This window comes from Acinetobacter sp. A3, from assembly GCF_012371415.1.
Lineage (GTDB): Bacteria > Pseudomonadota > Gammaproteobacteria > Pseudomonadales > Moraxellaceae > Acinetobacter.
The window spans coordinates 152,510-210,180 of sequence record NZ_JAAZQW010000001.1 but is presented as its reverse complement, the minus strand read 5'-3'; the positions used below and the strand labels follow the sequence as shown (position 1 = coordinate 210,180).

General features: G+C 42.2%; 52 protein-coding genes and 3 tRNA genes (1 of these 55 cut by a window edge). 19 read left to right on the top strand and 36 right to left on the bottom strand.

All coding sequences use genetic code 11. The features are described 5' to 3' along the window. Window positions 1–336 carry the 3' portion of a peptidoglycan-binding protein LysM gene (gene lysM, locus HHA42_RS00985; RefSeq protein ID WP_168418821.1) on the top strand. 138 nt of this gene lie to the left of the window's left edge, so 336 of the gene's 474 nt are visible here — the last part of the coding sequence; its start codon lies off the left edge, out of view; the stop codon is at window positions 334–336. 49 nt (window positions 337–385) lie between these two features. On the opposite strand, the gene HHA42_RS00980 is transcribed toward lysM, so the two are convergent. From HHA42_RS00980 to HHA42_RS00970, 3 genes are all read right to left on the bottom strand, one after another. After that, complete coding sequence (locus tag HHA42_RS00980; protein ID WP_168525094.1) at window positions 386–853, bottom strand: hypothetical protein; 468 nt, start codon at window positions 851–853, stop codon at window positions 386–388. 301 nt (window positions 854–1,154) lie between these two features. After that, window positions 1,155–2,438, bottom strand: coding sequence for a ribonucleotide-diphosphate reductase subunit beta (locus tag HHA42_RS00975; RefSeq protein WP_168419341.1), 1,284 nt, complete (start codon window positions 2,436–2,438; stop codon window positions 1,155–1,157). A 470-nt stretch (window positions 2,439–2,908) separates the two neighbouring features. After that, on the bottom strand, window positions 2,909–5,740 hold the full coding sequence (locus HHA42_RS00970) for a ribonucleoside-diphosphate reductase subunit alpha (RefSeq protein WP_168525092.1): 2,832 nt from the start codon (window positions 5,738–5,740) through the stop codon (window positions 2,909–2,911). A gap of 590 nt (window positions 5,741–6,330) precedes the next feature. Between HHA42_RS00970 and bfmR the strand changes: the two genes are divergently transcribed. Continuing rightward, a complete protein-coding gene (gene bfmR / locus HHA42_RS00965) occupies window positions 6,331–7,047 on the top strand; it encodes a response regulator transcription factor BfmR (protein WP_168419339.1) in 717 nt (238 codons plus the stop codon). Between the two features lie 63 nt (window positions 7,048–7,110). Continuing rightward, a complete protein-coding gene (gene bfmS / locus HHA42_RS00960) occupies window positions 7,111–8,772 on the top strand; it encodes a sensor histidine kinase BfmS (RefSeq protein WP_286428313.1) in 1,662 nt (553 codons plus the stop codon). Between the two features lie 85 nt (window positions 8,773–8,857). Here the strand turns inward: bfmS and putP are convergent, their stop codons facing one another. The 5 genes from putP to HHA42_RS00935 all read right to left on the bottom strand — a co-directional run bounded on the left by putP (window position 8,858) and on the right by HHA42_RS00935 (window position 13,688). Further along, window positions 8,858–10,348: a sodium/proline symporter PutP gene (gene putP, locus HHA42_RS00955; protein WP_168419338.1), complete on the bottom strand. Its 1,491-nt coding sequence runs from the start codon at window positions 10,346–10,348 to the stop codon at window positions 8,858–8,860. 225 nt (window positions 10,349–10,573) lie between these two features. Beyond that, window positions 10,574–11,428, bottom strand: a complete 855-nt coding sequence (locus HHA42_RS00950) for an SPFH domain-containing protein (RefSeq protein ID WP_168419337.1) — start codon at window positions 11,426–11,428, stop codon at window positions 10,574–10,576. Window position 11,429: 1 nt separating this feature from the next. Next, complete coding sequence (locus HHA42_RS00945; RefSeq protein WP_168419336.1) at window positions 11,430–11,915, bottom strand: NfeD family protein; 486 nt, start codon at window positions 11,913–11,915, stop codon at window positions 11,430–11,432. Between the two features lie 137 nt (window positions 11,916–12,052). Continuing rightward, window positions 12,053–12,970, bottom strand: a complete 918-nt coding sequence (locus HHA42_RS00940) for a patatin-like phospholipase family protein (protein ID WP_168525090.1) — start codon at window positions 12,968–12,970, stop codon at window positions 12,053–12,055. Between the two features lie 64 nt (window positions 12,971–13,034). Further along, window positions 13,035–13,688: a 1-acyl-sn-glycerol-3-phosphate acyltransferase gene (locus HHA42_RS00935; RefSeq protein ID WP_168419334.1), complete on the bottom strand. Its 654-nt coding sequence runs from the start codon at window positions 13,686–13,688 to the stop codon at window positions 13,035–13,037. Between the two features lie 227 nt (window positions 13,689–13,915). On the opposite strand from HHA42_RS00935, the gene HHA42_RS00930 reads away from it, so the two are divergent. Together HHA42_RS00930 and HHA42_RS00925 are read left to right on the top strand one after the other, a co-directional pair. Beyond that, on the top strand, window positions 13,916–15,193 hold the full coding sequence (locus HHA42_RS00930) for an MFS transporter (RefSeq protein WP_168461209.1): 1,278 nt from the start codon (window positions 13,916–13,918) through the stop codon (window positions 15,191–15,193). Window positions 15,194–15,321: 128 nt separating this feature from the next. Then, entirely contained in the window at window positions 15,322–16,443 is a 1,122-nt protein-coding gene (locus HHA42_RS00925) for a porin (protein WP_168525088.1), read from the top strand. Window positions 16,444–16,727: 284 nt separating this feature from the next. On the opposite strand, the gene HHA42_RS00920 is transcribed toward HHA42_RS00925, so the two are convergent. Next, a complete protein-coding gene (locus HHA42_RS00920) occupies window positions 16,728–17,405 on the bottom strand; it encodes a YetF domain-containing protein (protein WP_168525086.1) in 678 nt (225 codons plus the stop codon). A gap of 175 nt (window positions 17,406–17,580) precedes the next feature. Here HHA42_RS00920 and HHA42_RS00915 point away from each other — a divergent pair, with 175 nt between their 5' ends. Next, window positions 17,581–18,627, top strand: a complete 1,047-nt coding sequence (locus tag HHA42_RS00915) for a molecular chaperone DnaJ (protein WP_168461205.1) — start codon at window positions 17,581–17,583, stop codon at window positions 18,625–18,627. 415 nt (window positions 18,628–19,042) lie between these two features. On the opposite strand, the gene HHA42_RS00910 is transcribed toward HHA42_RS00915, so the two are convergent. Then, a complete protein-coding gene (locus HHA42_RS00910) occupies window positions 19,043–21,937 on the bottom strand; it encodes a valine--tRNA ligase (RefSeq protein WP_168525084.1) in 2,895 nt (964 codons plus the stop codon). 251 nt (window positions 21,938–22,188) lie between these two features. Here HHA42_RS00910 and HHA42_RS00905 point away from each other — a divergent pair, with 251 nt between their 5' ends. Together HHA42_RS00905 and HHA42_RS00900 are read left to right on the top strand one after the other, a co-directional pair. Beyond that, window positions 22,189–22,857, top strand: coding sequence for a hypothetical protein (locus HHA42_RS00905; protein ID WP_168417995.1), 669 nt, complete (start codon window positions 22,189–22,191; stop codon window positions 22,855–22,857). 42 nt (window positions 22,858–22,899) lie between these two features. Then, on the top strand, window positions 22,900–23,706 hold the full coding sequence (locus HHA42_RS00900; RefSeq protein ID WP_168417996.1) for an SDR family NAD(P)-dependent oxidoreductase: 807 nt from the start codon (window positions 22,900–22,902) through the stop codon (window positions 23,704–23,706). Between the two features lie 48 nt (window positions 23,707–23,754). Here HHA42_RS00900 and HHA42_RS00895 read toward each other — a convergent pair whose 3' ends face one another. From HHA42_RS00895 to sdsA, 8 genes are all read right to left on the bottom strand, one after another. After that, entirely contained in the window at window positions 23,755–24,213 is a 459-nt protein-coding gene (locus HHA42_RS00895) for a heavy metal-binding domain-containing protein (protein ID WP_168525075.1), read from the bottom strand. Between the two features lie 31 nt (window positions 24,214–24,244). Then, window positions 24,245–24,601 carry a YbjQ family protein gene (locus HHA42_RS00890; protein WP_168525073.1) on the bottom strand — a complete coding sequence of 119 codons (357 nt, stop codon included), beginning with the start codon at window positions 24,599–24,601 and terminating at the stop codon, window positions 24,245–24,247. A gap of 144 nt (window positions 24,602–24,745) precedes the next feature. Then, on the bottom strand, window positions 24,746–26,191 hold the full coding sequence (gene adeK, locus HHA42_RS00885; RefSeq protein WP_168525145.1) for a multidrug efflux RND transporter AdeIJK outer membrane channel subunit AdeK: 1,446 nt from the start codon (window positions 26,189–26,191) through the stop codon (window positions 24,746–24,748). Next, window positions 26,191–29,370 carry an efflux RND transporter permease subunit gene (locus tag HHA42_RS00880; RefSeq protein WP_168525071.1) on the bottom strand — a complete coding sequence of 1,060 codons (3,180 nt, stop codon included), beginning with the start codon at window positions 29,368–29,370 and terminating at the stop codon, window positions 26,191–26,193. Before HHA42_RS00880 ends, adeK begins: the two co-directional genes overlap by 1 nt. 13 nt (window positions 29,371–29,383) lie before the next feature. Next, window positions 29,384–30,652 (bottom strand): efflux RND transporter periplasmic adaptor subunit, encoded by a 1,269-nt coding sequence (locus HHA42_RS00875; protein WP_168418000.1) that lies wholly within the window; start codon window positions 30,650–30,652, stop codon window positions 29,384–29,386. 21 nt (window positions 30,653–30,673) lie between these two features. Then, the gene (locus HHA42_RS00870; RefSeq protein WP_168460878.1) at window positions 30,674–31,291 is read right to left on the bottom strand and encodes a phosphatase PAP2 family protein; all 618 of its coding nucleotides are present in this window, start codon (window positions 31,289–31,291) and stop codon (window positions 30,674–30,676) included. Between the two features lie 149 nt (window positions 31,292–31,440). Beyond that, window positions 31,441–33,495, bottom strand: coding sequence for a site-specific recombinase (locus tag HHA42_RS00865; RefSeq protein WP_168525069.1), 2,055 nt, complete (start codon window positions 33,493–33,495; stop codon window positions 31,441–31,443). Window positions 33,496–33,507: 12 nt separating this feature from the next. Then, on the bottom strand, window positions 33,508–34,485 hold the full coding sequence (gene sdsA, locus HHA42_RS00860; RefSeq protein ID WP_168460880.1) for an All-trans-nonaprenyl-diphosphate synthase: 978 nt from the start codon (window positions 34,483–34,485) through the stop codon (window positions 33,508–33,510). 452 nt (window positions 34,486–34,937) lie between these two features. Between sdsA and rplU the strand changes: the two genes are divergently transcribed. The 8 genes from rplU to HHA42_RS00820 all read left to right on the top strand — a co-directional run bounded on the left by rplU (window position 34,938) and on the right by HHA42_RS00820 (window position 42,571). Beyond that, window positions 34,938–35,249 (top strand): 50S ribosomal protein L21, encoded by a 312-nt coding sequence (gene rplU / locus HHA42_RS00855; RefSeq protein WP_004972275.1) that lies wholly within the window; start codon window positions 34,938–34,940, stop codon window positions 35,247–35,249. 19 nt (window positions 35,250–35,268) lie between these two features. Next, a complete protein-coding gene (gene rpmA, locus HHA42_RS00850; protein ID WP_004760935.1) occupies window positions 35,269–35,523 on the top strand; it encodes a 50S ribosomal protein L27 in 255 nt (84 codons plus the stop codon). A gap of 230 nt (window positions 35,524–35,753) precedes the next feature. Next, window positions 35,754–36,452: an outer membrane lipoprotein chaperone LolA gene (lolA, locus tag HHA42_RS00845; RefSeq protein ID WP_168418004.1), complete on the top strand. Its 699-nt coding sequence runs from the start codon at window positions 35,754–35,756 to the stop codon at window positions 36,450–36,452. Window positions 36,453–37,020: 568 nt separating this feature from the next. Beyond that, window positions 37,021–37,812 carry an RsiV family protein gene (locus HHA42_RS00840; RefSeq protein WP_168525067.1) on the top strand — a complete coding sequence of 264 codons (792 nt, stop codon included), beginning with the start codon at window positions 37,021–37,023 and terminating at the stop codon, window positions 37,810–37,812. 119 nt (window positions 37,813–37,931) lie between these two features. Beyond that, complete coding sequence (gene serS / locus HHA42_RS00835) at window positions 37,932–39,203, top strand: serine--tRNA ligase (protein WP_168460884.1); 1,272 nt, start codon at window positions 37,932–37,934, stop codon at window positions 39,201–39,203. Between the two features lie 58 nt (window positions 39,204–39,261). Continuing rightward, the gene (gene cysG / locus HHA42_RS00830) at window positions 39,262–40,638 is read left to right on the top strand and encodes a siroheme synthase CysG (protein ID WP_168460886.1); all 1,377 of its coding nucleotides are present in this window, start codon (window positions 39,262–39,264) and stop codon (window positions 40,636–40,638) included. A gap of 39 nt (window positions 40,639–40,677) precedes the next feature. Next, window positions 40,678–41,157: a tRNA (cytidine(34)-2'-O)-methyltransferase gene (locus HHA42_RS00825; RefSeq protein WP_168418008.1), complete on the top strand. Its 480-nt coding sequence runs from the start codon at window positions 40,678–40,680 to the stop codon at window positions 41,155–41,157. 191 nt (window positions 41,158–41,348) lie between these two features. Beyond that, window positions 41,349–42,571 (top strand): IS3 family transposase gene (locus HHA42_RS00820; protein ID WP_168525065.1). Its coding sequence is split into 2 segments (ribosomal slippage): window positions 41,349–41,685 and window positions 41,685–42,571, totalling 1,224 coding nucleotides; the frame shifts between segments, so codons are not numbered across the junction. Between the two features lie 58 nt (window positions 42,572–42,629). Here HHA42_RS00820 and HHA42_RS00815 read toward each other — a convergent pair. From HHA42_RS00815 to rpoD, 6 genes are all read right to left on the bottom strand, one after another. After that, a complete protein-coding gene (locus tag HHA42_RS00815; RefSeq protein ID WP_168418009.1) occupies window positions 42,630–44,024 on the bottom strand; it encodes an APC family permease in 1,395 nt (464 codons plus the stop codon). A gap of 266 nt (window positions 44,025–44,290) precedes the next feature. Then, on the bottom strand, window positions 44,291–45,475 hold the full coding sequence (locus tag HHA42_RS00810) for an iron-containing alcohol dehydrogenase (RefSeq protein ID WP_168460890.1): 1,185 nt from the start codon (window positions 45,473–45,475) through the stop codon (window positions 44,291–44,293). Between the two features lies 1 nt (window position 45,476). Next, on the bottom strand, window positions 45,477–46,010 hold the full coding sequence (locus HHA42_RS00805; protein ID WP_168418011.1) for a hypothetical protein: 534 nt from the start codon (window positions 46,008–46,010) through the stop codon (window positions 45,477–45,479). Between the two features lie 75 nt (window positions 46,011–46,085). Further along, on the bottom strand, window positions 46,086–46,742 hold the full coding sequence (gene lipB, locus HHA42_RS00800; RefSeq protein ID WP_168418012.1) for a lipoyl(octanoyl) transferase LipB: 657 nt from the start codon (window positions 46,740–46,742) through the stop codon (window positions 46,086–46,088). Window positions 46,743–46,892: 150 nt separating this feature from the next. Further along, a complete protein-coding gene (locus HHA42_RS00795) occupies window positions 46,893–47,186 on the bottom strand; it encodes a DUF493 domain-containing protein (RefSeq protein WP_168418013.1) in 294 nt (97 codons plus the stop codon). Between the two features lie 111 nt (window positions 47,187–47,297). Continuing rightward, complete coding sequence (rpoD, locus tag HHA42_RS00790) at window positions 47,298–49,184, bottom strand: RNA polymerase sigma factor RpoD (RefSeq protein WP_168418014.1); 1,887 nt, start codon at window positions 49,182–49,184, stop codon at window positions 47,298–47,300. A gap of 373 nt (window positions 49,185–49,557) precedes the next feature. Between rpoD and HHA42_RS00785 the strand changes: the two genes are divergently transcribed. Next, entirely contained in the window at window positions 49,558–49,767 is a 210-nt protein-coding gene (locus HHA42_RS00785) for a PA3496 family putative envelope integrity protein (RefSeq protein WP_004972246.1), read from the top strand. A 68-nt stretch (window positions 49,768–49,835) separates the two neighbouring features. Continuing rightward, window positions 49,836–50,360, top strand: a complete 525-nt coding sequence (locus HHA42_RS00780; protein WP_168525063.1) for a YecA family protein — start codon at window positions 49,836–49,838, stop codon at window positions 50,358–50,360. Between the two features lie 147 nt (window positions 50,361–50,507). Here HHA42_RS00780 and HHA42_RS00775 read toward each other — a convergent pair whose 3' ends face one another. From HHA42_RS00775 to HHA42_RS00755, 5 genes are all read right to left on the bottom strand, one after another. Further along, window positions 50,508–51,050: a hypothetical protein gene (locus HHA42_RS00775; protein WP_168525061.1), complete on the bottom strand. Its 543-nt coding sequence runs from the start codon at window positions 51,048–51,050 to the stop codon at window positions 50,508–50,510. Between the two features lie 226 nt (window positions 51,051–51,276). Next, entirely contained in the window at window positions 51,277–51,693 is a 417-nt protein-coding gene (locus tag HHA42_RS00770) for an ABZJ_00895 family protein (RefSeq protein WP_168460896.1), read from the bottom strand. A gap of 45 nt (window positions 51,694–51,738) precedes the next feature. Then, window positions 51,739–52,353 carry a DedA family protein gene (locus tag HHA42_RS00765; protein WP_168418018.1) on the bottom strand — a complete coding sequence of 205 codons (615 nt, stop codon included), beginning with the start codon at window positions 52,351–52,353 and terminating at the stop codon, window positions 51,739–51,741. Window positions 52,354–52,442: 89 nt separating this feature from the next. After that, window positions 52,443–52,730 carry a hypothetical protein gene (locus HHA42_RS00760; RefSeq protein WP_168525059.1) on the bottom strand — a complete coding sequence of 96 codons (288 nt, stop codon included), beginning with the start codon at window positions 52,728–52,730 and terminating at the stop codon, window positions 52,443–52,445. A gap of 335 nt (window positions 52,731–53,065) precedes the next feature. Next, entirely contained in the window at window positions 53,066–53,998 is a 933-nt protein-coding gene (locus HHA42_RS00755; RefSeq protein WP_168418020.1) for a rhodanese-related sulfurtransferase, read from the bottom strand. A gap of 221 nt (window positions 53,999–54,219) precedes the next feature. On the opposite strand from HHA42_RS00755, the gene HHA42_RS00750 reads away from it, so the two are divergent. Beyond that, a complete protein-coding gene (locus HHA42_RS00750) occupies window positions 54,220–54,705 on the top strand; it encodes a DUF1289 domain-containing protein (protein WP_168418021.1) in 486 nt (161 codons plus the stop codon). A 106-nt stretch (window positions 54,706–54,811) separates the two neighbouring features. Here HHA42_RS00750 and panD read toward each other — a convergent pair whose 3' ends face one another. From panD to HHA42_RS00715, 7 genes are all read right to left on the bottom strand, one after another. Next, a complete protein-coding gene (gene panD / locus HHA42_RS00745; protein ID WP_168418022.1) occupies window positions 54,812–55,192 on the bottom strand; it encodes an aspartate 1-decarboxylase in 381 nt (126 codons plus the stop codon). Between the two features lie 145 nt (window positions 55,193–55,337). Next, complete coding sequence (pth, locus tag HHA42_RS00740; protein WP_168418023.1) at window positions 55,338–55,919, bottom strand: aminoacyl-tRNA hydrolase; 582 nt, start codon at window positions 55,917–55,919, stop codon at window positions 55,338–55,340. An 18-nt stretch (window positions 55,920–55,937) separates the two neighbouring features. Then, window positions 55,938–56,234, bottom strand: coding sequence for a 50S ribosomal protein L25 (rplY, locus tag HHA42_RS00735; RefSeq protein ID WP_168418024.1), 297 nt, complete (start codon window positions 56,232–56,234; stop codon window positions 55,938–55,940). 101 nt (window positions 56,235–56,335) lie between these two features. Then, a complete protein-coding gene (locus tag HHA42_RS00730; protein WP_004972226.1) occupies window positions 56,336–57,289 on the bottom strand; it encodes a ribose-phosphate pyrophosphokinase in 954 nt (317 codons plus the stop codon). 36 nt (window positions 57,290–57,325) lie between these two features. After that, a tRNA-Gln gene (locus HHA42_RS00725) sits at window positions 57,326–57,400 on the bottom strand. A 93-nt stretch (window positions 57,401–57,493) separates the two neighbouring features. Continuing rightward, window positions 57,494–57,568 (bottom strand) — tRNA-Gln (locus HHA42_RS00720). A 27-nt stretch (window positions 57,569–57,595) separates the two neighbouring features. Then, window positions 57,596–57,670: transfer RNA gene (locus HHA42_RS00715), tRNA-Gln, on the bottom strand. Window position 57,671: the final 1 nt, after the last annotated feature.

Below are 57,671 nucleotides of genomic sequence, written 5' to 3'. Positions count from 1 at the left end.
GGTTTGCCAATTACAGGTTTATCGGTCAGCTATAACGCAACGACAGACTTAGCTACAGTGCGTGGACAGGTAAATAGTCAGGCAGATCGTGAAAAAATTGTTCTTGCCGTAGGTAATATTGACCACGTTGCACAAGTAGATGATCAACTCACTGTTGCAACACCAGAACCAGAAAGCAAGTTCTATACTGTAAAATCAGGCGATACTTTGTCTAAAATTTCTAAAGAATTTTATGGCGATGCCAACCAGTACAACAAAATCTTTGAAGCTAACCGCCCATTGCTGAAAAATGCCGATGACATTTTCCCAGGGCAAGTGTTGCGTATTCCTGCTTAAAACTAGGCAATCTAAAAAAAGGCGCAATATGCGCTTTTTTTGTGGGGAGTTATTGATCCATCCAAATACTAAATAAAAACAGTGAAAAACCCAAGACTAAAAATAATTTGGCAGATGCTTGAACAAGGGTAAACACGGTGGAATCTTTAGGTTGTGGATTCAGTAAATGGTCTTCTGAATTGTAAACATGCACAACTCTTGCGCCTGCGGCATAACCAACTTCTGATATTGCCCGAATTTCTAAATGGCTGAGTGGATGATCAAGTGGTTCTTTGACTTGTAACAATAGAATAGATGCAGGCTGATACCACGGACGTTGGGCTTGTTTTAACAAAGTCTTTAGGGTGAGTACAGTTGCATCAAAATCTGCAATAAGCGTTTGTGGATGCTCATGCTCCAAATGGGAGTGTACAGTTGTGATTATATTTTGCTGCGGATGTTCAAGCAGATGCATGTGTTTGCTGTATAGGTGTACCCACACCACTCTAGGGTGTTGTTTTAAATGATGATCTAGCATATTTGTAACCCCCACCTATAAATATTCGTTATTTTAACAGCACAATTTTTGTATGCTTATAGCTTTTTATGCCTAATGATATGGATTAACTAAATTTTTCTAATCGCTCTAGTGATGAGCGCCTTATCATTATCTAAATGTCGTTTTTAAAGTGCTTATTTGGTTTTATATAAAACACTTAGGTTTTTCAAATAAAAGCCGATGTTTGGTTAGTTGTATTTATTATTTTGGACTATAGCAATTAGAGTGATAAATTGAAAAAATCATCCTGCAAAGCTTGCAGGATGATTTTTATAATAAATTACCAGCTTAACGCACCGCCAGTCTGATAGTCCGTCACACGCGTTTCAAAGAAGTTCTTCTCTTTACGCAAGTCCATCATTTCAGACATCCATTGGAATGGGTTGTTTACGCCAGCAAACTGTTCAGGTAAACCCAACTGGCTTAAACGACGGTTACAGATGAATTTCAAGTATTCTTCCATCATGCCTGCGTTCATGCCCAATACGCCACGTGGCATCGTGTCACGTGCATATTCAATTTCAAGCATAGTACCTTCAAGAATCATTTGAATTACTTCTTGCTGGAATTCTGCTGTCCATAGATGAGGGTTTTCAATCTTGATTTGGTTAATCATGTCGATACCAAAGTTCAAGTGCATAGATTCATCACGTAAAATGTACTGGAATTGCTCTGCAACACCATTCATTTTGTTACGACGACCCATCGATAAGATTTGGCTAAAACCGCAATAGAAGAAAATACCTTCAAGTACACAATAGAATGCGATCAGGTTGCGCAGCAAAATTTGGTCGTTTTCAGGTGTACCAGTTTTGAAAGTTGGATCACTTAAAGATTGCGTGTATTTCAAGCCCCATGCCGCTTTACGTGCAACCGATGGTACTTCACGGTACATGTTGAAGACTTCGCCTTCGTCCATACCCAAAGACTCGATACAGTATTGGTAGGCATGAGTGTGAATTGCTTCTTCAAATGCTTGACGCAAAATGTATTGGCGGCATTCTGGGTTGGTGATATGGCGATAAATAGCCAATACCAAGTTGTTTGCAACCAATGAGTCTGCAGTAGAGAAGAAACCGAGTGAACGCATTACAATAGTGCGCTCATCTTCAGTTAAGCCATTTTCAGACTTCCACAACGCAATGTCGTGGTTCATGTTCACTTCTTGTGGCATCCAGTGGTTTGCACAACCATCTAGATATTTTTGCCATGCCCATTCGTATTTGAAAGGTACAAGCTGGTTTAAGTCTGCACGACAGTTGATCATGGCTTTATCATCAACCTGTACGCGTGACGCACCCATTTCCAGCTCTTCAAGACCTGGAGCTACATCCAGTTGTTCTAGAGCGTTAGATGCTCTTGCCAACGGATCGGTTGAATCTGTTGTTCCACTTCTAACGGTTGCAGCGGGTTGTGCAGTTGCCACAGGCGTCTGTGGTTGCTCTGCATCAGATACCATCTGCGGATCATGCGCTTTTTGCGGCTCGACGGGCGCAGGCTTGTGTTCAGGAGCAGCCGGTTTTTGCGAATCATCTTCGAAATCGTCCCAACTTAGGATAGACATATCAATTCTCTCTTCGTTGCTTTATATCTTTTATGGACATCCAGCCACGCTGAGATGTCTTACTATACGCTTAATTTGTGAAAGCAAAATTAAGTTTTGCTCATCTTGGTCTGAAAAATGTACATTCCGACCAATGTGCTCACGACTTATTTTGCTTTCGCTGTTGTTTTGCCGCTTGTACCCAAAAGTAAGCAATTGGTGCGTAAAACAACACTACAAAGGAAACCAGCAAGACCGCGAGTCCTAACATATAGTTGTGGGTCATGTGTGGCATGTAGTGGTTTCCTTATTAATTTAACAATCCATTTTCTTGTACTAAATCCATGCATGATTAATCATGCATGGATAAAATATGTTTACTATTTCTCATCGCCTTTGATAGCAACTATTAAGGCGGTAAATACTGCCATGAATAATACTATCAATAATAAAATTACAATAAGTAGTACAAGAAAATATGGAATAGTCATTTATTGACAAGCCTCACAATCAGGGTTGTCAATGCTGCATGCTTGTGGCACTGGCGCTGCATTTGCAAAGCCGTCTTCCTCTGCAGGAACTTCAGGTTTAATTTCCTGCGCTACCGCTGCAACAGGTGCTGCCGTAACAGTTGCAGGTTTTACTGCGTTCAATGCACCTGTGTTGATGGTCGATTTTTCTGCAGAAGTCGCACCCAATGCACGTAGGTAATAGGTGGTTTTCAGACCACGTAACCATGCCATTTTGTAAGTCAAGTCAAGTTTCTTACCGTTTGCACCTGCAATATACAAGTTCAATGATTGCGCCTGATCAATCCATTTTTGACGACGTGATGCTGCATCTACAATCCAGCGTGGCTCAACCTCAAACGCAGTCGCGAAGATTGCTTTCAATTCTTCAGGAATACGTGAAATTTTTTGTACTGAACCTTCAAAGTGTTTCAGGTCGTTAACCATCACAGAATCCCACAAATCACGCTCTTTTAATGCACGAACAAGATAAGGGTTGATTACCGTAAACTCACCAGATAAATTCGATTTCACATATAAGTTCTGGAATGTCGGCTCAATAGACTGAGAAACGCCACAAATATTTGAAATAGTTGCTGTCGGTGCAATAGCCATTACGTTTGAGTTACGCATACCATCTTTTTGAACTTTGGCACGTAGGCTGTCCCAATCTAAACGCTGAGTACGGTCAACTTCAAACATACGTTCAGGACGTGATTTCGCTACGATGTCTAAAGAGTCGATTGGTAGGATGCCTTGATCCCACAATGAACCTTTAAATGTTTCGTAAGTGCCACGTTCAACTGCCAAGTCACTTGAAGTTTGAATTGCGTAGTAGCTAATTACTTCCATAGACTCATCGGCAAAATCAACCGCAGCATCTGAACCATAAGCCAAGTTCATTTCATATAGCGCATCTTGGAAGCCCATGATGCCCATACCCACAGGGCGATGCTTCAAGTTTGAATTTTTCGCTTGTGGCACTGCGTAGTAGTTGATGTCGATGACGTTGTCGAGCATACGTACCGCAGTTTTAATGGTGCGTGCTAGTTTTTCACGATCTAACACACCGCCTTGAACGTGTTGCACAAGGTTGATTGAACCTAGGTTACATACTGCAATTTCATCTTGGTTTGTGTTTAGGGTGATTTCTGTACACAAGTTAGATGAGTGCACTACACCAACGTGTTGTTGTGGTGAACGTAGGTTACATACGTCTTTGAACGTGATCCATGGGTGACCAGTTTCAAACAGCATAGATAACATTTTGCGCCATAAGTCTTTAGCACGCAGTTTCTTATGCAGCATGTTGGTTTCTTTGGCAATGCTTTCGTAATACGCATAACGCTCGGCAAAGGCTTCGCCTGTTAAGTCGTGCAAGTCTGGCGTTTCAGATGGTGTGAACAGTGTCCATTCAGCATCTTCAAAAACACGTTGCATGAACAAGTCTGGTACCCAGTTTGCTGTATTCATGTCATGGGTACGACGACGGTCATCCCCCGTGTTTTTACGTAGTTCTAGGAATTCTTCGATGTCTAAGTGCCAAGTTTCTAAGTAAGCACATACTGCACCTTTACGCTTACCACCTTGGTTGACCGCAACCGCAGTATCGTTCGCCACTTTTAAGAATGGCACAACACCTTGAGATTTACCGTTAGTACCTTTGATGTATGAGTTCAAGGCACGAACTGGTGTCCAGTCATTGCCTAAACCACCTGCCCATTTAGACAGCATTGCGTTATCTCGCATTGCGCCATAAATGTTGTAAAGGTCATCAGAAATGGTAGTCAAGTAACAGCTCGATAACTGTGGACGTAGCGTGCCTGAGTTAAACAGGGTAGGTGTAGACGCCATATAGTCGAAGCTAGACAATAAGTTATAGAACTCGATTGCACGTGCTTCACGGTCATCTTCATTGAGCGCTAGACCCATCGACACACGCATGAAGAACAATTGTGGAAGTTCAAAGCGTACGCCATCTGAGTGAATGAAGTAACGGTCAAATAAAGTTTGCAGACCTAAATAGGTAAACTGGTTTGAGCGCTCAGGCTGAATTGCAGCTGCAAGTTTAGCAAGGTCAAACTCAAGCAAGTCTGCAGAAAGCAAATCAAGTGCTACACCTTTTTTCAGGAAGGTTTCTAAAGCGTCGCCTTCTGGAGTGTCTACAGATAAGCCCAAGAATTCTAACCCTGTTGCCACCAAGTCATTACGCAATAAACGCGCAGTCACATAAGTATAGTTTGGTTCTTGTTCAATACGGGTACGGGTCGCCATCATCATGGTGGTAGAGATGTCTGACTCTTTTACGCCGTTGTAAAGATTTTTTACGGTTTCATCAATGATGGCATCTACATCAATGCCTTCTAAACCTTCAGCAGCTTTATTTACTGTCGCTTTTAACGCACCTAAGTCGAGTGGTTTAAGCTGACCGTTGGCATCGGTCACTTGTAAGGTTGGGTGATGATTTTCACCAGCTTGCTTACGTGCTTCAGAGCGTTGTTCACGGTAGATGACATAAGCACGGGCAACTTTTTGTTCGCCAGTACGCATCAGCGCAAGTTCAACTTGGTCTTGAATTTCTTCAATGTGAATAGTTCCGCCAGACGGTAAACGGCGATTGAACGTGTTCAGCACCATTTCTGTCAGTTGTTCGATACGATCATGAATACGGCTTGAGTCTGCGCTTTGTTGACCTTCTACAGCCAAAAACGCTTTGCCAATTGCAACTGCAATTTTTTCAGCATCGAAAGCGGCAACATCACCAGTGCGTTTAATCACTTGTAATTGACCGGGGGTTGATGTGATTACGCTCATGTCAGCATAGCTCCATTGTCATCTATTGTTATGTTTATGGACCATTTAAACTGGGCAAAATTTAGGCCACAGTGTTTGAGGAATAAACACAAGACTTAGTGGTTTAAAATTGAATTGAACACAAGATACGGGAAAATTGAGGGTAGATCAATATTGACTTTTTTTTTAAATTTTGACTTTTTCTGAATTAAAATTTATCTCAAAAATACCGAATTTTGTCCTATTGGCTATAAGCCTTATCAGACAAGGGCATAGCATAACAAAGCTCGGAAAAACTGCTTATAGATAACCTTGTGGATAACTTGAAAAGTTAAGAGATAATTTTTCCAAATCAAGCAAGGGCTTGATCTAGTGCAAAAAATACCCATTTTGTAACTTAATATTTCTTAAAAGTGCCCAAAAATCACTAAAAATAGAAAAATACTATAAATTCAATGCTTAATAAAAATATAACAAAATAATACGCAGATGTATCAGTTTGGTGAATGGCATCTTGTTTACAATGTAAACGTGTGTATATTGCAAATTATACAAAGACCTATCTGTCAGATTTTAAAAGTGATAGGTCGAATCCAATAAAGGGACAGGTTATGAGTCAAGAAGAAAAGTTACCAAAAATTTTAATTGTTGAAGATGATGAACGCCTTGCACGTCTTACGCAGGAATACTTAATTCGCAATGGTTTGGAAGTTGGGGTAGAGCCAGATGGCAACCGTGCCATTCGCCGTATTATTGCAGAGCAACCCGACCTTGTGGTGCTAGATGTGATGTTACCAGGCGCAGATGGTTTAACCATTTGTCGTGAAGTTCGTCCACATTATCATCAACCAATTTTAATGCTTACGGCTCGTACCGAAGACATGGATCAGGTGCTTGGTCTGGAAATGGGTGCAGATGACTATGTCGCAAAACCTGTTCAACCACGTGTGTTATTGGCGCGTATTCGTGCTTTATTACGCCGTACCGATAAAGTCACTGAAGATGAAGTGGCACAGCGTATTGAGTTTGACGACTTGGTGATTGATAACGGTGGTCGTTCAGTCACACTGAATGGTGATTTGGTTGATTTCACCAGCGCAGAATATGACCTGTTATGGTTGTTGGCGTCGAATGCGGGACGTATTTTGTCTCGTGAAGATATTTTCGAGCGTCTGCGTGGCATTGAATATGATGGTCAAGACCGTTCAATTGACGTGCGTATTTCACGTATTCGTCCAAAAATTGGCGATGATCCTGAGAACCCTAAACGTATTAAAACTGTACGCAGTAAAGGTTATTTATTTGTCAAAGAAACCAATGGCATGTAATTTACGTTTCACTGAGTCAGACCCTGACTCAGATATAAAAATAAGTCACATAGGACGGGTTTAGTGCTTAAACACAGTATATTCTTGCGTATTTATGCAGGGTTGGTAATTTTGGTCGCCATAGTCGCTATTCTGGGCTACTTATTGGTGCAAATTATCAACTATCAGCGTGCGCAGGAATATCGTGAATCTTTGACCGATGGTATGGCATATATCATCAGTGAAGGCATTGCACGGCAGCAAAATGAACAGCAAAAGAAAGACTGGATTTCTGATGCTTCCGATTTGCTGGAATTGCCCATTTACTATGTGCAGGCAGACAAAGTTGATTTGTCGCGCGCAGAGCTGAGACGAATAAAAGAGCGTAAAGCCGCTGTGCGCTATGATGCCGAAAATATGATTGCCTATATTATTTTAGGCATGAAAGATGATCCTAATCATTATTTATACATCAAGGCAGATAAAATTACAGAACGGCAAATGAAAGCATTGCCTATTTTTGTTTTAGATTATTTGGTGTATTACCCAGGTCAAGAAAAAGAATATCTGGCCAAGATTCAGCAGCATTTTTCTTACCCGATCAATATTAAAAATATTCAGGAATTACCGCTCGATTCTGAACAGATTGGGCGTTTAAGACTCGACCATAGCATTATTTTATATCGTGACAATGCCACAGTGCGTGGAACCACCATTTCAATTGTCTCGCCAATGCCGAACTCACCCTCAGAAGTGCTGGTTTTAGGGCCTGTACCGTTGTTTAACTGGATGCCATTCCAGTTGGCAGCAGGGATTACCTTACTGAGTATGTTTATGTTGAGTTTGGGTGTATATGGTCTGATTTTGCCAATGCAGCGTAAAATTCGTGAAGTGAACTATGCCTTAAACCGTACCAAATCGGGTGATTTAAACATGCGTTTACCCGTAGATGGTGCCGATGAAATGGCAAGTTTGGCATCTAGCTATAACAGCATGTCAGACCATATTCAGCGTTTGATTGAAGCGCAGCGTGAGCTGATGCGTGCGGTATCGCATGAACTGCGCACACCTGTAGCACGCATCCGTTTTGGCATGGAAATGCTGGCAGAGGAAGATGACTACGAGTACCGTTTACAGCAAATGGAAATGATTGATAAAGATATTGAGGCACTGAATACCTTAATTGATGAGATCATGACATACGCCAAGCTGGAACAGGGCATGCCATCTTTAGAAATTGAAAAGATTGTTTTACTGGAAGTCTTGGAACAGGTTGCCACTGAAACTGAAGCCTTAAAAACCCAGAAAGATATTCAGTTGATTGCCCCACCAGATACTTTAGAAGTGGAAGCAGAACGCCGCTACCTACATCGTGTGGTGCAAAACTTGGTGGGCAATGCCGTGCGTTACTGTGACCATAAAGTGTTGGTCAGTGGTGGTATTAATCCGCAAGGAATGGCCTATGTTTGTGTGGAAGATGATGGCCCAGGAATTCCGGAACAAGATCGCACACGTGTCTTTGAAGCCTTTGCGCGTTTAGATGACAGTCGTACCCGTGCATCGGGTGGTTATGGCTTGGGGCTGTCGATAGTGAGCCGTATTGCGTACTGGTTTGGCGGTAAAATTGAAGTCGATCAAAGTCCAAATTTAGGCGGAGCACGTTTTACCATGAGCTGGCCAGCCAAGCGTTTTAGCAAAGTGAAAAAGAAAGGGTCAGTAGAGAAAACGACAGATTCATTGACGTGATTTGAGTTTTAAAGTACCCCTTAGCAATAAAAAACCAGTGCAGTTCAAGGCACTGGTTTTTTATATCTAGGTTTATAAATTTAGCTTAACTTAATTCTTTATATTGTTGATCAGCCTGTTCAAAACGCGCTGTTACTTCCTGACTTGGTGCTTTGCCCAATAAACTCACCACCACAATTGCAAGCCATGAACAGATAAAACCTGGAATAATTTCGTAAACATCCGTATCTGCGCCTAAGTTTTTCCAAAGAATGACCATGGCTGCACCCACAACCATCCCCGCCAATGCGCCATTTAACGTCATACGTTTCCAGAACAAAGAAAGAATGATGAGCGGGCCAAATGCAGCACCAAACCCTGCCCATGCATAAGACACTAGCCCGAGTACTTTTGCTTCAGGGTTACCTGCCATCCAAATGGCCAATAATGCAATCATCAGTACCATGCCACGACCGACCCAAACCAATTCATTCTGTGAGGCATTTTTGCGTAAGAAAGATTTGTAAAAGTCTTCGGTTAAGGTACTTGAGCAGACCAAAAGCTGACAGCTTAAGGTACTCATGACTGCTGCTAGAATTGCAGCCAAAACCACACCTGCCACCCATGGATTAAACAAAATTTTTGTCAGTTCCATAAATACGGTTTCAGGGTTGGCATTGACCACACTTGCAAGCTCAGGATGTTGTTGGAAGTAAGCGATACCAATAAAACCTGCTGCAACAGCACCGCCTAAACACAGGGTCATCCAAGTCATACCAATACGACGTGCTTTAGGAATAGATTTCACAGAATCTACGGCCATAAAACGCACTAAAATATGTGGTTGTCCAAAATAGCCTAAACCCCATGCCATCAGAGAAAGAATCGCGACCCAACTTAAATCTCCCATAATATTTAAGGCTTGAGGGCGTGCTGCTTCTAAAGCAAGTGTGACTTGGCTGAGGTCGGAAAAACTGAGCAGGGTGATAATTGGCGTGAGCAAAAGCGCAAAAATCATGAGGCCTGCTTGAATGGTGTCTGTCCAACTGACAGCCAAAAAGCCACCAATAAACACATAGCTGATGGTGGCAATCGCACTAATCCACAATGCTGTGCTATAAGACAGATCGAACATGCTTTCAAATAGGCGTGCACCTGCGACCATGCCTGATGCGCAATAAATGGCAAAGAAAATTAAAATCACGCAGGCAGATACGATGCGCAGCACTTTCTTTTGGTCATTGAAGCGATTTGAAAAATAGTCGGGCAAGGTCAGTGCATTATTTTGCACTTCGGTATGTACCCGTAAGCGACCTGCAACCAATAGCCAGTTGAGGCATGCACCTATAATCAGACCAATGGCAATCCACATTTCAGACAAACCAGACAGATAAATAGCGCCAGGCAAACCCATGAGCAACCAGCCACTCATATCGGATGCGCCTGCAGATAATGCCGTGACCAGACTTCCTAAACGACGACCACCCAAAATATAGTCGGAGAAGTTGCGGGTTGCACGGTAGGCCAATAGCCCAATCATAAGCATGGCAATAATATAAAATAGGAAGGTAATGATGGTGGGGTTGAGTGCGCTCATAGGGTATCCATTTTTGGGTTGGACAGTCGATAGAAAAATGCAAAGGGTGAAGTCGGGCAGTTTAGTCGCTCAAAGTGGTCTGTACATGCGCTTCATCTACCAAGTTGCTTCCATCAATAAACGCGAAATTTAACCATACATTAAAAAATATTTCAGTTTTATTTCTTCTTATGCATAAAAATAGGCAGCTTAATAGCTGCCTATTGAGTTGATTTATAAATTGAATTAATTGTTGCGACCCATCACGCCACGAATGGTATTCAAGACATCGGCAGGTAAAACCACAGTTTTAGCATTGTTGGATTTCGCCATATCTTGCATGGCTTTCACATATTGTTCACCCAACAGATACGCTACAGGAATTTCTTTATCACCCACTGCTGAGCTGACCATTTCAATTGCACGTTGTGAAGATTCAGCCAAGACAACCTGTGCTTCTGCATCACGACGTGAGGCTTCCAAACGACCATCGGCTTCTAAAATAGCAGCTTGTTTTTCACCATCTGCTTTGGTCACTGTCGCACGACGTTGACGTTCAGCCGCAGCCTGTTCTTCCATAGCCGCTTGCATGGTGTGTGATGGTTTAATATCCTGAATTTCTACAGTTTTAAGGGTAATCCCCCAATCTGAAATATCGTCAGAAATGGCTGCTTTCAGTTTGGCTTTAATGTGATCACGTGAAGACAAGGCATCATCTAAATCCATTTCACCCACAATCGAGCGCAGCGAAGTTTGCACTAGGTTTTGAATCGCCCAAGTATAGTTTTCAATGCCGTACACCGCTTTTTCTGGTGTAGTCAGGTTGATATAAGCCACAGCGTTCATAAGCAGTACTGCGTTATCACGGGTGATCACTTCCTGAGATGGAATGTCTAAGACAATGTCTTTGGTGGTGACTTTATAAGCCACTTCATCTACATACGGAATGACGAAGTTTAAACCAGGAGCAAGGGTTGTGTGGTATTTACCCAAACGCTGCACGATCCATTTATAACCTTGCGGAACAATGCGCACACCTTTAAAAATAGTAATACTGACAAAGGCTAAAATCGCTAAAACAATAATAGAACCACCAGACATTTTAATTTCTCACTTTTTCGTTGTCATGTGTGCTGTGATGCGGCTGCACCACTAAATCATTACCCAAAATATCAATCACGCGAATACGGTCACCCACTTGCACAGGGCTGGTGGTACGGCAGTTCCACTCATCTGAACCAAGTACAGGCATTGGAAAACGGACTTTAATTTGGTCATGCTCCAAATTAATTTGAATCACCATGCCAATTTGTCCAATGGTGGCTTCGCGTGACAGGCCTGCTTTGGTTTTATCGGTAGATAGGGGCTTAATAAATTTAAACCAAGCCAAAGTACAGAGTACCGATAGGATAATCCACATCACCAATTGCGTGGTGGTGCTCATCATGGGGAACATCCAATATAAAATACCCACCATGATTGCCCCGACGCCAAACCATAAGGCGGCAAAAGCAGGCAACATGAGTTCGGAGAGCATTAACAGAACGCCTAGTACAAACCAGTGCCAAGGTTCAAGAACGAATTCCATACATCTACTCGCGTATTTTTACTGTGAATTGAAACTGTTAGTGTGATGTGTGCTGGCATCATGGTTAGATGATATTTTGCACTTTCATCACTTTAACAGATCAATAAGTTTCTGAATATTAAAAAAATCACTGAAATTTAAAATTTCGGACGTGGTGCTGGTTTTAATGCAGCCGGTGATTTTTTAAAGTTCTGAATCGCTTGCTGGATGGCACGAATTTTAAGTTGTGCCGCTTTTTCACCTTCCAAAATAGTTTGGTTACTGGCTTTTAAATCGAGCGTGCCAATATGGCCGACTTTGGGTTGAATCACGATATTGGCTTGAGCCAGTTCCTGATTGATACTTTGCTGCCCCATAATATTTAGGGTTTGATCGAGTAAACCCCACATATTTACAGGTTGATTACCTGTTGGACGTGCTGAAATATCAACAGCAATCACCAAGTCTGCCCCCATGGCTTTGGCTGTTTCTACAGGAATCGGACTGACCAGACCGCCATCGACATATTGTGTTCCGCTAATGGTGGCAGGTACAAAGACATTCGGAATACTGCAAGATGCACGAACGGCTTGACCTGCATTGCCTTTAATAAAGTCGGCTTTGCGGCCATTATCTAAACGTGTGGCAACGGCAGCAAAACGAATTGGAAACTTTTCAATCGGTTTGTTGGCCACGTGTTGATTGACATAATCTTGCAGTTTTTGTCCTGCAACAAAACCTTGACGGCTTAATGTTAAATCACGAATGTCAGATTCTTTAAATGTCAGGGCAATGTGCTGAAGCTGATAAGGACCTTTACCACTGGCATATAAACTGCCCACAAAACTGCCAGCACTGGTGCCTGTAACAATTTTAGGTTTAATACCGTGGGATTCTAAAACTTTAATTACACCAATATGGGCAAAACCTTTGGCACCGCCACCACCAAGTGCCAGTGCAATGACAGGTTCACGAGCCTGAATCGGTGTCGTACTTGGTGGTGTTTTTGTCGTTTTATCGCAGCCCGCTAAACTCAGGGCAAGTACGCCCAGCAAAGAATAATGAAGAAATCGCATATCAGCCAATTATAATCAGATCAAACAAACTGGTGACCATCTCAACAAAAAATGAAAACTTTGACTAGCCTTTTTTCAAAAGCTTTTGTAACGGTTTGGCCAGCCAATGCGGATTTTTAGCCGAAAACTTACCGGTATAGTGTTGATAAATGGCTTCTAAATCTTGACCATAATTCCCTGTAGGATGAAACACCCCCAAAATATGAATGGTTTTGTGGGCATAATCAAAAGAGAACATCACAATGGGGATGTTGGCACCATGGGCAATATGGTAAAAGCCACTGCGGATATTTTCAGCCTGTTTGCGTGTACCTTCGGGCGCCATACCAATCCAGATTTTTTCTTTTTGCCGCACAATTTCAATAATGTCTTGCGTATGACCTTGTGGAGAATGACGCACCACAGGAATTACCCCAATCCAGTTTAAAAGTGGTTTGAGCGGTGTTTCAAACAACGTATGTTTGCCAAAAATGGTAATTTGAATACCCAGACCAAGTAGTGCGGTGAAACCGTGCCAAGCATCAATGTTTGACGTATGCGGAGAAATAATAGCAACGGCTTTGGGCAAGTTTGGAAATTCACCCACCATTTGCCAGCCTTGAGCCAAAAAGATATTTTTAAATACAGCACGGCTCGAGGCTGTACCACGTTGCGGAACTTGGTCTGGTAATTGTGGAAATTGCCGTGTCGTACGTGAAAGTGGATTGGTCATTTTCATGGGGGCAGTGTCATCCTGACGTGCATAAAGAACAACGATGTAGATGCCATATCATGACGCATGCATCTAAATCTATTCAAGATATTAGACTTTCGCTTTGTCTGATTCATTGGCAAAATAGTCGAAATCTGATGATGAAAATGATGAAAAATAACAATCCATGATTCAAAATTTTAGTGCAGTACTGCGCTATTTTGATTGATTACCAATATTTTGATTGAGAAGCCATGCCCAACTTGCGCCAGACCTATTTGTTACTGTTCTCTTTATATTGGGCGCAGGGTTTACCTGTTGGGTTTATGACCCATGCCTTGCCTGTTATTTTACGGGCGCAAGGTGTGTCTTTAGCGCATATCGGTGGTTTTGGTTTATTGATGTTGCCGTGGTCAATTAAGGTATTTTGGGCACCTTTGGTTGATCGTTTGGGTTATCAACCGCTAGGGCATTACCGTAGCTGGATTTTACCTTGTCAGTGGCTTAGCGTGTTGGTACTGATTGGGCTGTCGTTTTTACCCATTGAGTCTTTAAATCATCCTATTTATTTGTGGGTGTTTTTTGTGGCTTTGCTGAGTATGAATTTAGTCGGTGCTACGCAGGATATTGCCACCGATGGTTTGGCCGTCAATATTTTACAGGCCAAGCAGCAACATTGGGGCAATACTTTTCAGGTGGTTGGCTCTCGACTTGGCTTTATTGTTGGCGGTGGTGCAATTCTGTGGGCATTGGACTGGCTAGACTGGCAAAAAACTTTTTTGATTTTGGCGGCATTGGTTTTTTTAAATACTTTACCTATTTTGCTGTTTAAAGAACCACAGCATGCTTCCAAGCGAGCACTTGCTCAACCTTTGGTCAAAATGTCATTTCGCGCACGTCTTGCTGCTATTCGGGAATATCTACAATATTTTGTAGAAACACCTGTGTTGTACGCATGGCTCTGGGTCTTGCTCAGTTTTAAAATTGCTGATGGTCTTTCTGGCCCATTACTGAAACCGTTAATGGTCGATTTAGGTCTAAGTTTTTCTCAAATTGGTATTTATGTGACCATGTTGGGTGCTTTAGCGGCTTTGTTAGGCGCTGGCATTGCGGGCTTGATGCTGAAATGGTACTCACGCATGCAAGCCTTGCTCATTTTTTCGGTACTGAAAATTTTGAGTTTAGCGGCCTATGCTTATTTGGCTTGGCAATATGAACAGCAAACTCACGTTCCACACTGGCTCATTTACAGTATTAATGCGGCAGAAGACTTGTGTTCTGCCATGTTATTGGTGGTCATGCTGACCTTAATTATGCAATACAGCCGTAAGCAATACGCAGGCACAGATTTCACATTTCAGGTGGCCATTATGGCAACCATCAGTGGAGTGTTATATACATTGAGCGGTATTTTGGGCGATGTTTTAGGCTATGCCCATTACCTGATGCTGATTTGTGTGGTGGCATTGTTATGTCTTGTTCCGATTTTGAAATGGTCAAAAAAGGCCAAATTACCCCATCCTGATTATTGATTAAATTGGCAATCAAGAACAGCAAGTTTAATGATAAATATAAGATAAATTTATAAAAATTAATTTATTTTTATCAATATGACAGCGCTGTAACATCTGTTGCAAATGATTTCTCAGGATGAAACAACATGAAAACTCAACTTGCAACAGCGCTTGCGCTTAGTCTTTTTTCAGGTGCTGTATTTGCAGCGCCGTCATTTTATGGCGAGATTGATGTCTCGATTGATTATCTGCCAGAAGATAATCGGGCAGGGGTGAATCAGCGTGATGTGGTGGAAATTAACTCGAATAGCTCTTTTGTTGGGCTAAAAGGGGGAGAAAAAGTTACAGAGCGTTTAAATGCACTGTATCAGGCAGAATTCACCATTCATGTAGATGATGGAGAATCCAATTCAGATACTTTTGTGCCACGCAATTTATTTGTTGGGCTTAAAGATGCGCAATTGGGTACGGTCAAAGTCGGCAAAATTGATACACCGCTGAAACAACTTTCTGGTGCGATAGATAACTTTAATAACTACGTTGATAACAAAGCCGATGTAGCAGGTATTTTTACAGGTGAAAACCGCATAGATAATGTTGTGGTTTATGAATCGCCTGCATTTAAACTGAATGATGCACAGCTAAAAGCAACACTGTTTTTGGCTTCAGGTGAAGCTTCTGGTATTGCCAAAGGCAAGGGTGCATCTAAAGTGACAGGTCGTGGTTTAGGAGATGCTTTTTCGAGTTCACTGGTTTATGACAACCAAACAGTGTTGCTTGGTGTGGGGTATGACAAAGCAATTCCATCCAATTTTGCAGGTGGGGGTATTTTAAATACCAAACAGGGTGAAATTGGGGAAGTTAAGGCCATTTTTGCCGCAGCAGATACCCTACGTGCAACTGGCCGAGTGAATTTAAATCACGGCGTTGCACTAAAGGCTTTATATCAAACTTCGGAAGTTGCTGCAGTTGCGGGGAATGATACGCGAGCCGCCACAATTGATGATTCTGAAGGGTGGTTAATTGGTGCTGAATATAATCTGTCTGCTATAAAGGCATGGACACTGAAAGCACAATACAGCCAAAATACAACTCGCTTTAAGGGCGCACAAGCAGACTTTGATGCACAGCAACTATTCGCAGGGGCAGAGTATGCATTGAATAAACAGCTGAAAACTTATGCTTATGCAGGTTTACTGACCTTAGAACAAGGGCCAGCAGAAACCAAACAGCCTGTTGTGGGCACAGGGTTTGAATATAAGTTTTAAATTTTTAAAGAGCAGGGTGTTGTATGACAGCGCCCTGTTTTGACTTCTGAAATATGTGTATTAAGTGAATATCAATAAAAAAGCGACCCTGACGGAGTCGCTGGAGTATAAGACGCATCTACATTGTGCATGATACGTAACTAAATTTTTATGATGGATGCAAATTATTATTTGCGCATTCAGTGCATCACCGAAGCAGCGGGTACAGTATAAATCTAAATTATGACAATACTGCGACAACTTAAGTCGCATGGGTGTTTTTAAACCGATCCCGTGTGAATCTACTAAGCGCGATAAGGCGTATTAATGGCTTGTGTCCATTGCTGTTTGCTGCAACGTGGACAGACGACATTGGCATGTTCGAGTAAACTGACATGACCACAATACATACAGGCATAGTAGGTATGCGGTTCTGTACGGTGAATGGCTTGGCAGGCTTTAGGGAATAACGGCAAGCCGTATCGTGTTGCTTCGCCTAGAAAAAATAACATGCTGAATTTGCCATCACTTTCCAGTAAACCAACACGCACCTGACCTAAATGTTCAACTCCTTGCTGGCGCATTTCTGCAAAGAATTCATCATGCGACATTTTGCCCAGTTTAATCTTTTCTAAAACCAGTTCACCATCTTCTACAATATAAAGTGATTTGCCCTCCACCAAATCTTCAAAGGCTTGGTATTTCATCATTAACCATGTAATGAGGCGATACATGGCAATCACCACCGCCATGACCACTAAAGCATGTACCAATGGCAAATCTTCGGTAAACATCGGGTCGCCAGCAATAGACCCGAGCGATAAAATAATAGCCAATTCAAAAATAGACAGTTGGCGTACGCCACGTTTACCTGTTAGCCGTAAAAATATAATGATCATGCCAAACATGAGTGCGGCACGAATAATCAATTCGGCAACAAAGACCCAAGTGGTGTCGTGAATAAAAATCTGCTGCACGTCCATGCGTTATACTCATTAAGATGCTTTTAGCAATGTAGCAACTTTAACTTACTCATTTTTTAGTGTTTTTGTGAAGTTTATAAGTGGCTCTGCTACGGGAGAAACCAATCAAGCCGTGACTATGCGAGTTGTATGCATGACGGCATAATACAATTTACCTTTTACTTTAATTTTAACTATGACTTTTGCATTAAGCGCTACACCTCAAACGGTGCTTGAAGTTACACCACAGCATAAAAAACTAAATGTGTTGATTGAGCAGATTGAACAGCAAAAACGGTTATTGCTTGCTTGGCAAAATGCCAAAGATGAAATTCGTGCTTATAGTCAAAAGGCGTTGATGCCTGCTTATCGTGAGTTATATCGCACGCTGTATGAGCAGATGCAGACGCTGTGGAATAGCCTCAGTCATTACCATTTAAGTAAGTCAGATACGGTAACTGTTGAAGATAAAATTCAGGCACTCACTTGCTTGTTGCAAGGTTCGCATTTGTTAACCCAAATGCAGGTAGATGAAGTGGAAAAGATGTATATTTACTATGCACAGGCAAGTGAATATAGCCAGAATAAAAAATCTAAGCAGAAATCTAAAAAGAAAATGGAAACGTCTTTTGATGTGCCTGAAACTTTAGATACTGAAAATGAAAGTTATGATGAAAATTGGAACAGCGAACAATATCAACAAGTACGAGAGCAGGCCAAGTTAAAACGTCAGCAAGATAAGCAAGCTCAAGCTGAAAAGATGGTGAATCAATCGCTTAAAATGGTTTATTTAAAAATTACCTCGATTATTCACCCTGACCGTGAACCTGATGAATCTAAGAAAGCAGAAAAGACTGAACTTTTACAACGTGCTAATGCGGCTTATGAACAGGAAGATTTATTCTTTTTACTGAAACTGCAGCTTGAAGTAGAACAAAGTAAACAGGGTACAAATAAAGGTTTAAGTGTGGAGCAAGTGAAGTTTTACCAACAGGCTTTAGAAGCCCAAAGCCAAGCCTTGCAAAATCAAATTCAGGAATTGATTAACTCACTGGTTTGGTCAAATAAAGCCAAAATTGCGGTGCAGAAATCCAAAGGACAATTGAATATTGCTAATTTATATAAGCAGATTGATGCGGATGCATCTGCGGTGAAGCAACAGCTTAAAGCGGAGAAGCAACGGCTAAGTTTTATGGGGAAAGAGAGTGGGTTGGAGATGCTGTTGGAGCATCAGGTTTTATGATTTACCTCTAACTTAGCGAGAGAGGTAAATATATGGAATAATCTTATTTACTACGCATAGCCTCAATGATTTTTAACAGAGCATCTTGCATTTGCCCAGAGGTAGCTGTTGATAAGTCAATTTCGAGTAAATTATCTATAATTTGAATTTTTTTGCCGCTCATAGGCTTTGTTGCACAAAGATTTCATAACTATATGATTTTAAAAGTTTTGATTATTTTTTGATCCAAAATTAAATTTATTTAAATCAGATGCTTACATATTTATGCAACAAAGCCGTTGATAAATCTAAAATAGATTTATCAACAAACTTTAAAATTCTTCTATTTTGCGTTATAGATTCTAATACAGACATGAAAAAAATCCCCTCAATTATGAGAGGATTTTAGCTTTATTTTTAATATTTTAGCAATAAATTAAAGCGCCGCAATTTGCTCCATATTCGCTTTAATCTTCGCTAACTGGTCAGCAAATTCAGCAAGTTTCACTTTCTCGCCTTCAACCACAGCAGCAGGGGCTTTCGCCACAAAACCTTCATTCGCAAGTTTAGTTGCAATTTGGGCATGCTGTTTTTGAACCTTGTCTAAATCTTTTTGTAGACGACCCAATTCCGCTTTAGGGTCAATTAAGCCCTTCATTGGAACGAATACAGATACGTGACCAACGACAGAAGATGAAGACAATGGTGGTTGTTCGCCATCTGCCAAGAATGTAATGCTCTCAACTTTTGCCAATGCTTTAAACAATGGTTCAATGCGTGCGATCTGTGCTTTTTCAGCATCAGTTGTGTTTTGAAGCAGAACAGGCAACAAACGTGCATTACCTAGACCCATTTCACCACGAATGTTACGCACCGCACCAATCAAACCTTGTAACCATTGCATATCTGCTTCAGCTTGATCATTGATGAGCGCTTGCTCAGCAACAGGGTATTGCGCAAGCATGATGGTTTCACCACCCAAGCCAATCATTGGTGCAAGTGTTTGCCAAATTTCTTCAGTCAAGTACGGCATGATTGGGTGTGCAAGACGTAAAGATGCTTCCATCACTGCAAGTAATACACGGCGAACTTCGGCTTTACGCGCTTCTGAAACATTTTCGTCATTCAGAACAGGTTTAGTCAGCTCTACATACCAGTCGCAGTATTCATTCCAAATAAAGTCATAAATTGCTTGCGCAGCCAAGTCTAAACGGTAGGTTGCAAACGCTTGGTGAACAGCCTGTTCTGCCTTTTGTAAACGGCTGACAATCCACTGCTCAGGCAACTCCCAAAGGTCTTGACGTACTTCTTGGCCTACAGTTTGACCTTCAACATTCATTAATACAAAACGGGTTGCATTCCAGATTTTGTTGGCAAAGTTACGATAACCTTCAACACGTTTCATGTCGAACTTAATGTCACGGCCTGTGTTTGCAAGTGCACAGAAAGTAAAACGAACTGCATCTGTACCGTATGCTTGAATACCTTCAGGGAATTCTTTACGGGTCGATTTTTCAATCTTCGCTGCTTGTTTCGGGTTCATCAAACCTGTTGTACGTTTTTGTACTAAAGTTTCAAGATCAACACCATCAATCAAATCTAATGGATCAAGTACGTTGCCCTTAGATTTAGACATCTTCTGACCTTCACTGTCACGTACCAAACCGTGTACATACACAGTTTTGAACGGTACTTGTGGTGTGCCATCTTCGTTTTTCATGAAGTGCATGGTCATCATGATCATGCGCGCCACCCAGAAGAAAATGATGTCAAAACCAGTCACCAATACATCAGTCGGGTGGAAGGTATTTAAGAAATAGTTTTCTTTATCCTTCGCTTCGTCACCAGTCCAACCTAAGGTTGAGAATGTCCAAAGTCCCGATGAGAACCATGTATCGAGTACGTCTTCATCTTGGTTCAATTCAACATCGGCAGGGATGTTGTTTTTCGCACGAACTTCAGCTTCGTCACGGCCAACAAATACATTGCCTTGCGCATCGTACCAAGCAGGAATACGGTGACCCCACCACAATTGACGTGAGATACACCAGTCTTGAATGTTGTTCATCCACGCCATATACATATTGCTGTATTGCTCAGGCACGAACTTGATACGACCATCTTGTACTGCTTCAATTGCAGGTTGTGCAAGAGGAGCGATCTTCACATACCATTGGTCTGTCAATAATGGCTCAACGATCACACCTGAACGGTCACCACGAGGTGGCTTAAGCGTGTATGGTTGGATTTGATCTAACCAGCCTTCAGCTTCTGCTTGTTCAACTAACTTTTTACGTGCTTCAAAACGCTCTAAACCAATGTAGTCTGCAGGTGCAGCAATGGTTTTAGAAATTTGCTCGCCCGCTTTTGCGATGTACTCAAACTCAGCCAATACTTCCGCATTTTTATTGAAGATGTTGATGATTGGCAATTCGCAGCGTTTACCCACTTCATAGTCATTGAAGTCGTGTGCAGGCGTGATTTTCACACAGCCAGTACCAAATTCTTTATCCACATATTCATCTTTAACGATTGGAATGGCACGACCTGTAATTGGCAGGATGATGTTTTGACCTACCAAATGTGCATAGCGTTCATCATCTAGCGCAACAGCAACAGCTGTATCACCTAACAACGTTTCAGGACGAGTGGTTGCAACGACGATGTGATCTTTGCCATCGTGCGTACGCAGTGACTTGTCTTCAAAGAAATATTTAAAGTGCCACAATGAACCTGCTTCTTCTTTATCTGATTCAACTTCTAAGTCAGAAAGTGCAGTTTGTAATTTTGGATCCCAGTTAACCAAGCGTTTACCACGGTAAATTAAACCTTCTTCGTGTAATTTCACGAAAACTTCTTTCACCGCATTCGATAAGCCTTCATCCATGGTGAAGCGTTCACGTGACCAGTCTACCGAAGAACCTAAACGACGGATTTGACGGGTAATGTTGCCGCCAGATTGTTCTTTCCATTCCCAAACTTTTTCAATGAACTTTTCACGGCCTAAGTCGTGGCGGCTGATGTTTTGTGCACCCAATTGACGCTCAACCACCATTTGCGTGGCAATACCTGCGTGGTCTGTACCTGGTTGCCATAAGGTATTTTTACCCGACATACGGTTAAAACGAGTTAGGGCATCCATAATGGCATTGTTAAAACCATGACCCATGTGCAAGCTACCAGTGACGTTTGGCGGCGGAATCATGATACAGAATGATTCACCCTTTTCAGACGGCTTGAAATAGCCGTTGTCTTCCCAAGTCTTGTACCATTTTTTCTCGATCTCGGTTGGATCGTAGGTTGTAGCAATATTTTGCGCTGAATCAGTCATAGTAAGAACAGGTTAAAAGTGAATAAAAAATTGCGTCTATTGTAGCAAAAAAATTGCCAGCTAAGCGAGATTCAGCATCGTCAAACTTCTTGCAATTGGCAGTTGGGCAAACTCATCGTATGATGAGCAACAGGGATGATAAAAACTTGAAGATGCTCATTGCATATTACTCGGTTTTAAACTGAGGTTAAGCAAGGAGTTTTAAAATAGATGACAACACATCAATACGGTCAAAATAGGCAAGTTCAGTTATGACTTATGCTGTAGCATTAAAATTAAAACCAGAAACCTATCAAAAATTTCAACAATTGCATCAACAGTTCAATGCAGGTGAAACCGAAAGTTTGGCCAAACCTTTAGGAGCAGTCTTAACCGAAATTTCCTGTGAAGTGATTGAACAGTTGTTTGGTGAAATGTCACGCTCTAAACATGCGCTAGACAATGAGTCTGAAAAAACCATTCAACAGGTAACCGATACCATGCAAAAATATATGCCGTGGTCGGTTTCATTTTTTGGCAATGAACGCTTAACGCCTATGGTTAATTATTTGGCCGAGATGATGGATCAACAGGCAGGTCAGGCAGTTTTAACCTATCCTGTAGATAGCATTTTAATCAAAGAAACTTTAGGTAATATTGAGCAGATTAAGCAGGGCAACAGTGCCTATATTGACCCTGCCTTTAAAGGATTTGTTCAAATTATTGATCAAGGCGTAAGCTGTTTAATTCGTGATCCGAAAAAAATGCTGAAATTTAATTTGGTGGTCGATAAAACCTTAAACGGTGTGATTCAGTTAACCACGCAACTGGGCTATAAACGTCTGGAAAAAATGGGTAAGCAATTTGATTTAGAAAGTGCAGAAATTTATTCGAACCATTTTCTTGGTTTTTTACAGCATCCTGCACAGCTGAAAGCTTAAATTTTAATGACTTAGATTCTTCAATAACGCGGACAAACGGTTATGGCAAAACGAGAAAATTTAGAACATAAAGTGGTGTGGATTACAGGCGCATCTTCAGGAATTGGTAAGGCACTGGCCAAAGAATGTGCTTTACAGGGTGCGCAAGTCATTTTAACAGCACGCCGTTATGAAGAGTTGGAAAAAGTACGTGTGAGTTTATTAAACCCTGAACGCCATCTTTCAGTCTGTGCAGACATCACCAATGAAAGTCAGGTTTTGCATGCTTATGAGCAAGTTTTGGCACGTAAAGGGCGGATTGACTGGTTAATTAATAACGCAGGTTTAAGTCAGCGTGCCTTAATTGCAGATACCACCATGCAAACCGAACGCACCATTATGGAAGTCGATTATTTTTCACAAGTATTTCTGACCAAAACAGTCTTGCCGACCTTTTTACAGCAAAAACACGGGCGCATTATTTTTGTATCTAGTGTTGCGGCATTATTAGGTACTCAATATCGTGCTTCCTATTCAGCAGCGAAAAGTGCCATTCACATGTGGGCCAACAGTTTACGTGCCGAAGTGGCAGAGCAGGGGGTACAGGTCTCGGTGATTTTCCCAGGCTTTGTGAACACCAATGTATCTTTTAATGCGCTTAATGGTGAAGGCAAGCCACAAGGGCATCAAGATGAAGCCATTGAAAATGGTTTAGATGCAGATGAATTTGCCAAAACCACAGTAAAAGCCTTGATGGCAGGGGAAGAATATATTGTAGTGGGTGGTGCTAAAGAAAAGCTGGGTGTATTGGTGTCTCGATTATCACCAAGCGCTTTATATAAAATGATACGTAAGACTAAGGTCAAGTGAGTTAAAGGCTCTCAGTATCATCATCTAGATGATGATACTGTTTTCATTTTAGTGTGCATGAGGAAGTGTGATGGAAGAATGAATCGCCGTGCCATAAGCAAAGACTTCGACCATGCCGCCTTGCATCCCTAATTCTGTGGTACTTAAACGCAGTCCCATAATTTGAGTTGCACCTACTTTTTCAGCTTCAAGTTTTAAGCGCACCACTGCTTCACGACGTGCACGCTCAACAATGCTTTCATAACTGGTTAAACGACCACCAAAAAAATTCTGGATGTTGGCAATCACAAACTTAAAATAATCATGTGAAATCACCACATTACTGTGTACTAATTGCCCAGTCTGGGTGCTGGTTTGAAAACGGCTGTTGTCTACCCGAATATAGCTTAAGCGCTGTTCTTGCTCTGCCAAATATTTGAAATGTTTGCGCTCATTATGTCGACCAAAGCCAAAACCAACAGCAAACAAAACAGCAAAGACAATAATTTGTAGAATCAAATTATCCATGTGGTGTTATCCCCATCAAATCAACTCAGCCTTAATTTTGCACAGGGAAAGGGTTTGGAAGTTTAGGGATGTCAGCTTCAACTACAACCGCAGTGCCGTAAACGAACAGTTCCGAAGCACCTTGCGCAATATTGGATGTAGAAAAACGTATTCCGACGATGGCATTTGCACCTAAACCACGTGCTTTTTCAATCATACGGTTCATGGCTTCTTGACGGGACTCTTCTAAAAGTTCGGTATAGGCAGTTAATTCACCACCCACAATATTTTTAAGTCCAGCCAATAAGTCACGCCCAACGTGTTTACTGCGCACAGTGCTGCCATACACCACATCAATTTGGCGGGAAATTCGATGCCCCGGAACAGATTCAAGATTACTGAGTAACATAATTTTTTGAGTGAAGATAAACGAATCTACTGAAGATATGAAATGTACCTCAAAAAAGCAATAAAAAAGCCCACCGAAGTGAGCTGATTTAGGTCTTTGTAAATGGTGTGGTTTCACCATCTAATTATGTTTTGCTGTACTAAATTACTGCGCTTTCCGCTCAGCCGATGATGCAGGTTGTAAAGTTGCATCTGAAGTATTGGCTTTTACACCGCCACCTAAAGATTTGTACAACTCGACCTGATTGTTCAGATTGGCTTGCTCAAGTAGCAACAAACCTTGCTCTGCGGCATAAGCGGTACGCTGAGCGTCCAATACGGTTAGGTAGCTGTCAATCCCTGCACGGAAACGTGCATTAGAAAGCTTATAAGTTGTGTTGGTTGCTTCAACCAAGCGTTTTTGAGCAGCTAAACGGTCCCCAATATTTTGACGAACTGCCAAGGCATCATTCACTTCACGGAATGCAGACTGAATTGACTTTTCATAATCTGCCAAAGCAATTTGCTGATCGGTTTCTGAAATTTTGATGTTGGCTTGGCGTGTACCCCAATCGAAAATTGGCAGGTCTAGACTTGGGCCAACTGCCCACACAAAGCTGCCCGATTTAAACAAATCACTTAAATCTGTCGACGCATATCCAGCATTGCCTGTTAGGCTGATGCTTGGAAATAAACGTGCTTTGGCCGCACCAATGTTAGCTCCTGCAGCAGACAGTCGGTACTCGGCAGTACGGATGTCGGGACGGTTGGTCAGCAAGTCACTTGGTAAGCCTGCACCCATTGCATTGTTTTTCGTAATGCGGGTAACACGCTGTGCAGGTAGCAAAGTGTTTGGAACAGGTTCACCCACCAGCAAGTTCAACAAGTTTTGTGCTTGGGCAACTTGGGTTTTGTAGTTAGCAACATCATTACGTGCCGTTTCTACAGAAATTTGCGCCTGACGCACAGGCAGCTCGCTATCAATACCAACATCAAAACGCTTTTTGTTCAGATTGTAAGATTCAAGTTGCGTTTTTAACGTCTGGTCTGCCAGTTTTAAATTGGCATTGGCAAAAGAGTAGTTCAGCCATGCTTGTGCAACCTGACCAATCAGGGCAATTTGCGTGGCATCACGTGAGCTTTGAGTTGCCAAGAAGTTATCTAAGGCATTGTCTTTTAAGCTACGCACACGTCCCCAAAAATCCAGCTCATAGGCAGTAACACCTAAGCCGACGTTATAACGGGTATGTGTACCTAATCCATTGCCCTGATCTTGACGTAGTACGCCACCGCTAGCACCAATGGTAGGCAATTGGTTGTTTTCTGTAATTTGATAAGCTTGCTGCGCACGCTGGATGTTCAGGGTTGCAGTGCGCAAATCACGGTTATTGTTCAGTGCCATATCTAGCACTTGCAATAAGCGCTGGTCGGCAAAGAAATCTTTATAGCCTTGTTCGGCAACCGATGTACCCGTTGCTGTTGCAGTATAGCTGCTCGGAATACTCGCCTGAGCGACGGGCTCTGGCCCACGCATGCTTTGACAGGCTGTCAAAGCAAGCGCAAGGGCAGAAACCGCAATGCCACGGCCTGTAAGAGACCATAAGTTTTGCATCACGATACATGCTCCTGTTGATTTTGTTGTTTTGGTTTGTATTTAAAGATACTTCTGATCCAAACGTAGAACACTGGAATAAAGAAGATCCCTAACAAGGTTGAGCTAATTACACCGCCCAAGACTCCATAACCGACTGAATGTTGGCTACCTGCACCTGCACCAGATGAAAGAGCAAGTGGCAATACACCAAAACCGAAGGCAAGGGTGGTCATAATAATTGGACGTAAACGCATTTTTGCAGCATGCAAAGTGGCTTCAAATAGGTCTTCACCTTTTTCTTGTAGCTCTTTGGCAAATTCTACAATCAAAATGGCGTTTTTCGCAGACAAACCAATCACAGCAATAATTGCCACTTGGAAGTAAATGTTATTGGATAGGTTCGGGTTCTTGAACAAGATCATGCCCCCAAAGGTGAGCAATAATGCCCCGACAATCCCTAACGGTACGACCAAGAGTACTGAGAATGGAATAGACCAGCTTTCATACAAGGCTGCCAAACACAGGAATACAATCAGTAAAGACAACGCATACAAGAACGGTGCTTGGTCGCCCGATTCACGTTCTTCTAGCGATAAGCCTGTCCACTCATAGTCAAAGCCATTTAAGCCCATAGACGGTAATTTAGCGACAATTTCTTCCATGGCTTGCATTGCTTCACCTGAGCTGACGCCCGGAGCAGGTGCACCCTGAATGTTCTTGGCAGATACGCCGTTATAGCGTTCTAAGCGCGGCGAACCATAAGTCCACTCACCTGTTGCAAAGGCAGAGAACGGTACCATTTCACCACGGTTATTGCGCACATACCACTTGTTTAGGTCTTCAGGCATCATGCGTGAGTCTGATTCAGCTTGAACATAAACTTTTTTCACACGACCACGGTCAATAAAGTCATTGATGTACGAACCACCCCAAGCCATGCCCATCGTGCTGTTGATTTCAGCAATGCTGACACCTGCTGCACCTGCTTGCGCCTGATCAATCAGAATACGGTACTGTGGTGTATCTTCCTGACCATTTGGACGTACGCCCATTAAGCGAGGGTCTTTGGCTGCTTCACCCAAGACAATGTTACGTGCCATGGTGAGTTTTTCGTGACCATTACCTGCAGCATCTTTCAGCTGTAAGTTAAAGCCTGCACTCACACCCAATTCAGGCATTGCTGGCAGCTGTAATGGCATGATGTAGGTCGCATCTTTCACAATCATGTTCAGCGCCATACCACGTTGAATAATGGCACCCACTTGTGATTCTGGACTTGTACGTTCACTCCAGTCTTTTAACTTAATGAATGCCATACCAGCGTTCTGACCAACACCCGAGAACGAGAAGCCAGAAACACTAAACACCGACTGCACATGCTCTTTTTCATTTTCTCTGAAGAAGTTAGTCATGCTGGTCATAGTGGCATCAGTACGTTCCAAAGTCGCATTTGGTGGGAGTTGCACCAGTGTCATCACCACACCCTGATCTTCATCAGGTAAGAACGATGATGGAAGTTTCTGGAACAACAACACAATAATACCCAACACCACTGCATATAAAATTCCTGAGAAAATTTTGCTGTGGGTCATACGGTCTACACCGCCTTGATACTTGACCGAAATCTTATCAAAGCTACGGTTAAACCAACGGAAGAAACGGGCAAATACGCCGTTGCTTTCAGGTTTGTTTGGATCATGCTGTTTGAGAATGGTGGCACACAGGGCAGGGGTAAAGGTCAAGGCAACAACCAGTGACAGCAGCATGGCAGTCACAAGGGTGATTGAGAATTGACGATAAATAACCCCTGTTGTTCCACCAAAGAATGCCATTGGAATGAACACCGCAGACAGTACTGAGGTAATCCCGACCAGTGCACCTGAAATCTGTTTCATGGACTTTTCAGTCGCAGCCACAGGATCAAGATGTTCTTCCACCATGACACGTTCTACGTTTTCCACTACAACAATCGCATCATCGACCAGAAGACCGATGGCGAGTACCATGGCAAACATGGTGAGGGTGTTGATGGAGAAACCAAACATATTGATCACGGCAAAAGTACCGAGAACCACCACAGGCACAGCCATGGTTGGAATAATGGTGGCGCGCCAGTTCTGTAAGAACAGGAACATCACAATAAATACCAAGATGATTGCTTCAATCAGCGTTTTAACCACACTCTTGATTGAAAGTTCAATAAATGGCGTGGTATCAAACGCCAATTCATCCTTTAAACCCGCAGGGTAGTTTGGACGTAATTGTTTTAAGCGTTCTTCTACAGCAGCAGCGGTATCTAGCGCGTTGGCACCAGTAGACAATTTAATTGCCACACCACCAGCAGGTTTACCGTTGTATTTAGAAATAAACTGATAGTTGTCTGCACCAAGTTCAATACGTGCTACATCACCCAAGCGAACTTGAGCACCTGAAGCGGTATTTTTGAGGAAAATATTGCTAAATTGTTCAGGTGTTTGTAGCAAGCTTTGTGCAGTAACCGTTGCGTTCAACGCCTGACCTTGAACAGATGGTGCACCACCCAATTGACCTACAGCTACCTGAGCGTTTTGGGTACGAATGGCTTGTGCAATATCACTTGGTGTAACTTGCAAGCTTGCCATTTTGGCTGGATCCATCCAAATACGCATGGCGTATGAGCCACCAAATACTTGTACTTCACCTACACCTGCAACACGGCTAAGCGGTTCAGAAATGTTGGAGTTGACATAGTCTTTAATGTCATCTGCAGAAAGGCTTTCATCTGGCGAGTAGAAGGCTATAACCTGTAAGAAGCTTGCACCTGATTTGGTGACTTTCACCCCTTGACGTTGTACGTCATCTGGCAATAAAGCTGTTGCAGATTGTAGCTTGTTCTGTACTTGAACCTGTGCAATATCAGGGTCAATCCCTTGTTCAAAGTTCAAGGTAATTGATGCAGAACCATTCCCCGCACTGTTCGATGAAATGTAGCGTAAACCATCCAAACCATTCATTTGCTGCTCAATAATTTGAGTCACTGTATTTTCAACAGTTTCAGCAGATGCACCCGGATAAGTCGCAGCAATGGTGACCGTTGGCGGTGCAATGGTCGGATATTGAGCAATTGGCATGTTGGTGAGGGTAATAATCCCCGCCAGCATGATCACCAATGAAATCACCCACGCAAAAATGGGGCGATGAATAAAAAAGTGTGCCATTGAAGTCTACCCCTTATGCATTTGAAGTAGCTTTTTGTTCAGTCGCTTTAGCTTCTGATGCTGGTGCTTGTTTTGCATCATCTGATTTTGCTGGTGCAGCAGGTGCACCTTGCGGGGCAGCGCCTTGAGGTTGATACGGTTTAGCCACAACTTGCTGTTCAGGTTTTACTTTGGCAATCCCTTCAACAATGACTTTATCGCCAGTTTGCAAACCTTCAGTCACAATCCAGTTGTTGCCTTGTGAGCCTACAGTGGTCACAGGACGAGGCTCAACCACTCCTTTTGCATTCACGAGCATCACCATCGCCTGACCTGTTGGGGTGCGGCTAAGTGCAGCTTGCGGAATTAAAATCGCATTAGGAATAACACCTTGCACAATTTGTGCCGTGGCGAACATACCTGGCAACAATAAGTGGTTGGCATTTGGGAAAACCGCACGTAAGGTCACAGTACCTGTTTCAGGATTCACACTGGCATCAGAGAATGCTAAACGGCCTTCAATCGGGTAATAGCTGCCATCTTCAAGTTTTAATTTAACTTTAGTGTTGTTGCTGCTGTTTAGGCTGCCCTGACTGAGTTGCTGACGTAAACGTAACAGCTCAGCACTGGACTGATTGATGTCTACATAAATTGGGTCTAAACGCTGAATGGTAACCAATGGTTCAGCTTGACTGGCAGTGACTAAAGCACCAGCCGTCACAGTAGAGCGATTCGTTTGCCCAGAAATAGGTGCACGTACAGTTGAATAGCCTAAGTTAATTTCAGCATTGCGAACTTCTGCCTGAGTAGCTGCAACGTCTGCTTCGGCAAGTTTTACCTGAGCCACAATATCGTCATATTCTTGTTTGGAAATGGCGTTGCTGCCCACCAGTTGACGATAACGACCTTCTTTTACCCGTAGCACATTTAACTGTGCTTGTTGGCGGGTTAAAGCCGCACGTGCGCTGTCTAATGAAGCACGATTGGTACGTGCGTCAATTTCATAAAGCGCCTGACCTTCACGTACATAACTGCCTTCGGTAAATAAGCGTTTCAAAACAACGCCACTGGTTTGTGGGCGAACTTCTGAAATTTCAAAGGCAGTGGTACGACCAGACAATTCAACAGATTGCTCAACGCTTTGTGGTTGTGCCACAAGCACGCCAACCTCAGTCGGTGGCATTTGCTGGGCTGCACCTGCTTGCTGTGCATCTTTTGGATCTTTGCTACAACCCACAAGCGCTAAACTTGTGGCTAATGCGCAAGCAGTCAGGGCAGGTGCCCAAAGCTTTGCAGACATCATTTTTTCACCTCAATTAGATTTTTATCTAAACTTATGTATTGGTTTGCATTGCAGATATTTCGTGCAAAACAGATACCACAATGTGATCCAAATAAAACTTATGCTCCAACCGGAGAGGACATCTGAAGGATAGTGCACTCCCAGATATACACGGGAAATACCCATCAGCACCATCCACAACGCTGCACATACGGTTAAAATTCTATGCGCTGGATGTTGCAAACTTAGGTAAATGACTAAACAGCCTAAGCTTGCGGCATAAAAGCTATGTGCACTAGGAAATGCTGCCCCATAACTTTCTACCAAATGTAATGCTTCAGGCGGGCGTGGGCGGGCAATTACAGATTTGAGCAGCCACGCAATCGCTATACTTCCAAACAGTCCTACACTGATAAAAACAATTTTTGTGTATTTTTTATACCATGCCCAGTAGAAACACCATAGGCTGGATAAAAATAATACAAATGGCATGCCACCCAATACAGAAAGTAGCTGCGCCAATTGATTCAAATGTGCGGTGCGTTGCGTACTTAAAAACTCTACAAGTGCAAAATCGAACTGTTGCAAACTTGCAATATTGAGTACTAACACACTGATAATAAATAGTAAACTACCGAGATAGAGCAGTTTTTTAGGCATGCTAAAATCTCCGAAAGTTTAACCGATTTGAGCACGGTTGATGAATGGATTAAAGTGTACTAACCAGTACACTTTATTTCAAGTCAATGGAAATGAGAAGGATTTCTTTTTTTCCTGATTTGTGAGCAAGCCAGAAATCCGTACATTTTTTAAGTATTTCGTTCAGAGTTTGATGTGCTGTCATCATCCACTGTAATAGGTTGTTTCGGGGGCCAAAAGAAATCACTTGGACGGGTCAGAAAATGGGTCAGCACCAATTTTGCCAGAGGCTTCCATTGTTCAAAACGTACCCGACGTGCACGTAGTGCCACAATAATTGTTAAAGTAAAACTCACAAATAAGTTGGTTAAACCAATCAGTAGTACCCCTAAAAATGACACAATAATGAGGCCAATTTCAGGTGAGCCATTCACATTCATTAAACCTTGAATAAAGTTGGCAGAGGCAAAGGCAATATGGCGAATATCAATTGGTAAACCGAGAATATATCCGAGCGTGGCAGTACTGCCGAGCATAATCCCGAATAAAAAATTACCAGCCAATGCACCTAAATTACGTTCAATATAATTCGCAAAGCTATTCAGGCGTTCCTGTCCGAGCAGCATTTTTAGGTGGATGTGGGCTTTTAAACGTGGCCCAACTTTACGATACACCGCCATGTTGTCAAAATAACCAGCAATCAGACCTGACAAAAATAAAAATACCCCCGCAATAGCTGCATGCGGAACCGCTAAAGAGGTAAAGGGGTTTAAGTCATGTAAGGTGTCTGATGCTTTGGCATGTGACATTAAAGGTTCATGCAATGCGGCATCCCAACTAAAAGCAATTAAAGCTGCAATTGGAATGGCAATGGACATATTACCCAAAATAGCAATGAACTGTGTGCGAATAATATTAATAATGAGTGCGGCTAATTCGGCAATTTGTGCGGTCTTTGAACCTTTACGATGCTGAACGGTCGATGCCAAGGCCGCAGCAGTCATCGCGGGCTGTTTGGTGGCAACAGTAAAGTGCAACACATGAATAATCATAAAGCCAAATGAATAAATCATGCTGTTTATGATGGCTTGCATCATTGGAGCCAGCGCTAAGCGAGAGGCGAGGGTTTTGAGCGTTGCCATAGCAGCAATTAAAACCCCCGCACCTGCTGCGGCTTTGTACATGCCCAAAAAGCCGTCTTTGTCGGTACTTACATAATGCTCGCCTGTTTTACTGGCATTTTCCGTGACTTGTAAGGCAATTAATTCACTGTTTTCTGCCAAGAGCGAACGCACACTGCGCTCGCTATACAGTGCTGCGGTAACATCTACCAATAACTGTCCCATTGAAATATGGCGAACTTTGTCTTGTGCCACAATCAAATTAATTAGCAGTTCAATCCGTTCCAGACATTGTTCCAGCAAGGACAGTAAATAGGTCAGACTAATACTGACTCCAGTGCGTTTGGTGGCACGTCTAATTTTGCTACTGACATTATGACATTGATCAATCATCACCAAAGCTTGAGCGGCATCGGGTGGTTGGATGGCACTCATTTGATCATGTTGCAGATCTGCAGTTTTATATTGCTGAATAAACTCATTGATTTCACGGTTTTGTGCAAAGAAAGGCGAGTCGTATTCACTCAGTTCAGGGTAGGCACTAATAAATTCAGGATATAAACCAATGCCACTGACCCGATATGACAATACGGTCAGGGCTTTAATAATTTCACTGCGAATCAGACGCTTCTGGGTTTGCCCGCCATGCCCACGATTAAGCAGGGTGAATAACTGTTGCCATTCAGCATCATCAATATTGTCTAACCAATATTTGTCGCTGCGCAGAGGAAAGACCCGACGCACTAAATCTTGCAGTTGGCTTTCATCATTAATTAGCGGTAAAAAGTGTGCGCCTAAGCGCTGGAACAGCTGATTCCAAAAGCCATCTAAAGACAGAATGCCAGTGTCAGCATATAAACTGGTTTGTTTGTACTGATTAATTAAACGTAAAACAAAATGTTGCAGGGTCGAGCTTGCGTTTGGAGTGATCAATAAAGCATGCAAGAGTGCCTGAAACTTTTGATGGGTTTCTTCTAAATTTTGGGTGTCTTGAGGACGAATACGATTGACCAGCTCAATCAGGAGATTTTCATCAAGAACAGCTTTGGGCGTGTCCAGCTGTTCTTGCATTTTATTAAATAAATCGTTGAGTTTTATATGCATAAGCAGCTTAAATTATTGAATACGGTGTAAAGCCAACAAGGCTAAATTCTTTAAGGCCTGACGATAGACCGACTCAGGCAGTGCTTCTAAAGCAGCAATAGCCGCTTCGGTTTCTTCTGTAGCACGCTGGCGGCAATAATCGAGAGCGCCTGAAGATTGCACAATGGCAATGACCTGATCTAGGTCAGCTGTGCCGCCTGTGGCAATACTGCGACGAATAATTTGATGTTGTTCGCCTGTTGTATTTTGTAAAGCAGAGATTAAAGGCAAAGTCGGTTTGCCTTCCATTAAATCATCGCCAATATTTTTACCTAATGTTTCAGCATCTGAGGTGTAATCCAAAATATCATCAATGATTTGGAAGGCATTACCAAAGTGTCCTGCAAATAAACGCAAAGGCTCACGGTATTGCGGTGTGCCAGTTAAAATTGCAGCACCTTCGGTTGCCAGTTCAAATAAACGTGACGTTTTACCGTGAATAATATCCAAATAAATTTTTTCAGTGGTGTCTGGTTGATGCTGTGCCTGTAGTTGTAAAACTTCACCTTCGGCAATTTCACAGGTACCTGTAGAAAAGTCTTTCAGCAATACCATGTCATTTAAATCGACCAATAAGTCGAACGAGCGGGAAATTAAGAAGTCACCCACTAAAACTGCAGTCTGGTTATTCCATGTTGCATTGGCTGTTGGGCGACCACGACGTAAACCTGACTCATCTACAACATCGTCATGCACCAAAGTTGCGGTATGTAGCATTTCAATAATGGCCGCCAGTTTACGTTGACGTTCCAAATCTTCTGCACCACAGGCTTTGGCTGCAAGCAGACACATAATTGGACGCATGCGTTTGCCGCCTGCTTCGACCACGTGTTTACTAACGGCCATGACCAGGGCAACTTTTGAGGTAATTCCTTCATTAATAAATGTATCCATCGCGGCAAAATCAGAAGCAACAGGGGCGAGAATGTCTTGCTTAAAGTCGATGGTCATGTGAAAGGAAACCTCAATAATATTGAATTACAAACTTAGTGGAATCTATTGTAACTTTGGTTACAGCCAAGAAAATTAACTCAGTCTGCGAAAATAACACGCTGAATGCAATAGCTAGGCAATTGTATAATTGTTAAGTCTAATTGAAAACTAAGTAAATAACTTTATTGGTAAATTTGGCATTTGCTTAAGTTGCGCCTGATTCTAACAAGCGTAACGGCTTGCGCCAATACAATCTGTCTATTTACCCTTAACCAAGGGGTATAAAACATGACAAGTAGAGGTGTTTACTAAATAATCAATGCGCGTATACAATAATTGCCGCAAATGACTTGTTGTTTGTGTGAATATCCCTTAAAATCCTTGCCCTTGAATAACCCCCAGTGGCGTTCGTTTTAAGATCGATATATCCCTTTATCGGCACGACGACACGGGCATGTTTGGAGTACATTATGTACGCAGTAATCCAAAGCGGTGGTAAACAGCACCGTGTTGTTGAGGGTGAAACCCTTAAAGTTGAATTATTGAAAGCTGAAACTGGCGCAACTATTACGTTTGATGACGTATTAATGGTTGTAAACGGTGACAACGTTCAAATCGGTGCTCCAGTTGTTGCTGGCGCTAAAGTAACTGCAGAAGTGGTTGGTCATGGTCGTCACGACAAAATCCGTATTGTTAAAATGCGTCGTCGTAAACACTACCGTAAGCAACAAGGTCACCGTCAATGGTTTACCGAGTTGAAAATTACTGGTATTGCAGGCTAATCACTAGGAGTAAATAGACATGGCAACTAAAAAAGCCGGTGGATCGACTAAGAACGGTCGTGATTCGAATCCTAAGATGTTAGGTGTTAAAGTTTACGGTGGTCAAACTGTAACTGCTGGTAACATCATCGTTCGTCAACGTGGTACAGAATTCCACGCTGGTGCAAACGTAGGTATGGGCCGTGACCATACTTTATTTGCTACTGCTGACGGCGTAGTAAAATTCGAAGTGAAAGGTCAATTTGGCCGTCGCTACGTATCTGTTGAAGCGTAAGCAACAATAGAAAGAAACCCACAAGTGATTGTGGGTTTTTTTACGCCTATAAGATTGCAAAAAACTCAGAAGTAGATGCTTTTTATATCTTCATCATGATGGATAAATTTCTACATATTATATTAATAACAATACAAAACTTCTTATTTTCTATCATATTAGCGCCAGAAATTGGTTTAAGATGGGACATCCAAAACATTGCGACTAAGCAAATATAAAAAGGTGAATCTATGAATATGCTTCGTAAAACCATGTGTGCTGTGGCATTGGGTGCAACGACTTTAGCACCAATCATGAGTACCACAGTGTTTGCTGCGCCAGTGGCAGCATCGGAGCAACAGGCGACAGCAAATTTAGTTAAACAATTAAACGGTATTAAAAGTTTTACGGCCAATTTTGAGCAAACTACCAAAGTCAGCAACAATGGTAAGGCTTTACCAAACCGTGGTCTATCTGCTCAACACATGAACCAGAATTTTAAAGGCGTGATGAAAGTTGAACGTCCGGGTAAATTCTTCTGGGAAACCACCAGTCCAGCCAAACAGACCATTGTGACCACAGGTAAAACGGTATGGATTTATGATCCAGACTTACAGCAAGCGGTACGTCAAAGTTTAGATGATCAAGTAGCGAACACACCCGCATTATTACTTTCGGGTAATACCAACCAAATTATGCAGTCTTATCGTGTAACGCAGCCGAACAAGGCTAAGACTTACTACACTTTATATCCAAAAAGTGATGATGGTGTATTTCAAAGTCTGACCATTAGTTTTGGTGCACGTAATGCACCTACCTTGATGATTTTACAGGACTCGTTGGGGCAAACCACACATGTACGTTTTAACAATGTGAAAGTTAATGCCAAAATTCCTGCATCGACCTTTAATTTTACTCCGCCAAAAGGTACGGATATTATTGATCAATAATCAACACATCGAAGTTAAAAGTGATGATATTTAGGGCGTTTTAAACGCCCTAATTTTTTATGGATCATATGTCCTTGCAGGTTATCCCTTATTTTTAGGTTAGAAAGATTTGGGGCAGTAATACTCGCCTTAAATTATACGCAAAGCAGATTGTGAATAATTTAGTGTCTGGCACAACAATTCAGCGATTTAAAACTCAGCCTACATATTTATCTGTAGATTCATTCTAAGAAATCCACAATTTCTGTGGATAAATCTTGGGATAATTCACATTTTAAAGAAAGAGGTACGCAGATTGGGTCGTTGCTTATGGGTGTCTAGGTTCTGGTTGTTGTGTTTAAGATTCTGATTTATATGTAAAAAATAAAGAAAGCTCTGTATCAAACATTGTATTAATTTTAAACTCGGTTATCCCCTATAAATTCCGTTACACAACTGCTCTAGGATTGAACAGCAAGAGTTGCCTATAGTCTTGACGAGCAAATTGGGTTGTGTATCACCATCAAGTTGCTTAATAGATAACGCATCGCAGCATTTTATTTTTAAAGCAGGACAGGGGGGAGGTTTAATGCAACATTTAAAATCACAGGTCTGGGTTAGTGCTGTCGCTTTAAGTTCAGTCTTGTTGTTCACCGCATGTCAGCCAAAAAATGACACAACATCTAAAACAGAATCAGGCCAAGTGGCGACTTCATCGGCTGAAAATATTCCAGTGGTTCAAGCCAAAGTGGTACCTGTTGAGTTGGCGCAAAAACAAGTCTGCGATGAAGAAGGCTGTACCGCCTACGACATTCAGACGGTCAAAAGTAATGTGGCATGGATAGATAATTATTTTATGCAACGCTTGCAAAAAGCCGACCCAATTGCATTTTCTAAATCGGCTGCTTCAGCCGCTACGCCAGAAGAAGAAACGAATCCGATGGATTTGAATCAGAGTTCATCTTATGTGCGTTATATCGGGCAACATGGCAATTTAGCGACCTTTAGTTTACAAAGTTATTATTATCCTGCACGTGCAGCACACGGCATGCATCATCAAGAATTTGTGACCTTTGATTTAAAACAACAAAAGCGTTTGGCACTCCAAGATATTTTATTGCCCAATGCTGAAGCCAAAGTAGTAGAGGAATTGTTCAATCATAATTTTAATTGGTTAGATGAACATGATATTTCCCGTGAAAAATTTAAACTGAGTGATAACTTTTACTACGGTGCCAATGGCATTGTGTTTGTCTATCCATTGTATGAGCTTGCCTCTTATGCAGAAGGTATGCCTGAATTGGTGCTGCCGTATTACGCAACAGCACAATTGATCAAGCCTGAATATTTACCAAGTTTGCCTCAGTACCCTAACCAGTAAAAGTGAAAAATAAGCGCTGAGATTGCTGTAATAAGGTGCAGCTGTGAATCGGGTTACTGTATTTTTTAACCCGAAGCGCTTACACTATAGCCAGTTTTTTTCTTATTCCAAGATTGGCTATGATTGACCCGAAATTACTCAGAAATAATATTGAGGCTGTAAATTTAGCCTTAGCAAAACGTGGTGTGCAATTAGATGTAGCAGAGTGGGCAGCACTTGAAGCACGTCGTAAAGAATTGCAATCTAAAACCGAAGCATTACAGGCAGAACGTAATTCGGGTGCAAAACAAGTCGGTCAAATTAAAAAAGCAGGTGGCGATGCCTCTGAAGTTATGGCACGCATGTCTGCAATTGGTGATGAAATCAAAGCTGCTGAAGTGGCTTTGGCAGAATTGCAAGATGAATTAGAAGCCAAATTACTGTCTATTCCTAATATGCCAGATGAGTCTGTACCTGAAGGTAAAGACGAAGCTGATAATGTAGAAGTATTGAAATGGGGCACACCACGCCAGTTTGATTTTGAAATCAAAGATCATACCGATTTAGGCGAAATGATGGGTGGTTTGGAGTTTGAAACTGCAACCAAACTGACAGGCTCACGTTTTAGCGTACTCAAAGGGCCTTTGGCGCGTTTACAGCGTGCGATTACCCAGTTTATGCTAGATACGCATACAGATAAAAATGGTTATACCGAAGCTTATGTGCCGTATTTGGTCAATGCAGATTCATTGCGTGGTACAGGACAACTGCCTAAGTTTGAAGAAGATTTATTCAAGCTTCAAGGCGAAAAAGAATATTATCTGATTCCAACCGCAGAAGTGCCAGTGACTAACTTTGTGCGTGATGAAATCATTGATCCTGAGCGTTTACCGCTAAAATATGCCGCACACACGCCTTGTTTCCGTAGTGAAGCAGGTTCTTATGGTCGCGATACCCGTGGTTTAATCCGTCAACACCAGTTCGATAAAGTTGAAATGGTGCAAATTGTTAAACCTGAAACCTCAATGCAGGCTTTAGAAGAGTTGACTGGGCATGCAGAAGGTATTTTGCAGGCACTTGGTTTGCCGTACCGTAAAATTATTTTATGCGGTGGCGATATGGGCTTTGGGGCGACCAAAACTTACGATTTAGAAGTTTGGGTGCCAAGTCAAAATACCTATCGTGAAATATCTTCATGTTCAAACATGGGGGATTTCCAAGCACGCCGTATGAAAGCGCGTTACCGTGCCGATCAAAAGAAAACTGAATTTGTGCATACGCTAAATGGTTCAGGTTTGGCAGTTGGTCGTACCTTATTGGCGGTAATGGAAAACTATCAACGTGCCGATGGTTCAATCGAAATTCCAGAAGTGTTACGTCCATATATGGGCGGTGCAGCGTTTATTAATTAAGTTGTGCACAGCTCGGCTTAAAATTGCTTACAGTCAGATTTAAATATTGAGGTTTAGTGTGGATATTTTTCCAATCTCGTTAAAGTTGCAGCAGCAACCTTGTCTGATTGTGGGCGGTGGGCATATTGCCTACCGTAAAGCGGTATTGTTGGCTAAAGCAGGTGCACAAATTGATGTTGTTGCACCTGAAATTGATGCAAATCTCCTGCAACTGGTTCAGCAGAGTCAAGGGCAGTATTATCCGGCTGAATTTAGCACTGAGGTTGAATTGCGAGCATACCGTTTGGTAATTGCCGCAACAGATAGTCATGCCGTCAATCAGCAGGTTTTTGAAGCCTGTGAAGCCGAAAAAGTATTGGTGAATAGTGTGGATGATCCGCCACATTGTCGCTTTATGGTGCCTGCCATTATTGACCGTTCACCTTTGATCATTTCAGTGGCCAGCAATGGCACATCTCCTGTGTTGTCGCGTCAAATTCGTACCCAACTGGAAAGTACAATTCCGCATGGTATGGGCAAACTGGCTGAATTTTCAGGTCAGTGGCGTGCCGCAGTAAAACAGAAAATTGTCAATCCAGATGAGCGCCGTATTTTTTGGGAGGAACTCTATGCGAGTCCCCTGAAAGAACAGGTGTTCAATGACAATCTTGAGGCTGCTAATCAAAGCATCCAACAAGCTTTGGCTGAATGGGACACGCCAAAAGGTGAAGTCTATTTAGTGGGTGCAGGCCCTGGTGATCCTGAATTATTGACTTTAAAAGCACTGCGTTTAATGCAGCAAGCCGATGTGGTGATTTATGACCGTTTGGTGTCTGCTCCCATTTTGGAGTTGTGCCGCCGTGATGCCGAAAAAGTTTATGTCGGCAAAGCACGTTCCAATCATGCCGTGCCGCAGGAAGGCATTAATGCCTTATTGGTCAAATACGCACAAGCGGGTAAACGTGTCTGTCGTTTAAAAGGCGGTGATCCCTTTATTTTTGGGCGTGGTGGCGAAGAAATTCAGGAGCTGTATGAAGCAGGTGTCTCCTTTCAAGTGGTGCCAGGCATCACAGCAGCTTCAGGCTGTTCGGCTTATGCGGGGATTCCGCTGACTCACCGTGACTATGCGCAAAGTGTGCGTTTCCTGACAGGACACTTAAAGGAAGGTTCACCTGAGTTGCCGTGGTCAGAATTGGTGTATGAGCATCAAACGTTGGTGCTGTATATGGGCTTGGTGGGTTTGGAAACCATTTGTGAAAAACTGATTGCACACGGACAGCGTGCCGACATGCCAGTGGCGCTTATATCTAAAGGTACTACCCCTGAGCAGAAAGTCGTGGTAGGTACCTTGGCAGATATTGCCAGTAAAGTGGCGCAGCATCAGATTCAAGCACCAACCTTGACCATTATTGGTGAAGTGGTGAGTTTGCGTGAACAATTAAAGTGGCAAGGGTAAATTGATCCTTGTTTCAGCGTTTAAGAGAAGAGAAATCAAGTGATCCATGTCGTTTTGTATGAGCCAGAAATTCCAGCAAACACAGGCAATATTATTCGTTTGTGCGCCAATACCGGTGCACAACTGCATTTGATCAAGCCTTTGGGTTTTGAGTTGGATGATAAAAAATTGCGCCGTGCTGGTTTGGATTATCATGAATGGGCACGTATGCAAATTTGGGACAATCTTGAGCAATGTTTGGCTGATTTAGACAGCAAAGGTGTGGGCTTGGATGCGATTTATCCACTAACGACTAAAGGCACAGAAACACCACATACGTCAAATTTAAACCGACCTGTGGCTTTGCTGATGGGGCCTGAAACACGTGGTTTGCCTGAAGCAGTACGCATGCTATTTCCACAGCAGCACTGGATACGTTTACCAATGGCAGAAAACTCACGCAGTCTAAATTTGTCTAATGCCACGGCAGTTATTTTGTATGAAGCATGGCGTCAGCAGGGGTTTAAGGCGCTGGTTTAATCTGTATTTGGATTATAAAGTTGCCGTAATGAATAAAAGCTGAGGTAAATCGCGCTCAGCTTTTTTGTTCCTGCTATTTTTTGATTTATTAGTGAAATTATTTTAGGCATAAAAAAGGCGCATAAAGCGCCTTTTTTATTTGAGCTGATGTCCCGTCCTGAAATAAGTTTACACCTTAAGAGACTTATTTTATGGAACATAAACGAGAACAACGAGTTAAGCGCACACAACGTGATTATAGCTTCGCCTTTAAAATGATGGTGGTACATGAAGTAGAAAAAGGGCAAATTACTTATAAACAAGCTCAGGCAAAATATGGTATTCAAGGAAGATCAACTGTGCTGGTATGGTTACGCAAGCACGGACAACAGGATTGGACTTCGAATATGCCGACTTCTTCTAAACGCCAATTGACACCCCAACAACGAATCCGCCAATTAGAAAAACAGTTAGCCGCAGAAAAGCTCAAAACTGAATTTATACAGGATGTGATTTATCACATTGATAAAGAGTGTGGGACTGATCTTGGAAAAAAGTATACCGAGCACGTTTCAAAGATTGGCAAAGCCAAAGAAGACTAAGCGTTTCACGTTATTGTCAGTGGTTAGGAATCACTCGACAAGCTTATTATCAAGCAGAAAAACGTGCTCAAATGACTGCACAAGCAACTGAACAAATACTTGAGTTGGTTATGGAATATCGCTGTCTCATGCCAAGTATCGGAACACGTAAGCTGTATTGGCTTATTAAAGGCAAATTGTTGCAACGTGGTTTAAAGTGTGGACGGGATCAGTTATTTAAAATATTGAAAGAAAATAACTTATTGATTCGCCCTAAGCGTCGCTATACAAAAACTACGGATAGCAAGCATTGGATGAAGAAGCATCCAAATTTATTAAAGGATTATTCAGCAGTGCAAGCCAATGAAGTCTTTGTTAGTGATATTACCTATGTTGAGAGTGCTGAAGGTGTGCATTATTTATCCTTGGTGACAGATGCTTATACCCGACAGATTAAAGGTTATAAGTTATCGAATGATATGCGTGCGGAGAATGTTGTGCAGGCTCTACATATGGCGATGCAGCAAGCGACAGATCGAGCGACTAGGATGATTCATCATTCAGATAGAGGTGCTCAATATTGCTCTGAGCTATATCAATCGGCATTGCGCCATTATGGGATATGTCCTTCCATGACAGATGGCAAGGACTGTTATCAGAATGCATTAGCAGAGCGAATTAATGGAATATTAAAGCAGGAGTTTTTAACCACGCGATGTCAAACCATGAAGGAGTTAGATCACTTAATTGCGGAATCTATCATGATTTATAATTGCTATAGACCACATTTAAGTTTAAATATGAACACCCCGAATCAGACGTATGAGCAAACTAAAACCGAGCTAATTGCTTAACTCGGTTTGAAGTGGAATACTGTCAATCTATTTCAGGACAAGACATGAAGTACAGAGATTATCTGTCATCAAACTCGTTATGTTGTGGCGCAGGGTGTTTAAAGCCTTTGGTCTTATAACCAAGATATAAAACCCCAAACATTGCCCACCACAAGCCATACTTCAATGAAGTTTCATCAACTTCGAGCCATAACGCAAAGACTGCGATAAAACCACATAAAGGAATGACAATGAAATTGATAATATCCTTAGGTGTTTTGTTGCGACCATCGCGTAGCGCATAGCGTGAAATTACAGATAAGTTCACGAAGCTGAATGCGGTGAGTGCACCAAAGCTGATCAATGAAATCACAAAATCTAGATCCATAAAACCAGCAGTTAAGGCTACAGCACCCACAATTAGAATGTTGTATGAAGGCGTGTAGTTACGTGGGCTGATATGACCAAAGAGTTTTTTGTTGATCACACCATCACGACCCATTACATACATTAAGCGTGATACACCTGCATGCGCTGAAATACCTGATGCCATGACCGTTACAATTGCAAAGGTCAGTACATAAGATTGGAACAACGAGCCACCCACCAACAGTAAAATTTCTGGCTGAGTTTCTGCGATATTTTTAAAGTAGCTACCTGGTTCATTCGGGAAATAAATCTGCATGAAATAGGTGCTAACAATGAAAATTACGCCTGCAATTAGTGCAGTTAAGAAAATCGCTTTTGGTAAGGTTTTCTCTGTATCTTTGGTTTCTTCTGCAAGTGAGCTGAGTGAGTCAAAGCCTGTAAATGAGAAGCAGAGTAGGGTTGCACCCGTAATTAATGCACCTACCGAAGTTAACTCATTCCAAAAAGGTTGCAAGCTCCATAACTGATAGCGTTGTTCTGCGGTAATAGGGCCATCGGCATTAAAACCAGCTTGTAATTTGGTGAACATCATCCAAGTAAAGACACCAATTACCACCAACTGGATTAACACAATCAAGCTGTTGAAGTTCGCCACAAAGCGCGCACCACGCAAGTTAACACCTGTCATGAATGCGGTGAGTACCACCACCCAAATCCAGTGATTCACTTCAGGGAATAACGCTTCTAAATAAATCACCGCCAAAATAATATTGACCATTGGCGAGAGCAGGTAATCCAGCCAGGATGACCAACCCACCATAAAGCCGACGTTGGGGTGAATGGATTTTTGTGCATAGGTATAGGCCGACCCTGAAGATGGGTAACGACGAATCATGTGACCATAACTCAAAGACGTGAGCAAAATGGCAACTAGTGCAAAAATATAAGATGTGGGTACGTGAAAATGACTTTCTTCCGATACTAAACCGAAAGTGTCGAATAACGTCATCGGTTGAATATAGGCTAAACCAATAATAATGATGTGCCAGAGCCCTAGCGTTTTTTGCAGTTTAGCTGCCGATTGAGTCCCAGAGATATTTGTCAACGGCGTTATCCTCTTAATCGTTGATCAAGGATCAGTCATGTTTGTTCAGGATTGTTTGAGACGAACAATCCCCCCTACATAAAAAGTAAAAACGCGCCAATCTACTCCATAATGATGCGCTTTGTCAGTATCTTTGTTTTCTTTTTTAGCAGAAAATATGCCACATTGATGAAAAAATATCAGACGCAGCAGTCTACCAATGAAAAGCCCGATGTTTAAAAAACATCAGGCTGGTTTTTCGGCTATGTTCGCCTATTTTTTAGCAATTACCAAGCCTTTTTTAAGATAGCCTTGAGTTCTTCTAAATTGGCTTCTTTCGGGTTGTAAATAATTGAACCATCGTTCAGGGCTTTTTCAGCCACCTCATCTAATTGTGCTTCGCTTACTTTGCCTGTTTCCTGCAAGGTACGCGGCAATTTAGTGAGGGCGTATAAGCGGTCACGAATGGCAACAATTGTTGAAATGGTTTTGTCGGCACGTAAATGCGCTGGGGTTTGTGCATACACATCTGCACCTGCCAATGGCAAGAGTAGATCTGCAATTTTATCGGCATTTACTTCTTTGTTGTATTCCAGCACATACGGTAAGAATAAATTCATACACAGACCATGTGGTAAATGCGCGACTGCACCCAAGGCATGACCTAAAGAATGTACTAAGCCCACCATAGAGTTTGAGAAAGCAATGCCCGCCATGGTAGATGCCTGTGCCAATTCTAGACGACCTTGTTCATCGCTTGGGTTATCTAACACATTAAACAGGTTGTTGCTGATTTTCTTAATTGCTGCTGTGGCATAGGCATCAGAAATTGGATTGGCTGCCATGCAACTATAGGCTTCAACGGCATGTGTCATCGCATCCATAGCGGTCATAGCTGTTAAATGTGGTGGCAACGTTTGCGTCATACGTGGGTCTAAAATGGCAGCATGTGGCATTAAGTAATACGATGCAAATGGCATTTTAACGTTCTTTTCAGTGTCTGAAACTACTGCGACCATGGTCACTTCTGAGCCTGTGCCTGAAGTGGTTGGAATCACAAAAAAAGGTTTGAGTGGACGCGGTAAGTTATGTGCACCTGAATATTGCAATAAGTCATCGCCACCTTCACTCACTAAAATATTAGTCGCTTTGGAGGTGTCGATTACCGAACCACCACCCACCGCAATAATGGCATCACAGTTGTTTTCACGGTATAGCTGAGCAGCACGACGCACAGTCATAACACTTGAGTCTTGCGGAACATCATCAAAAATACAGCCGATCACCGCATCGGTAGATTCAAATGCAGCTTCAATCGGTGCAAGTAGATTGTTGGAACGCACGCCTTTGTCGGTAATGATCATTGGGCGTTGAGAACCTAGTGTCGCCAATTCAAACGGGATGTGTTCAAGTGCGGCATGACCCGCAATGACTTTGACTGGGCAAAAAAATTCGTAATAAGGCTTCGCCATGTTATGCACTCCGTTTGAAATAAGATTGGGCAACTTTTAGATAAATATTGGCTGCACCTGATAGTTTTTCTTTTAAGCTAAGTTCGCTTGGATATTGTTTTACTGCCAATTCTGCCAGTAATTTAGGCAAGATCAGTGCTTCCATTTTATTCAGGCAACGCACTAAACGAATGGCATAAGACACATCACCATCGGCAATCATGCGGTCATGTGCAAAGGCTTGTGCTGTGCTTTCCTGAAAGGAAAAAACCAAATAGGCATGGTTTAAATGTTTGAAGGTAATGGTTAAATCTGGTTTTTGGGCTGTATTTTGCAGCAATTCCAGTTGGTGGTCTTCAGTGACTTTGGCAATAAAGGCTGGACCATTTGGAAAAACTTTCATAGACAAGACAAAGTTGCTTGGGAATTTGGCAACTTCTTGTTTAATTTCTTCATCGACCTGACTTGCCATGACTAAACCTCTGCCAATGATATCCATCATGAGTTTGACATAGGCCAGTTGCAAAGCGGGTTTCACAGATTTAGTTGAAATCACGCGCTGAATCCCTGTGTTATAAATCATTATTTAGAGTAAATACTCTATTTTATTTCTTATTGAAAAGAAAGCCATTTATACGTGAATGACTTGAACGTCATTAAAGTAACCGCTGTTTTGTAAAGTTTCAATGATATCTGCACATAAGTTTTCAAAATGTGGATAGTTCTCGACTAAATCCATCACACGCACCATTTCCAAACCTGCATAGCCGCAGGGGTTGATGTTTTGAAAGCCTGTTAAATCACAATCAATATTGAGGGCTAAACCGTGATAGCTACGACCTTTACGAATTTTAAAACCCAGTGAGCCAATTTTACGTTCATTGACATATACGCCTGGTGCATCGGCTTTGGCATAGGCATCAATGCCGTATTTTTTAAGCAGCTCAATCATCAAGTTTTCAGCATAAGATACCAAAGTACGGACATTCCAACCTAAACGGTTGAGGTCAAACATGAAGTAGGCGACCAATTGGCCTGGGCCATGCCATGTGACTTGGCCTCCTCGGTCAGTTTGTACTACAGGAATATCCGTAGCCATTAAAATATGTTCAGCTTTGCCTGCTTGCCCCTGAGTGAGTACATTCGGATGCTGCAAAATCCAGAGTTGGTCAGGACTGTCTGCATCACGTTGCTCCGTCCAGTGTTTCATTTCCTGAAAGCGTGCTTCGTAGTCTGTCAGGTCATGGTATTGACGAATAATCAGGTTTGGCCGTTGTGCAGTGTCCACAGTGATGCAGTCCTATCCGTAAAAGCAAGAAATTGATTTTATTATACGAAAATGTGGCGGGTGTAGGGGATTTGTGGAATGAATAAGATTTTGTGAGTTCAGAAACAAAAACACGCTCGAAAGCGTGTTTTTAAAGATGAATCTGCAAAATTACAAGGCAGTTTTAATTAGTGGGCAAGCGGCTAAATCTGCATAAATTGCATGCACTTGTTCCAATTCTTCAAAACGCAATTGTGCGGTAATTGAATGATACTTACCTGTGCGTGATGGGGTAATGCGCAGGCTTTGTGTATCAAATTCAGGAAAATGTTTCACTAAAATTTCAACCACGGCAATACGCAGTTCATCACCCGCGTCTCCAATGAGTTTAATTGGGTAATCCATTGGAAATACCCAAAGATGCTCTTGTAGTTCACGAGATGGGGTACGGTTGAATAACGTCATAAGCGTGATCTCTATCTCTATAGCAAACGCCTGCATCGAAGCAGGCGTGTTGGTCTTGTATAAATAAATGAGGCTGAATTTTAAATTTTCAACCAATCATCTAAGTAACAATTAGTCATTTTCCAAGAAAGAACGTAAGTGTTCAGAACGCGAAGGATGACGCAGTTTGCGAAGTGCCTTAGCTTCAATCTGACGAATACGCTCACGGGTCACGTCAAACTGTTTACCTACTTCTTCCAATGTATGGTCGGTTGGCATATCAATACCAAAACGCATTTTCAGAACTTTGGCTTCACGTTCAGTCAAGTTTTCAAGCACTTCACGGGTCGCTTCTTTTAAGCCTTCAGAGGTTGCCGCATCGACTGGTGAAGTGATGTTGCTGTCCTCAATGAAGTCACCCAAATGTGAATCTTCATCATCACCAATTGGCGTTTCCATAGAAATCGGCTCTTTGGCAATTTTCAGAACTTTACGAACTTTGACTTCGTCCATTTCCAAGCGTTCGCCCAATTCTTCTGGAGTTGGCTCACGGCCCATTTCCTGAAGCAATTGACGCGATACACGGTTGATTTTGTTAATGGTTTCAATCATGTGTACTGGAATACGAATGGTACGTGCTTGGTCGGCAATTGAACGGGTAATCGCCTGACGAATCCACCAAGTTGCATAAGTCGAGAACTTATAACCACGACGGTATTCAAACTTGTCTACCGCTTTCATCAAGCCGATGTTACCTTCCTGAATTAAGTCAAGGAATTGCAAACCACGGTTGGTGTATTTTTTCGCAATCGAAATGACCAGACGTAAGTTGGCTTCAACCATTTCTTTCTTCGCACGGCGGGCTTTGGCTTCACCAACGGCCATACGTTTAGAAATGTCTTTAATGCCTTTTACATCTAGACCTAGCTCTTTTTCAATATCGGCAATCTTTTGTTGGAAAGCCAAAATATCTGGACGTACTTTTTCCAAATAGCCTTTTTGATCTGCAGCAGCTTTGGCAATCTGTTCATCTAACCAAGCAAAATTAGACTCTTGACCTGGGAATGAAGTACGGAACTGGGTACGATCCATACGACCACGACGCACCGCATAGCGCATCACTTCACGTTCAGCCGTACGGATTTGTTCATGTGTGCCACGAATCATTTCAGAAATGATATCAAACAAACGCGGTGTAAATTTGAACATCATAAACACGGTAGCCAATGCTTCTAAAGCTTCTTGAGCTTCAGCACTTTCACGGCCATGTTTTTCAATCGCTGCAATTTTTGCAAGATAGGCTTGTTCTAATTCACCAAAACGCATTTTGGCAATTTCTGGGTCTGGGCCTGAATCTGTTTCAGATTCTTCTTCAGTTTCAGCTTCTTCTTCCTCATCGTCATCATCAAGTTTGACGTCTTTGGTTGGTTTGTCGCTGGTGTCTTCTTCTTTGTCTAAATCGGCTTCGTCTTCTAAAACTTCTGGAATTTCTTCATCGGTTTCAGGGTCTAAATAACCCGATAAAATATCGGCAAGGCGGCGTTCACCCGCTTCATAATCTTTATATTCTTGCAGTACCACTTGCACTGCGTTTGGCCAGTAGGCAATCGAGTGAAGTACATCGCGAATCCCTTCTTCAATACGTTTCGCAATGCTAATTTCACCTTCACGCGTTAACAGCTCAACCGTACCCATTTCACGCATATACATACGCACAGGGTCTGTGGTGCGACCAGGCTCATTTTCTACAGAGGCAAGTACCGCTGCAGCTTCTTCTTCAGCAACTTCGTCGGCAGCTTCTGCATTGTCTTCGAACATTGCATCATCAGATTCAGGCGCACGTTCATGCACAGGAATACCGACGTCTTGAAGCATTTGAATAATGTCTTCAATCTGTTCGCTTTCCGTGATTGAGTCCGGGAGATGATCGTTAACCTCAGCGTAAGTTAGGTAACCTTGCTCTTTGCCTCGGCTAATCAGAGCCGCTACTTGCGAAGTAGGGGAATTCATATCGCTCATCTTTGCTTACTCTTCGTTGAATCTGTGGCAGTGAAAAACCGTGCATGATAGCACAATTCGCTTTAAATAGGGTTGGAATTGATCAATCAAGCATGATTTTAAAATGATGTTTGAATGAAGAATTGAATAGGAATATGGGGCTTCATTACTGTTTTTCAAGTCAATTTCCTTTTTGCCCGCAAAATATTTTTATGATTGGGGCCAATCCTGAATAATGATACTAACTTGCTAATATATACACAAATTTTAAAGTATGTTGCAATGTGCGTATGTTGCAGTTTTTTGAAAAAAATAAATAAAACTTGACAATATTTATAAAGGCAGATAAATAGCGGCTAGACCCTTCACATTTTTTCATTCTGAGGTAGTTTTAGTGTCTTCTACAGATTTTGAACTAGATGATAACTACGGTGATGATGATGTTAATTTCGATGAGGCATCAAACAAAATAAGCGCGAAAGAATCTTTAGAAAAGCGCCGTTTGATTGATGATTTACTCGCACAACGTCGTTTGGAACGTGAGCTCAAAGATTTTGATTATGATTTTGACGATGACGACGATTTTGACGACGAAGACGACTAAAATCAGGTTCTGCATCACCCGCTGAAAATGCTATGCTACATCCCTAAATTGACACCTATGGATTTGAAATGACTGCTTTAGATTTAGACCTGTTAAGTGAATATCTAGATGGTGACCAAAACGAATATGGTCTAGACTTCGCTGCAACACATGGTTTCTTGTGTGCCATTGCAGTTGGACCTCTATTTGACCCATGGTTAAATGAATTATTTGAAGGCAATCAAAACAAAGTGCCTGCCGAAATTATCGCGCAAATTAAGGCATGGTTAGAAAGTATTCGCCAAAGTTTAGCCAATGAAGAAGGCATTGAATTTCCATTTGAAATTGAAGAAGCAGAAGTTGATTCAAGCTTAGGTGACTGGAGTGTTGGTTTTGTAGATGCCATGTTCCTGAATGAAGAAGCGTGGTTCACACCTGAATTTGAAGAACAACTGGTCGATTTAACTTTGCCAATGATGGTATTTAGTGGCATTGATGAAGAAGACCCACAAATGGAATCTTTCCGTCGCAATGGTCAGTTAATGGACGAGATTGCAGAAGAAATTCCTGAAAATCTGAATGAATTGTATTTGATGTATCACACACCTGAATAAACTGTCGAATCTATTGGTTAGATTCATGTTTTTGCATATTTGAAAGCATGAATACCTAAAAAAAGCACTGCTAAATGCAGTGCTTTTTTGTGGCTAGGATGAATACATCAATGATGTATTGTTTCAACCTTAGCAGAACTATGCCAATTAGCGTGTAGCACGATCCCAAGCATCTTTTACCGCAAATTTTGCTTGTTCCCAAGTTAAGCGAGAACTGCCTTTAATTTGTTCCCATTTGCTTTTTAAATCGGGTTCGACATCTTCAAAGCGGGTATGTGCATCATAATGCGGGCGGTTTTCATAACCAACACGGTAAGCATTTTGGTAGTCACGGTCATATTCTAAATCGGGGTAATGACTGCGTGTTTCTGCATAATAGACAGTATTGAGACTATTGGCACGCCAGTACGCTTCTTCTTCGGTAGGATTGACTACTTCTGCAGTGCCCTTACCAGCTAATCCACCAACAACAGCACCTACAGCACCACCAACCACTGCACCTACAGGGCCGCCTAATGCGCCAACGGTTGCACCTGTTGCAGCACCACCAACTGCACCTAGACCTGTACCAACAGGGTGGGCACCCGGCTCACCTGTAATCGGGTCGGCATTTAAACGATCACGTTCTTCTTTGGGTAAATTTTTAACCACATCACGGTCAATCTGTTCATTGCGTTCAAAATCTGACATGCGAATCACCTTTTATCGTTGTATGAGTTATTGCTGTGTTCATATTCATAATCGCTATGAATGAACTAAGCTTAGGCGATGAAAATGTAGCCTTATACTCCATTCACAAGGTGTTTTAGTTACAGCGCATGTCTGAAGTAAGTTTATATATGATGCTGCGCGTGGCTGTAGTTTTTAGGTGTGTGCTGTTGTTTTTGGGTGTCTAATACAGCAATTCAGTAAAATTTTATAAGAATTTATTGTGGTAGTAACGGTTTGCGTACCAGTTGTAGGCAATATGAAACACAGCACCATGAATGGCAATCAGGCACAGCATGATCACGGCAGCCAAAGCCAATCCTGCTTTATCTGCTGCTTTTAGAATTTCTTCTGCATTTGGGTTCATGAGTACCAAGAAAAATACAAAGAAGCTGCCAATAATAATGGCCACCGCGCTTGAGCCCCAAACCAACTGGATTTTTTCGTCACTGCTGGGTAGGCGTTGTTCTTTTTTTACAAAATGGCCTGCGCTAATAAATGCTGCAGCAATTAAGGTCGGTAGCAGAGTCAGTCCACCCAAGTTCAACCCAAAAATTAATACAGTAATCAGCAAAACCAGCGCAATACTATAAACTGCGGCGAAGAAGAGTAAATAATGTTTCATGTCTGGTTTTCCCCGAAAAGATATAATTTTACAGTGTTGTATTGATTAATGCTGTTGTTTACGGCGGTATCTACGGTACAGCACCACAGCAACAAGTAGCACTACAATGGCAATAATTACATGGCTGACCCGATTGAAAATTTGATGCATAAGTTGCTGATTTTCACCAAAATAATAACCGACACAGGCTAAAAATGTTGTCCAAATAATGGTGCCCAGACCACTATAAAACATAAATTTCCAAAATGGCATGCGACTCATACCGGCAGGAATACTAATCAATGAGCGGATTGCAGGAATCATACGCCCAAAAAAGACAATGCGATGTCCGTACTGTTCAAACCAGTGTAGAGATTTTTTGACGTCCTGCTCTTTAATGAATAGATATTTGCCGTAACGATTGACCCAGCGATAGATACTGTCGTGTTTACAACGATAGCCAACCCAATATAAAACTGCGGCTGCAACTAATGAGCCTATACAGCCTGCAATAATCACACCCAATAGCAACAATTGCCCTTGAGAGGCAGAATAGCCTGCTGAAGGCATAATAATTTCTGAGGGAACAGGCGGGAAGACGTTATCCAGAAACATTAACAAGGCAATACCGAGGTAGCCGAGTTGTTCCATAATGGAAATAATCCATTCAGTTACATTCATGCAAGTCGTGTTTTAAAAAAGTGCTCCTATCCTAAGCACTCTTGCATAAACAGTAAAGTATAAGAACGGTAAAGCCTTGCGCTTTAGGCTTAATCAAGTTCTGAATGGGTGAGGGTGTAGATATAGACTCGTCTTAATGTATATGCCATAAGAATTGGAACTGCACACAGCAAGGCGTAATTAAAAAAATTGGCAGGTAAATGATAGCCAATAAAAGCTGCAATAATGCCACCTAAAATTGCACCCATAGCCACAATAAAGGTATGTGACTCATCTTCCAAACGATTTTGTATTTCTGTATGACACAGAGCAGATAAAGATTTTACAGGGGTGAAACGTAATGTTTGCATTGAATTTGAAATTGTTGTTTTTAGCATAATTTCACTCCTGATAATAGCGTATAGGTTTAGGAGTACATAACGATCCTTAAGTTTTGGTTATGGGTGAGATTGTGTGTTGTTGCTTATCCACTAATAACAGCCACAAATTTTGTGGCTTATTTAGCTTGAATGCTATCACCCAATCTGGGGATTTTTGCGCAATAGTTGGTAAAAATGCGTTGTATTTTTATGTTCTATGTAATCTTGCGTGAATGAGCACATACTGAATGGCAATAAAAAAGCCCTCAAAAATGAGGGCTTAAGTTTATTCTCCAGCATGCTAAAGACTACGTCAGACATGCTCGAGAAATATTTATTACAACCTGTATGTATTACAGACGTTTGCGTTTGGCGGCAGCAATTTGTGACTGACGCATACGGAAACCTTCTTTTTGTTTCTCTGTGGTTTTATCAATACAGTACACGCAAGATACGCCGTGTTCATAGCTTGGCAGTTCAACTTCTTCTGGAAGCAATGGCCAGCCACAAGCATGACACTTGATGTTTTGGCCTTCTTGCATACCGTGAGTTACTGCGGTACGACCATCAAACACAAAACATTCACCTTCCCATAAGCTTTCATCGGCAGGGGTTTCTTCTAGGTATTTTAAAATACCACCTTTAAGGTGATATACCTCATTAAAGCCTTCCTGAAGCAATAATGATGTCGATTTTTCACAGCGAATTCCGCCTGTACAGAACATCGCAATTTTTTTGTCTTTGTGTTGTTCTAGGTTTTGCTTAACGTAGTCAGGAAATTCACGGAAAGTTTCAGTTTTTGGGTCAATCGCACCTTTGAATGTACCTGCCTTGTATTCGTAGTCATTACGAGTATCAATCAAAATCACATCATCACGGGCAATCAGTTCGTTCCATTCTTTCGGGTCTAGGTAGTGACCGACCAAGTCACGTGGTTTGACTTCTACACCTAGCGTAACAATTTCTTTCTTCAGTTTAATTTTCATTTTACGGAATGGTTTTTCAGAGCTATGCGACTCTTTATATTCCATTGCGGTAAAACCTTCGTTTAACAGAAATTGGTGTACTTGATCAATCGCCGCACGATCACCTGCGATGGTACCGTTAATGCCTTCACCCGCCACAATAAGAGTACCGCAAAGGTTGATTGAATTTACCAAATCTAGCAGGCGTTGTTGAAGATCGGAAGGATCTGCAACTTCTTTGAATTGGTAAAGTGCGGCAACAACCCAAGTCGTGGTCGCTGGCTGTTCTACAGGTGCAAGCTGTTCTACAGTAGCGTTCATGGAGTACTCCAATATGTGAAAGACAAAATTTAAGGCGCATATTCTAACCCGCTTTGCTTGAATATGCGAGAAATCCGAGTGAGGTGCATGGTTTTAAAGCGTGACACAGCATTTTAAAAATGTACCAGAACGGGGTATGATGCCACTCGGTTTGAACTGCAATATTGCAATTCAAACTTGATACCTCTAACTGAATGTTGTTTAAATTTTGGAGTGCTAGATTGAGTAAGGATCGTCCAAGTGCCACTTTAACCCCGTGTGCAGGTCGTTGTTCTACGGTTTTTGGTGATTCTGTCTGTCGAGGTTGCCGTCGTTTTAACCATGAGGTGATTCAGTGGAACACGTATAGCACCGAACAACATACTGCAGTTTGGCGTCGTTTGGATGCACAGTTAGATCAGATTTTAGTACCAATGTTGCCTTTTGCAGATTTACGTCATGTAGAAGGCTTTGTACGTTCCAAGCGTGTGCGTTTACGAGAAGATGCCTCTAAAGGTCGTAAGCTGTACCATGCGCTTAAGCTCTGTGAGAAAAACCGCCATTTTACCGATGAAAGTGGTTTGGGTATTCATTACAAAGAGGTGCGACCGTTGTGGCAAGAGTTTGAGCGCCGTATTTTGGCATTGGCAACCGCAAGTTATGATTTTGCATTTTTACGTGCCGATGGCATTAGTCATAGTCTGTTGCAAAACCTGCAAGAAAGTTAAGGGTTCATTCAAAAGCAATTCATGCTGTTGTCATGAAATGACCCTAAATTCGGATATAAAAAAACTCGCAAAAATTGCGAGTTTTTTATTGCATACGGCAGGGGAATTACGCCACTTGTACTGGAATACAATTTGCTGTGTGACTGACTGTGTTGTCTGGGTTTGCATAAACCAAACGCGGTTGATGCGCATTGGCTTCTGCTTCAGTGAAATCACCAAAAGTTGCAATGATAATAATATCGCCTACATCGGCTTGATGTGCTGCGCCACCATTGACAGAAATGATCCCTGAATTGTCTTCACCACGAATGGCATAAGTCGTGAAGCGCTTACCATTGGTCACGTTCCATACGTGGATTTCTTCATATTCACGAATGCCAGCCAAATCCATAAGCGTTCCGTCAATTGCACAAGAACCTTCATAGTGAAGTTCTGCATGAGTTACAAAAGCACGGTGGATTTTGCATTTTAATAAACGAGATAGCATGGTGAGCGTCTCCTTAGTGGACCTAAGATTTTATCTTATGGTGAATTCAATCACTGCTTGACTGAGGTCGGTACTGAGCAGAAAGCGCATTTTGCTCTCAAAATAGCGACAAGGCAAGTGTGATTGTTCAACAATTGTAGATTCATTAGTTCGGTTTATAGGCATTGATTTGATTCATGGCTTGTTGTACGTCGCCATTGACCAGTAATTTGATGCGACCCAAGGCATGTGCAAGAGCATCATTCATGAGGGTTTGTTCGCTACTTGGTGCTTTGCTGAGTACATGGCCTGATACGCGTTCTTTTGAACCCGGGTGCCCAATACCAATGCGTAAACGATGAAAATTTGGACCTGTATGCGGTACGATGTCACGCAAACCGTTATGACCACCATGACCACCACCTGTTTTTAGGCGGATGATCCCTGGGTTCATGTCCAGTTCATCATGAGCAATCAGCATAGCTTCAGGCGCAATTTGATAGAATTTGGCGAAGGGAACAACACTTTGACCAGAACGGTTCATAAAGGTTGTGGGTAATAACAGACGAACGTCTTGACCTTCGATATTACCGCGACCGCTGATCCCGTGAAATTTAGGATCGGCTTTTAACGTAATGCCATATTGATCTGCAAGCTGTTCTACAAACCAGAAACCTGCATTATGGCGGGTTTGGGCATACTCTTTACCAGGGTTGCCCAAACCAACAATCAGTGAAATATTAGCCACTAATTACACCGTAAACACTTATGCGCGTTTGAAGTCAGCGTGCATAGGTGTGTTTTTAGCAGGGTGACGTTGTAAAGCTTGGATTTTAACGCTTTCAACTTTGTCGCCTACTTTGATTTCTACAACTTCTTCAAAGAAAGCGTTGCTTTCTAAAGCTTTTACAAGCTCACGAAGTTCTAAAGTAACAGCTACTGGCTCAGCGTCGCCACCATAAATGATAGCTGGAACTAATGCAGCGTGACGAAGGCGGCGGCTCGCACCTTTCCCTTGGTTAGCTGCTTCACGCGCTTGAGCGTTTAATACGAAGTTTGCCATGATAGACATCCTTATTTTGAGTTTAAATAAACTAGATCTGCGACCAATCTAGTGATAGAAAACCCTGCCAATTGGCAGGGCTTTGAAAATTCAGCGCTCTATTATAGATAAGAATCGAACATTGCGCTAATAGATTCTTCGTTGTTAATACGACGAATTGTTTCTGCAACCATACTCGCAACAGACACTTGACGGATTTTGCCAAGTGCTTGCGCTTCTTCTGAAAGAGGAATAGTGTCAGTTACAACCAATTCATCAATTACAGAATTTTTAAGGTTTTCAATTGCTTTGCCTGAAAGTACAGGGTGGGTTGCATAAGCAACAACACGACGTGCACCAAAAGTTTTCAGTGCATCAGCGGCTTTGCATAATGTGCCCGCAGTATCTACCATGTCATCTACAATGACACAGTCACGATCTTTTACATCACCAATCAAATGCATCACTTGTGATTCATTCGCTTTTTGACGACGTTTATCGATAATTGCAAGATCGATATCACCCATTTGTTTTGCAACAGCGCGTGCACGAACCACACCACCAACGTCTGGTGAAACCACCATTAGGTTGTCGTGTGACTGTTGACGCAGGTCAGCCAATAGCGCAGGCGTACCGTAAATGTTGTCTACAGGGATGTCGAAGAAACCTTGAATTTGGTCTGCGTGCAAGTCAATCATCACCACACGGTCAATGCCCACAGTCGTTAGCATATCTGCAACCACTTTGGCTGTAATTGGAACACGTGTAGAACGAGGACGACGGTCTTGGCGGGCGTAACCGAAGTAAGGAATAACGGCAGTAATACGACCAGCACTTGCACGACGCAAAGCATCAGCCATCACCAAGATTTCCATGAGGTTGTCATTGGTTGGCGCACAAGTAGGTTGTACGATAAATACGTCTTTACCACGGACATTCTCGGTAATCTCTACAGCAATCTCACCATCAGAGAAGGTAGAAACTGATGCAGCACCTAAAGGAATGTGCAAGTGGCTTACGACTTTTTGAGCGAATTGTGGATGCGCGGTTCCACTAAAAACGACAAGATTGGGCATGAAGCACCCTTGGCGGTTGGTGTATGTAGGAATAGATGGCAGGGGTAGCTGGATTCGAACCAACGGATGCCGATATCAAAAACCGGTGCCTTACCACTTGGCGATACCCCTAATGCGGCAGAACTTTAATATTTTTACGGCGTTCTGTCAAGGTAAATTAACAGGATGGCGCTAATATTGGGGGTTCTGTCTAATGCGAGAAAATGGCAGGGGTAGCTGGATTCGAACCAACGGATGCCGATATCAAAAACCGGTGCCTTACCACTTGGCGATACCCCTAATACAGTAATCTACAGGTGAAAGAGATGGCAGGGGTAGCTGGATTCGAACCAACGGATGCCGATATCAAAAACCGGTGCCTTACCACTTGGCGATACCCCTA

Excerpts from the sequence above, each read along its gene's own strand:
- HHA42_RS00975 (WP_168419341.1), bottom strand. The coding sequence starts at position 2,438 with ATGTCTATCCTAAGTTGGGACGATTTCGAAGATGATTCGCAAAAACCG.
- rplU (WP_004972275.1), top strand. The coding sequence starts at position 34,938 with ATGTACGCAGTAATCCAAAGCGGTGGTAAACAGCACCGTGTTGTTGAG.
- HHA42_RS00925 (WP_168525088.1), top strand. The coding sequence starts at position 15,322 with ATGAAAACTCAACTTGCAACAGCGCTTGCGCTTAGTCTTTTTTCAGGT.
- HHA42_RS00840 (WP_168525067.1), top strand. The coding sequence starts at position 37,021 with ATGCAACATTTAAAATCACAGGTCTGGGTTAGTGCTGTCGCTTTAAGT.
- serS (WP_168460884.1), top strand. The coding sequence starts at position 37,932 with ATGATTGACCCGAAATTACTCAGAAATAATATTGAGGCTGTAAATTTA.
- HHA42_RS00765 (WP_168418018.1), bottom strand. The coding sequence starts at position 52,353 with ATGAATGTAACTGAATGGATTATTTCCATTATGGAACAACTCGGCTAC.
- HHA42_RS00945 (WP_168419336.1), bottom strand. The coding sequence starts at position 11,915 with ATGGAATTCGTTCTTGAACCTTGGCACTGGTTTGTACTAGGCGTTCTG.
- HHA42_RS00795 (WP_168418013.1), bottom strand. The coding sequence starts at position 47,186 with ATGACGTTATTCAACCGTACCCCATCTCGTGAACTACAAGAGCATCTT.
- HHA42_RS00775 (WP_168525061.1), bottom strand. The coding sequence starts at position 51,050 with ATGTCAGATTTTGAACGCAATGAACAGATTGACCGTGATGTGGTTAAA.
- HHA42_RS00890 (WP_168525073.1), bottom strand. The coding sequence starts at position 24,601 with ATGTTACTCAGTAATCTTGAATCTGTTCCGGGGCATCGAATTTCCCGC.
- HHA42_RS00980 (WP_168525094.1), bottom strand. The coding sequence starts at position 853 with ATGCTAGATCATCATTTAAAACAACACCCTAGAGTGGTGTGGGTACAC.
- rplY (WP_168418024.1), bottom strand. The coding sequence starts at position 56,234 with ATGGCAAACTTCGTATTAAACGCTCAAGCGCGTGAAGCAGCTAACCAA.
- HHA42_RS00905 (WP_168417995.1), top strand. The coding sequence starts at position 22,189 with ATGACTTATGCTGTAGCATTAAAATTAAAACCAGAAACCTATCAAAAA.
- HHA42_RS00895 (WP_168525075.1), bottom strand. The coding sequence starts at position 24,213 with ATGGATAATTTGATTCTACAAATTATTGTCTTTGCTGTTTTGTTTGCT.
- HHA42_RS00755 (WP_168418020.1), bottom strand. The coding sequence starts at position 53,998 with ATGAACGCTACTGTAGAACAGCTTGCACCTGTAGAACAGCCAGCGACC.
- HHA42_RS00950 (WP_168419337.1), bottom strand. The coding sequence starts at position 11,428 with ATGTCTGGTGGTTCTATTATTGTTTTAGCGATTTTAGCCTTTGTCAGT.
- sdsA (WP_168460880.1), bottom strand. The coding sequence starts at position 34,485 with ATGACCATCGACTTTAAGCAAGACATTCTCGCCCCTGTTGCTTCTGAT.
- lolA (WP_168418004.1), top strand. The coding sequence starts at position 35,754 with ATGAATATGCTTCGTAAAACCATGTGTGCTGTGGCATTGGGTGCAACG.
- rpoD (WP_168418014.1), bottom strand. The coding sequence starts at position 49,184 with ATGAGCGATATGAATTCCCCTACTTCGCAAGTAGCGGCTCTGATTAGC.
- HHA42_RS00730 (WP_004972226.1), bottom strand. The coding sequence starts at position 57,289 with ATGCCCAATCTTGTCGTTTTTAGTGGAACCGCGCATCCACAATTCGCT.
- adeK (WP_168525145.1), bottom strand. The coding sequence starts at position 26,191 with ATGCAAAACTTATGGTCTCTTACAGGCCGTGGCATTGCGGTTTCTGCC.
- panD (WP_168418022.1), bottom strand. The coding sequence starts at position 55,192 with ATGCTATCTCGTTTATTAAAATGCAAAATCCACCGTGCTTTTGTAACT.
- HHA42_RS00780 (WP_168525063.1), top strand. The coding sequence starts at position 49,836 with ATGACTGCTTTAGATTTAGACCTGTTAAGTGAATATCTAGATGGTGAC.
- rpmA (WP_004760935.1), top strand. The coding sequence starts at position 35,269 with ATGGCAACTAAAAAAGCCGGTGGATCGACTAAGAACGGTCGTGATTCG.
- bfmR (WP_168419339.1), top strand. The coding sequence starts at position 6,331 with ATGAGTCAAGAAGAAAAGTTACCAAAAATTTTAATTGTTGAAGATGAT.
- HHA42_RS00910 (WP_168525084.1), bottom strand. The coding sequence starts at position 21,937 with ATGACTGATTCAGCGCAAAATATTGCTACAACCTACGATCCAACCGAG.
- HHA42_RS00865 (WP_168525069.1), bottom strand. The coding sequence starts at position 33,495 with ATGCATATAAAACTCAACGATTTATTTAATAAAATGCAAGAACAGCTG.
- HHA42_RS00770 (WP_168460896.1), bottom strand. The coding sequence starts at position 51,693 with ATGAAACATTATTTACTCTTCTTCGCCGCAGTTTATAGTATTGCGCTG.
- HHA42_RS00875 (WP_168418000.1), bottom strand. The coding sequence starts at position 30,652 with ATGATGTCTGCAAAGCTTTGGGCACCTGCCCTGACTGCTTGCGCATTA.
- HHA42_RS00900 (WP_168417996.1), top strand. The coding sequence starts at position 22,900 with ATGGCAAAACGAGAAAATTTAGAACATAAAGTGGTGTGGATTACAGGC.
- HHA42_RS00810 (WP_168460890.1), bottom strand. The coding sequence starts at position 45,475 with ATGGCGAAGCCTTATTACGAATTTTTTTGCCCAGTCAAAGTCATTGCG.
- HHA42_RS00880 (WP_168525071.1), bottom strand. The coding sequence starts at position 29,370 with ATGGCACACTTTTTTATTCATCGCCCCATTTTTGCGTGGGTGATTTCA.
- HHA42_RS00935 (WP_168419334.1), bottom strand. The coding sequence starts at position 13,688 with ATGAAAATGACCAATCCACTTTCACGTACGACACGGCAATTTCCACAA.
- HHA42_RS00920 (WP_168525086.1), bottom strand. The coding sequence starts at position 17,405 with ATGGACGTGCAGCAGATTTTTATTCACGACACCACTTGGGTCTTTGTT.
- HHA42_RS00870 (WP_168460878.1), bottom strand. The coding sequence starts at position 31,291 with ATGCCTAAAAAACTGCTCTATCTCGGTAGTTTACTATTTATTATCAGT.
- HHA42_RS00940 (WP_168525090.1), bottom strand. The coding sequence starts at position 12,970 with ATGCGATTTCTTCATTATTCTTTGCTGGGCGTACTTGCCCTGAGTTTA.
- HHA42_RS00970 (WP_168525092.1), bottom strand. The coding sequence starts at position 5,740 with ATGAGCGTAATCACATCAACCCCCGGTCAATTACAAGTGATTAAACGC.
- HHA42_RS00760 (WP_168525059.1), bottom strand. The coding sequence starts at position 52,730 with ATGCTAAAAACAACAATTTCAAATTCAATGCAAACATTACGTTTCACC.
- HHA42_RS00915 (WP_168461205.1), top strand. The coding sequence starts at position 17,581 with ATGACTTTTGCATTAAGCGCTACACCTCAAACGGTGCTTGAAGTTACA.
- HHA42_RS00930 (WP_168461209.1), top strand. The coding sequence starts at position 13,916 with ATGCCCAACTTGCGCCAGACCTATTTGTTACTGTTCTCTTTATATTGG.
- putP (WP_168419338.1), bottom strand. The coding sequence starts at position 10,348 with ATGAGCGCACTCAACCCCACCATCATTACCTTCCTATTTTATATTATT.